Genomic DNA, 56,992 nt, shown 5'->3' on the forward strand with positions numbered 1-56,992 from the left:
GTGCATGGCGTCGTACTTGGCGGAGTCGGAGATCTCGGCGAGACGGCCCTGTCCGGGGATGCCCCGAGCGACCAGGCCGTCGTACAGCTCGATCGTCGTGGCGAGCAGCATCGGCTCGGGGAACGGCTCCTCGATCTGTACGAGTCCGCCGGTGTCCTCGGCCCATGCAGCGGTGAATCCACGGGGCCTGCCGAGCTTGATGCTGGTGGTCACCTGATGAATACCGTTGGCGAGCAACGCAGATGCCAGCGTGTCGCCCGGGTGGCCCTGCAGGGCCGAGCCGCCGAACGTGAAGTCGAAGGTGCTCGTGCGGTCGATGCGGCCGCCGGATGCGGTGCGGAATGCGGTCATGGGTTCACCGGCTTCGGGTCGTCGAGGCGATAGACACTGTGGATTCGGTAGGTGGCGGTGTCCCGCACGGCGTTGAACCAACGCCGACAGCCCGCACTGTGGCTCCACCGTTCCGCGAAGAGCCCCTTGGGGTTGTCGCGGAAGAACACGAAGTGCGCCCACTGTTCGTCGGTCAGAGCCGAGGGTTCCTCGGGGTAGGCGATGTGCGCCTGGCCGCCGTAGTGGAACTCGGTCTCTTCTCGACTCCCGCACCACGGGCATTCGATCAATTGCATTGCCACTCCAAGATTTCTCGTTCGGGTGCTGCGTGTGTCGGGGCGGAGAAACTAGTGCGCCACGCCTGCGGCACCGTGCTCGTCCACCAGCGCGCCGGTGACGAATCGGTCCAGACTGAACGGTGCGATGTACTCGTGCACCTCGTCGTTGGCGATGGTGTCGGCCAGGCACCAACCGGCACCGGGGGTTGCCTTGAATCCGCCTGTACCCCAACCACAATTGAGGAACACGTTGTCGAACGGCGTGCGTCCGACGATGGGGGAGGCATCGGGGCAGACGTCCACGATGCCGGCCCAGGTGCGCAGCAGATGCGCGCGAGCGAAGACGGGGAACAACTCGACCGCAGCTGCCATCTGCCGTTCGATGATGTGGAACGCACCGCGCTGGCCGTAGCCGTTGTAGGAATCGACGCCCGCACCCATCACCAGTTCGCCCTTGTGGGCCTGAGAGACGTACACGTGCACGGCATTCGACATGACCACGGTGGGATGCACGGGCTCGAGCAACTCCGAGACGAGGGCCTGCAGCGGATGGCTCTGCAGCGGAGTCTTGATGCCGAGCATGTCCGTCAGCGTCGAGGTGTGCCCGGCTGCGCACAGCGCGACCTGGCCGGTGGCGATGTCGCCACGCGTGGTCTTCACCCCGGTGACGCGGTTGCCGTCGGTGGTGAAGCCGGTGACCTCACAGTTCTGGATGATGTCGATACCGGCCGCGTCGGCGCGTCGGGCAAATCCCCAGGCGACGTAGTCGTGCTTGGCGATGCCGGCGCGCGGCTGGTATGTCGCACCGAGTACCGGGTAGCGAATGTCGCTGGAGATGTTGACGATCGGGCACAGCTTCTTGACCTCGTCGGGGTCGACCCACTGAGCGTCGATGCCGTTGAGTCTGTTGGCCTCGACGCGTCGCACGCTGTCGCGCACGTCCTGCAGGCTGTGCGCGAGGTTGAGGACGCCGCGCTGGCTGAACAGGATGGGGTAGTCGAGGTCGTCGGCGAGCCCTTCCCACAGCTTCAGCGAGTGCTCGTAGATGCGCGCGCTCTCGTCCCACAGGTAATTGGACCGGATGAGGGTGGTGTTGCGCGCCATGTTTCCGCCGGCGAGCCACCCCTTCTCCAGCACAGCAACATTGGTGATGCCGTGGTTCTTGGCGAGGTAGTGCGCGGTGGCCAGGCCGTGTCCGCCGCCGCCGATGATCACGACGTCGTAGGACTTCTTCGGCTCGGGGTTGCGCCACAGGAAGTCCGGATGGTCGGGCAGATGTGCGCCCGGAGGGGTTGCGGGGGCGGTCATCGGTAGCCTTCCGTCAGGTCGGAGTAGAGGGGGAACTGCGCGGCAACGGATTCGACCCGGATGCGCAGTGCATCGAGTCCGCGGTCGTCGGTGTCGGGACGCAACGCGTGGGCGATGACGTCGGAGACCTCGGCGAACGCCGTGGCGTCCAGGCCGCGGGTCGCGAGGGCAGGGGTGCCGATCCGGACTCCGGAGCTGACCATGGGTGGCCGTGGATCGAACGGAACGGCGTTGCGGTTGACGGTGATTCCGACGTGATGGAGTCTGTCCTCGGCCTGCTTGCCGTCCAGTTCGGACTTGCGCAGGTCCACGAGAACGAGGTGGACGTCGGTGCCGCCCGAGACCACGTCGATGCCTGCGGCTGCGGCGTCGTCGGTCAGCAGTCGATCGGCCAGGATCTTCGCGCCTTCGAGGGTGCGTTGCTGCCGTTCCCGAAAGTCCTCTTCGGCAGCAAGTTTGAAGGCGACGGCCTTGCCGGCGATGACGTGTTCGAGGGGCCCGCCCTGCTGACCGGGAAAGACCGAGGAGTTGAACTTCTTCGCCAGCGCGGCGTCGTTGGTGATGATGACGCCGCCGCGCGGTCCGCCGAGCGTCTTGTGCGTCGTCGAGGTGACCACGTGTGCGTGCGGTACCGGTGACGGGTGCAGTCCGGCGGCGACCAGGCCGGCGAAGTGCGCCATGTCCACCATCAGGTAGGCACCGACTTCGTCTGCGATGCGGCGGAATTCGGCGAAGTCGAGGTGGCGCGGGTAGGCGGACCAACCGGCCATGATCAGCTTGGGACGGTGCTCGTGGGCGAGGCGCTCCACCTCGTCCATGTCGACGCGATGGTCGTCTTCGCGGACGTGGTAGGCCGAGACGTCGTACAACTTGCCGGAGAAGTTCAGCTTCATGCCGTGCGTGAGGTGTCCGCCGTGGGCGAGTGCGAGACCGAGAATCGAATCGCCCGGCTGCAGCAGTGCCGCCATGGCAGCGGCATTTGCCTGCGCACCCGAGTGCGGCTGCACGTTGGCGAACGACGATCCGAACAGGGCGTTGAGCCGGTCGATCGCGAGTTGCTCGATGACGTCGACGTTTTCGCATCCGCCGTAGTAACGCCGGCCGGGGTAGCCCTCGGCGTACTTGTTCGTCAGTACCGAACCCTGCGCCTGCATGACGGCCAAGGGTGCGAAGTTCTCGCTCGCGATCATTTCGAGGGTGGTCTGCTGTCGGCCGAGCTCGGCACTGATCGCGCGGTGCACCTCGGGGTCGAGATCGGCGAGTACTCGGTTCGTCACGCCTCTCGGGTGCGGTGCCGTCGCTGTCGGTGCGAAGTCCTGCGTCAAGATGGCCGCCCTTCTGGAAGATCAATGATCTGGAACTGATATATCAAGATGCCAATAGAGTAAGATCACAAAGCAGAGCCGTCAAGGGCGGGGCGTCGACCGGGAGTGAGCAGACAAGATGACGATCGAAATTCAGCCGGTGATGGATGCAACGCAGTTTGTCGGAACCAATGCCGATCGAGCCTACGAAATAGTGCGTGAGCAGCTGATCATGCTTGAAATTCGTCCCGGTGAACCGATCAACGACGACCGCCTGGCCGAGCAATTGGGGCTGGGGCGCACACCGATTCGTGAGGGTCTGAAACGACTCGAACGTGAGCGCCTCGTCGTCGCGTATCCCCGACGCGGAACCTTCGCGACCGCCGTCGACATGACCGACCTGGCCAACATCTCGGAGATCCGCAAGCAGCTCGAGCCGGCGGCCTCGGCTCGTGCGGCGCGGACGGCGACACGGGCGGCTCGAGACCGGCTGGCCGAGCTCGCGGCCTCCATCGCGAGCATCGACGACACCGACGATTCACGCGAGGTGCTGCGCAAAGATGTTGCGGTGCATCGAGAGATCTATCGGGCGTCGGGCAATCCTCACCTCGAAGACATTCTGGTCAGCCTCGACGCGCACGCCACGCGCATCTGGTGCCTGTTTCTCGACCGACTGCCGAACGTGGCCGGCCATGTCCGTGAGCACGTCGTGTTGCTTCAGGCGATCATCGACGGCGACGCCGATACCGCTGCCGAACTGACCCTCGAACACGTCACCGGCTTCGAGAACGCGATCAGGGAACTGTTGTAGTCGCGGCCGCGATGCGCTCGGCGGCACCGCGCAGTGCGGTCGAGATGGCATACATCGCCGGGGTGTATTGACGCCTGGCGAGTGACGCGATGTAGATGACGCGCGTCGGTACCCGATCCGTGTCGGGGAAGTCGATGGTGGTGACGTCGGGTCGATGGTGAATCACCGACAACCCGGGCACCATGGCGATTCCGACACCGGCAGCCACCATGGCCTCGATCTCCTGGTAGTCGTGTGCCTCGTAGACGACGTCGGGCTCGAATCCTGCTACGCGACAACTGCGATAGAGAACTTCGGCAGCCGGGTGGTCGTTGCTGCGGATGATCCATCGCGCGTCACGAAGATCGTGCAGCGATACATCGTGCTGCACCCGATCGTCGTCGATCGGCAGCAGCAGCACGGTCGGGTCTTCCATCAGCGGCTCGAGTGACAGCGATCGTTCGGCCTCTTCCGTCCAGGCGTAGCTCCACAGCAGGGCCAGGTCGATTTCGCTCGAATGCAGCATGTCGAGCAACTGCGGGCGGACCGCCGATCGCACGCGGACGTCGACGCCGGGCCACCGCGAGTGGTAGTCCTTCAACGCGTCGGAGAGCAGCGACGCGCTGACCGTGGGAAACGAGCCGAGCCGCACCGAACCGCGTTCGAGCCCTCGGATCGCTTCGAGGTCGCCGCTCGCGGCGCGCATCTCCCGTCTGAACAAGCGGGCGCGGCTGGTGAGGATTTCGCCGGCTTCGGTGAGTTGTACGCCGCGTGGCAGGCGGGTCAACACCGGTTGTTTGATGCCGTGTTCGAGTTTGCTGATGCGCTGCGACGCCGCGGAGGGGGTCATGTTCGCCCGCTCGGCACCGGCCGTCAGCGATCCGGCCTCGGCGATGTCGAGAAGAAGAAACAACGTCACGACGTCGAAGGTGTGGTTCATGCGTCTATCTTTCAGCTGAGCTAAACGGCTAGGTAGCAAAACGATATTGTCCTAAAAGGCGGACGTCAATAATGTGACTGGGACAACGTTCGAGTGCGGATGTAACCGAGCACCTACCAGCCACCTGAAAGACGCCCATGACCTCCATCGAGATCCTCCCGCTCATCGCATTGGTTGCGATGTTCGTGATCGCAACCTTCTTTCCGATCAACATCGGCATCCTCGGCTTCATCGGTGCCTTCGTGGTCGGATACTTCGCGCTGGGATTCGACGACAAGGAAATTCTGAACGAGTTCCCCAGCTCGATCGTGTTGACCATCGTCGGAGTCACCTACTTCTTCGGCATGGCCAAACGCAACGGCACCATCGATCTTCTGGTCAACAGCTGCATCCGAGCGGTGCACGGTCGAGTGACGGTGGTTCCGTGGGTGTTCTTCTTCGTCGCCTCGGTCCTGACTGCACTCGGTACCTTCAGCCCCGCCGCGGTGGCGCTCATCGTGCCTGCAGCCATGGCATTCGCAGCTCGAACCGGCATGAGCCCGCTGGTCATGGGCATCATGGTCATCAACGGTGCCCATGCAGGCGCGTTCTCCCCGATCTCCGTCTCCGGTGTACTGGTTCGCGACATCGTCGAGAACAACGGCCTCGCCCTGAACCCATGGACGCTGTTCTTCGCCAGCTACGGCATCAACCTGCTGCTCTCGGTGCTGACGGTTGTCGGCTACGCAGCCCTGGCCCGCATGAAGGGCTTCGAGTACACCGCAACGGGGTCCACCGATCCCGCTCCCGGCAGTGGCCCCGTCGGCGGAACGCCGGTCAAGACGTCCGTCCCCACCGGCGGCGGTACCAGCGGCGGCAGCTCGGCAGGCGGCAGCACCCAGGTGCTCACTCGTCCGACCACAACCACCCTGGTCGACGCCCCGGCCCCGGTCACGTTCGTCCAGAAGCTCACGCTCTTCCTCATCGGCGCACTCCTGGTACTCGTTCTCGTACTGCACCTGCCGATCAGCTTCATCGCCATCGGAGCCGGAGCGGTCCTGGCGTTCACGGATCTGAAGAAGCAGAACGAGGCCATCGCAGACATCAGTTGGTCGACGGTTCTGCTGGTCGCCGGCATGGTCACCTACATCTCGATCCTGCAAGAAGTGGGCACCATCGATCACCTGGCCGAAATGGCGATCACCATCGGTGCTCCGATCATCGTGGCCATCGTGCTCTGCTACGTCATCGGCATCACCTCGGCCTTCGCGTCCTCCACCGCCCTCCTGGCCGCCGTCATTCCGCTGGCCATGCCGCTGCTGGGAACCGGTGCACTGCCGGTCGTCGGAGTCGTCGCTGCTCTGGCTATCTCGGCGACCGTCGTCGACGTTTCGCCCTTCTCCACCAACGGTGCGCTCGTGTTGGCCAACGCTCAGAACATCGAGCGCCCGCGCTTCTACCGTCAGCTGCTGCTCAATGCAGGAATCGTCGTCGCCATCGCGCCGAGCCTGTGCTGGTTGATCCTGGTGGTCGTGCCCGAGCTGTTCTGACCGGGACGCGCGCGTTAAGCGCTCCTGCACGGCCTGAACATATTTCGTAATTGTGCTTGACCATCCTCTGTCGCAGGGTGGAAGCATCGGATCCTGATCGGAAGGCACACCAGATGTTCACTCTTCGTGGAACGTGGATGCGTGGAGGCACCAGCAAGTGCTGGCTGTTCAACGCGGTCGACATCGACCCGTACATCGCCGACGCCGGCGGTCTCGACAACATCCTGACCGCGGCCTTCGGATCGGGTGACCCGCGTCAGCTCGACGGGGTCGGGGGCGGCAGCTCCACCACCTCCAAGGCCGCCATCGTGCGACGCTCCAGCGCACCCGGTATCGATGTCGACTACCTGTTCGCTCAGGTCGCCATCGAGAACCGCACCGTGGAGTGGGGTAGCAACTGCGGAAACTGTGCGACGGCAATCGGCCTCTACGCCGTGCAGACCGGTCTCGTCGCCGTGGACGACCACGTCACCGTGGTCCGGATGCGCAACGAGAACACCGGCGCAATTCTGGCGGCGGAGATCGCGACCCCCGGCGGACGCATTCCTGCCGAGGGCGACGCGTCCGTCCCCGGCACCACGGCTCTCGGCGTCCCGGTGGGGTTGACCTTCACCGATCCGGCCTCGGATCGAGTGACGATGCTTCCCACCGGTGCCGAGGTCGATCGAGTCGCATTCGGCGGCAACGAGTTCCGCGGAACGTTCGTTCGAGCGGGTGCGCCCGCCGCATTGTTCGACGCCGCCGATTTCGGATTGACCGGGTCGGAGCCCAACGACGTCGTCGCCGCTCACGTCCCCACCCTCATCGCGTTACGCCGACAGGCCGCTCTGCGGATGGGGCTGAGCAAGCCCGAAGAACCTGTCTCGCATGCCATTCCGAAGGTCGGGATCGTCGGCCCGCCGCGGGAGTACGTGACGACGACGGGTGAGCACGTAGCATCCGCGGATTACGACATCTCGGTACGCATGCTCTCGATGATGGCCCCGCACCCGGCGATCGGACTGACCTCCGCGGTGGCCGTGGCGGCAGCGGCAACGGTCATCGGTGGGGTCGTCACTGCCAACGCAGGGTCCGGCCGTCCAGGAACAATTCGGATCGGCACCGCCGCGGGAGTGCTCGAGGTCGACTACACAGTGGACGCCAACGGGTTACTGCAGTCGGTCACCCTCCATCGCGCAGTGCGACGCATCGCCACCGCGGACCTTTTCGTGGTGCCGATGCCGGCTCTGGTCGGTGCGCACGCGTTCTGAGCAGCTTCCCTCGTGCGCGTTTTGCGTACCTGGAGGCGCGCAAAACGCGCACGACCGGAGCTACACACCACCGAGCACAGCATCGACCAGATTCTCGGCGTAGATGCGGTCGGTCCCGCCTCGATCGGCATCGGTGTGATGCGAGAAGATGACATGGCTGAGAACCGCTCCTGTCACCAGTTCGAGAATCCTGGTGGTATCGGCCGACTCGGATAATTCGCCCCGTTTCTGGGCTCGGTGCACGATCAGCCGGGCCGCAATCAGTCGGCTTCGGTTGAGTGTGTCGATCATGTGCCCGAGTAGGTCGGGGTGCACCCGCGCATCGAGGGCGACGCGCAGGCTGACGAGACCGGCCGTTCCTCGGTAGCCCTGCAGAAGCTGCACCGCCAATTCGACCAGATCCGCCCGGAGCGTGCCCAGGTCGATCGGTGTCGCGAGCGGACTTCGAGCTTCGAGCGCATCGACGACCAAGGCCCCCTTCGATTCCCAGCGTCGGTAGAGCGCCGCCCTGCCGACGGACGCGCGGCGGGCAACGGCGTCGAGCGTGAAACCGGACCAGCCTTTCTCCCAGTAGACCTCGAGCACTGCGTCGTAGACGCGGTCCTCCAGATCAGGATCACGCGGCCTACCCCGTCGGCTCCTGGTTTTGTCGGTCACCCAGGGATTGTGACACCTACCCGGCATTGCGGACAATCTGTGTCTGTAATAGGTTCCCGGTCATGAGTTCAGTACGCCACGAGGCGTCGACGGTGGATCCGAGACGTGTTCCGGTGATCGTGGCTATCGGTGAGACAAGTGGCCGCGGCGAACCCATGGGCGTCGAACCCATGGAACTGATCACGCGCGCTGCCGCCGAGACACTCCAGGATTCGCCGACGTCGGAGCCGTGGATTCGCAGAGCGGACAGCATCACGTTCTGCCACATCGCCAGCTGGGCTTACGCCAGTCCCGCCGCTGCGCTGGCCCGTAGATTCGGTGCCACCCCCACAGATGTGTTCGACGCGCCGATCGGTGGCCAGTGGCCCGCACGCCTTCTCGATCGCGCAGCCTCGCGCATTGCGTCCGGGGAGTCGACGGTAGCGGTGATCGCGGGCGGTGAAGCGCAGGCCTCGATGGGCGCCTTGGTCAAGGCCGGGCGAGAGCCCGTGCGGGATGGGGGATGGAGCGCAGCCCCGGGAGGTCCGCCCACCTTCGACCTCGATCAACTCGGAAGTGCCGCAATGCAAGAGGCCGGCCTCATCACTCCGGTTCGGATCTATCCCTTGTTCGAGAGCCGCTTCAGATTCGAGGCCGGACTGGATCCGGAGTCTCGACTGGTCGAGTGCAGCGACCTTTATGCGGAGTTTTCCGTTGTCGCCCAGAAGAACCCGTACTCGTGGAACGGGCGATTGCGGACGGCTGCCGACATCGGCACGCCGTCGCCGAAGAACCGCATCGTGTGCGAGCCGTATCCGTTGTCGATGAACGCCATGCCCTTCGTCGACCAGGCGGCGTGCATCGTGGTGACCAGCTTGGCCGAAGCCCGAGAACGCGGTGTCCCCGAGGGCGACCTCGTGTTCGTCTGGGGCGGTGCGGGTGCCGAGGATTCGGTCGACATTCTCGACCGCAGCGATTTCGGCCGGTCTCCAGCGATGGAGGATGCGATGGACCGAGCCTTGCGCGCCGCAGAGATCGGAGTCGAACAACTCGACGCGGTCGACGTGTACAGCTGCTTCCCGATCGTGCCGACCCTCGCCACCCGACACCTCGGAACGCCGAAATCATTGGTACCCAGTGTGACCGGTGGTCATTCGTCCTTCGGTGGTCCCCTCAGTAGTCATTCGCTGCATTCGGTCACCGCATCCGTCCGCGAGATTCGCGGCGGCAAGAACTGCGCACTGGTGCACGCGAACGGTGGCTATATGACGTATCACCACTCGGTGCTGCTCGGTGGCGACCAGCACCCACAGGGCTACGTAGGAAATCCCGAACCCGCAGTGCTGACGCCGGATTCACCGCCTCGTGCACCTGTACAGGACGGGACTCTCGTGGTGGAGACAGTGTCCGTCGAGCATTCTCGGCAGCAGGAACCGAACCAGGCGTTCCTCGTCGCGAGAGACGAACGCGGACGACGCGTCGCCGCACAGACGGCACCCGGGGACACGGCCAGCGCCCGTGCGCTGTCCCTGTATCGAACCGACCCGGCACGCGAAATCATCGGGACCACAGTCACTGTCGACACCATCGAGGGGAACATCCGTGTCCGAAGCAGCTAGCACCGAACCTGTCGTACTGACCAGGCGGGAAGGTCACGTACTCGTCGTCACCATCAACCGACCGCGAGCTGCCAACAGCATCGACGCCCGCGTGCACACGTTGCTCGGGGAGGCGTGGGAGTCCGCCGAGGCAGATCGAGACATCCGAGCCATCGTCCTGACCGGCGCGGGATCGGCGACTTTCTGTGGCGGTGCCGATCTGAAGGCCCTCGGCACCGGAGGACCCGGCGCGGTGACCCCGCCCGAGACCGAGCACTGGGGGTTCGCCGGCATTGTGCAACACCCGATCTCGGTCCCGGTCATCGCGGCCGTGAACGGGTCGGCGATGGGAGGAGGAACAGAGATCGCTCTGGTCTCGGACATGGTCGTCGCGTCGGACACGGCAGTGTTCGGCCTGCCCGAGATCCGGCGTGGTCTCATCGCTGGTGCAGGTGGCGCTTTTCGGCTGATGTCCGCGGTGCCGGAACACATTGCCCTGGAGATGATCTTGACCGGACAGCCGATCTCCGCGCAGGAAGCCGCACGGTGGGGATTGGTCAACAGAGTTGTGGCCCCGACCGAGGTCCTCGACACCGCCCTCGAACTCGCTCGGCTCTGTGCTGAAGGCGCTCCGCTGGCGGTGCGCGCATCCAAGCGTCTGGCCCGACGTATCACCGACGGTGCCATCGCGCACGAGAAAGATTCGTGGGCACAGAACCGTCAGGAATTGGATCGACTCACCACCACGCAAGACGTCGTCGAAGGAATCACCGCATTCCTGCAGAAACGCGATCCGACATGGACCGCGCAGTGAGCGCACGGCCGTGAGCGTGGGAAATCCCGCCCGTACTTAGACGGTTACAGGGCGGGAGGCACCGTCGACAGCCGAGTGATCCTCCCGCAGTGTTCCTCTATCGGGCAGTGACCTCCTCGTGCTCGTCGCTTGTGGGATTCTCGGTCCAGGGATTGGCTTCCCAGGCGAAATTCAGTCCGAAGACGACGCCCGCACCGACCAGCACCATCGATGCGGCTCGCCAGATCGGGATGTCCCCGCCGACGCCCCAGATAATTGCCAGCGCGACGATGGCACCCACGACCGGGCTCAGTATCGCGCGTGTGGTGGCGTTCATGAAGTGCCTCCTGATTGTTGTCGTCCGGGCGGCTCGTTCGAGGTCGATTGAGGCCTCCGTTACGTACCAGAAGTAACGATAATGGAGCCGAAGGTTCCACGCACCCGCGTGGTCGGCTTTCGCAACCAGGCGCTCGAGCCCGCGAACAGCTGTTGGGCCGAAAGCGGAATGAAAGGGCGTGGGGCCAGTAGCTAGGTACCGACGGTTCTGTGATCGCATGACCCCATGCGTACCTCGACATCCACCCGACTGATCACCGTGATCGCGGCGGCAACGTTGACGGCAGGCGTCGCGTGCTCCTCGACGGCCACTACCGAACCACCGCAATCCGCGGCGAGTACATCTCGGACCACGACCGATCAGGCCATGGCCGAACAGCCATATTCTCAGCTCGAGGCGAGGGACACCGCTCGGCTCGGCGTCAGCGCACTCGATCTCACGTCCGGATCCCTCCAGAGTTATCGCGGTGACGAACGTTTCGCGTTCTGCTCGACGTTCAAGGTGTATGCCGTCGGGGCCGTCCTCGCCGCCGTCGACGCCGGCAGGCTGCGGCTCACCGACACCAGAACAATCGCCGCAGAAGACAAGGTGCCCGAGTCGGCCGTCGATTGGGCACCCGGCTCGGTCGTCACCCTCGCAGATCTCGCCTCCGCAGCGTTGACGAAGAGCGACAACACATCCGGTAATCTGCTGATACGTGAAGCAGGTGGCACAGCGGCGCTCACCGACTTCGCGCGATCGCTCGGCGACACCGAATTCCGCCTCGATCGCATCGAGCCGGAGTTGAACACGGCCATCCCCGACGACCCTCGGGACACCACGACTCCCAACTTGATGGCCGCCGGCTATCGGACCCTGCTCGACGGAGACGTACTGACGCAGGCATCACGACAGCAGTTGCTGGACTGGATGGCGGGCACACAAACGTCCACGGCCCGATTCCGCGCGGGCATTCCCCCGCAGTGGACGTCGGCCGACAAGACCGGAACCGGTAGCTACGGTGTCTCCAACGACGCGGGCCTGGTGCTCGGACCCGAAGGTCAGAGGATCCTGCTCGTCGTCCTCAGTGCTACGACGTCGGGCGCGGAGGACTCACCGGCCATGAACGCCCTTGTCGCCGATACGACTCGGACGGTCGTCGAACAGCTGGATTGACGTCAGTTATCGGATCGGCGGACGGCGTCGACGAGGGGTACGAGGTCCGGTTCGCGTGCTGCTTCGTCGAGGGCCTCACGCAGGGCCGCGTCGTTGGTCGGCCGCGCTGCCTCGAGCAGAGCCAGGCCTTCGTCACTGACGTCGGTGTAGATGCCGCGGCGGTCGGTGGGGCAGAGATAACGGGTGAGCAGTCCGCGGTCCTCGAGGCGGGTGACCAGACGGGTCGTTGCACTCTGGCTCAGGACGACGGCGTCGGCCACCTGCTTCATCTGCAGGTGTCCGCCCACCCCGTCGTGCTGACGTGCCAGGACGTCGAGCAGCCAATACTCGCGAGCGCTGAGGTTGTGGCCGGCCTGCAGAGCTTTCTCGATGCGGCTCTCGATGCGACCGTGCAGGACCGACAACGCCAGCCAGTTCTGGGCCAGCGCCGTCAGAGCGGGGTCCTTCGCCGTCATTGCTGCGCCTTCCGTGCCGATGCTCGTACAGCCACCGTACAGCGCCTGCCGTTAATCGGCGTCTGCAACTACATCGGTCGGCGGGCGACGATGCGTCGAGCATGGGCCAGCACCGGTGCGTCCACCATCTGACCTCGGAAGGCGAACACCCCGCGATTGTGCTCGACGGCGTCGAGTACGGCTGTGGCCCACTCGATTTCCCCGACCGTGGGCGCATAGGCCTCGCAAATGACGGGGATGTGGCTGGGGTGGATGGCCACTTTGCCGTCGAAGCCCACGGCTACAGCGTCGTCGGCCTCGGCGCGCACCCCGTCGAGATCGGGGATGTCGAGGTAGACCGAATCCAACGCGAACAGTCCCCGCGCCTTGGCGGCCAGCAAGGTCTGCGATCGAACATGCTGTGCGACATCGCGGTAGCGGCCGTCGCTCAGTCGACTCGAATTCCCGCCCATCGCAGCGACCAGATCCTCGGCACCCCACATGGCACCGATGGCATTGTCGGCTGCGAGTGCGTCGAAGACCGCCATCGCGCCGAGCGGAGATTCGATCAGTACGACGACATTCAGCGGTTCCAAAGCTGTTATCTGACCGGCAGATTCACATTTGGGCAACATGACGGTCGTGTACTCGGTGCGCTGCAACGCGTCGAGGTCGGCAGCCTGGTCTTCGGTGCCGTGCGCGTTGACTCGAACGATGGTGCGCGACGGGTCCAGCGGTGTCGACACCACGGACTCGCGAGCGCCGGCTTTGTCCGCGGCACCGACAGCGTCCTCGAGATCCAGAATGACGACATCGGCTCGGGCCGCTGCCTTCTCGTATCGCTCGGGTCGATCAGCGGGACAGAACAGCCACGCCGGGCCAGGGGGAATCCAGGTCACGACGCGTCGTCCTCGGGCCGCATCCGGACGAGAGTCTTGCGGACGGCAATCGCTACGACGTCACCGTGCTGATTTCGACCGGTGTGGGTGAACGTCACGATTCCCTCGCCGGGGCGGGACTTGGATTCGCGCTTGTCCGAGATCACCGTCTCCGCGTAGAGGGTGTCGCCGTGAAACAGCGGCTTCGGGAAGGAGACCTCGGAGAAGCCGAGGTTGGCGACAATCGTGCCCTGGGTCAGCTGCGTCACCGACAATCCGACGAGGGTGGACACGGTGAACATCGAATTCACCAGCCGTTGACCGAAAGATGTTGTCTCACTGTAGGCGGCATCGAGATGCAGGGCCTGGGTGTTCATCGTCTGTGTGGTGAACGATGTGTTGTCGGCCTCGGTGATGGTGCGGCCGGGGCGATGTTCGTAGACGGTACCGAGCTCCATCTCCTCGAACCACAGGCCGCGTTGCCGAATGCGCTTGTCGCTCATAGCCCCAAGCTCCGGGCGATGAGCATCAGCTGAACCTCGGTGGTGCCTTCACCGATTTCGAGGATCTTGCTGTCGCGGTAGTGACGGGCGACAACGTATTCGTTCATGAATCCGTAGCCGCCGTGAATCTGCGTCGCGTCGCGGGCGTTGTCCATCGCAGCCTCGGAGGCCACGAGCTTGGCGATGGACGCGGCCTTCTTGAACGGCTTGCCCGCCAACATCAGTGCCGCCGCGTCGTAATACGCCGTCCGTGCGGTGTGTGCGCGTGCCTCCATGCGGGCGATCTTGAACGAGATCGCCTGATTGCGGGCAATCGGAGCGCCGAACGCCTCGCGCTCCTTGGCGTACTTGACGCTCTCGTCGACGCAACCCTGAGCCGCACCGACCGATACGGCAGCGATCGCGATCCGGCCCTCGTCGAGGATGTGCAGGAAGTTCGCGTACCCGCGGCCTTCCTGGCCGAGCAGGTTCTCCTGCGGGACTCGTACATCGGTGAAGCTGAGCGGGTGTGTGTCCGAGGCATTCCAGCCGACCTTGTTGTACGCCGCTTCGGCCACGAACCCGGGAGTGTCGGTGGGCACGAGGATCGACGAAATCTGCTTGCGTCCTGTTGTCTCGTCGACGCCGGTCACAGCGGTGACGGTCACCAGTTCGGTGATGTCGGTTCCGGAGTTGGTGATGAACTGCTTGCTGCCGTTGATGATCCAGTCACCGCCGTCGCGCTTGGCGGTGGTCTTGGTGCCGCCCGCGTCGCTACCGGCACCCGGCTCGGTCAAACCGAAGGCAGCCAGTGCCTTGCCCGCGGTGAGCTTGGGTAGCCACTGCTGCTTCTGCTCGTCGTTGCCGAAACGGTAGACGGGCATGGCACCGAGCGAGACGCCTGCCTCGAGCGTCATCGCGACGCTCTGGTCGACCTTGCCGAGCTCTTCGAGTGCCAGGCACAGGGCGAAGTAGTCTCCGCCCATGCCGCCGTACTCCTCGGGGAAGGGCAGACCGAAGAGGCCCATCTCGGCCATCCCTGCGACCACCTCGTACGGAAAGGAGTGCTCGGCATCGTGTTTCGCCGAGACCGGCGCGACGACGGTGCGGGTGAAGTCCGCCACGGATTTGACCAGTTGCTGGTATTCGTCGGGCAGATTGGACGACGACAGATGTTCGGTCATGACTTGTCCTCTTCGGTGTCGGTGGGAACGATGCGGGCGAGGACCTGGTCGACGCGGACCTGATCTCCTACTGCGACTGTGAGTTCGACGGTGCCGTCGATGGGCGTGGTCAAGGTGTGTTCCATCTTCATCGCCTCGACGACGACGATGGCCGTGCCTGCGGTGACGGCGCTACCGGAGGTCGTTCCGATCGCGATGATCGAACCCGGCATCGGCGAGAGGATCTCTGCGTCGCCGGACTGCGTGTCGTCCTCGCGCACATTGGGTTCGGCGATTCGATCGATTCTCCAGGTGCCGCGTGAGCTGGATACCCAGGTGGACGATTCGTTTCGGGCTACGGTCATCGAATCGCGTCGATCATCGAGTACGAGGTCGATGGAATCCTCGGTAGCGGAGGCCCGCAGTCGGCGCGGTTCTTCGTCGTCGACGACGACCGTCGCCGCATCGAGGGTCCCGGTGATGGACACGTGCGCGGTCCGAGTGCCGGATGTCAGCCGGAGCTGGAACGGTGCGTGCGCTCCCACCCGCCAGCCCGACGGCGTTGCCCAGATGTCCTGGCCCGCCTCCTGCCACGTATCGAGCCAGGCGACGGTGGCTGCGGCGATCATCGCCTCGTCGGGGGCGTCGGCGGCAACGAAATCCTCGACGCGGCGGTCCAGTAGGCCGGTGTCGAGATTGCCGGCACGGACCTCGGTGTCGGCGAGCAGGAATCGAGCGAACTCGATGTTGGTGACGACGCCGAGTACCGAGGTATCGGCCAGCGCACGATCCAGGCTGCGCAGCGCTGTAGTCCGATCGGGGCCGTGCGCGATGACCTTCGAGAGCATGGGGTCGTAATTGCTGCCCACCTCGGTGCCGATGGCGAGACCGGAGTCGACGCGGATGCCCGTGCCGGTGGGCTCGCGCAACCCGACGACGGTGCCGCCGGTCGGGAGGAACTCGCGGCCGGGATCCTCGGCATAGACGCGGGCTTCGATGGCGTGTCCGGTCAGTCGAATATCGTGCTGACTCAGCGTCAGTGGCTCGCCGGCGGCGATCCTGACCTGCCACTCTACGAGGTCGATGCCGGTCACCATCTCGGTCACCGGGTGTTCCACCTGGAGTCGAGTGTTCATCTCCATGAAGAAGAAGTCGTCGGGATGGTCGGCGGAGACGATGAACTCGACGGTGCCGGCGCCGGAGTAGTCGACGCTGCGAGCGGTGTTGCAGGCAGCCTCGCCGATACGCGCTCGGGTCTGCGCGTCGAGCAGTGGGGACGGCGCTTCTTCGATGACCTTCTGATGGCGTCGCTGCAGGCTGCATTCACGCTCACCGAGGTGGATGACGTTGCCGTGACCGTCGGCGAGGATCTGCACCTCGATGTGCCGGGGCCGCAACACGAATCGCTCGAGGAACAGTGTGTCGTCGCCGAACGAGGAGGCCGCCTCGCGGCGGGCACTGGCCAGCGCGGCAGGCAGATCCTCGGCGCGCTCGACCAGACGCATGCCCTTGCCGCCGCCACCTGCGGACGGTTTGACCAGGACCGGGAATCCGACGTCGGGTGCACCGGCGACGAGGTCGTCGTCGGACAGTCCCGGTCGGGAGATGCCGGGTACAACCGGGACACCGAAGGCGCTGACGGCGGCCTTGGCGGCGATCTTGTCGCCCATCACCTCGATGGCCTTCTCCGGCGGTCCGAGGAAGGCGATTCCGGCTTCGGCGCAGGCCGCAGTGAAGTGGGGGTTCTCCGAGAGGAAGCCGTAGCCGGGGTGAATTCCCTGTGCGCCGGTGGCTTTCGCGGCGGCGATCACCTTGTCGATGTCGAGGTAGCTCTCACGTGCGCTGGCAGGGCCGAGTCGTACCGCGGTATCGGCTTCGCGGACGTGCCGGGCGTCGGCGTCCGCCTCGCTGTAGACGGCGACGGTCCGAATGCCCATGCGGCGCAACGTTCGAGCGACGCGTACCGCGATCTCACCGCGGTTGGCGATCAGAATGGTGTCCAACATCGTGGTCATCTCTCTCACATCCGGAAAACGCCGTAGGAGACCGGCTCGAGCGGCGCATTGGCGCACGCCGAGAGTGCCAGTCCGAGAACAGTTCTGGTGTCGGCGGGGTCGATGATGCCGTCATCCCACAGCCGGGCCGTCGAATAGTAGGGGTTGCCCTGACTCTCGTACTGGTCACGAATCGGCGCTTTGAACGTCTCCTGGTCTTGCTCCGACCACGGATTACCCGACGCATCCAATTGGTCACCTCGGACGGTGGCAAGGACGGACGCCGCCTGTTCACCGCCCATCACCGAGATCCGCGCGTTCGGCCACATGAACAGGAAACGCGGGGAATACGCTCTGCCGCACATGGAGTAGTTGCCTGCACCGTACGAGCCGCCGATGACGACGGTGATCTTCGGAACGCGGGCGCAGGCCACTGCGGTGACCATCTTCGCGCCGTGCTTGGCGATGCCGCCGGCTTCGTAGTCTCGGCCGACCATGAAGCCGGTGATGTTCTGCAAGAACACCAGCGGGATGCTGCGCTTGTCGCAGAGTTCGATGAAATGCGCGCCCTTCATCGCAGATTCGGCGAACAGCACACCGTTGTTTGCGATGATTCCGACGGGATGGCCGTGGAGGTGGGCGAATCCGGTGACGAGTGTCTTGCCGTATTCGGCTTTGAACTCGTCGAATTCGCCTGCGTCGACCACCCGGGTGATCACCTCTCGCACGTCGTACGGGGTGCGTGGGTCGGTGGGGACGACGTCGTAGATCTCGCTCTGGTCGACGATCGGGTCACGGGTGGGAACGACATCCCATGGCCGCGGCGTCCGGGGCCCGAGGGTGGAGACGATCTTCCGGACGCGGCGCAATGCGTCGCGGTCGTCGTCTGCCAGATGGTCGGTGACTCCGGAGACCTTGGAGTGCAGGTCTCCGCCACCGAGTTCCTCGGCGGTGACGACCTCGCCGGTCGCAGCTTTCACCAGGGGCGGGCCGCCGAGGAAGATGGTGCCCTGATTCTTGACGATGATGGCCTCGTCGCTCATTGCAGGCACGTATGCCCCGCCCGCGGTGCAGGAGCCCATCACGGCGGCGATCTGCGCAATTCCTTTGGCGCTCATGGTCGCCTGGTTGAAGAAGATGCGTCCGAAGTGGTCGCGGTCAGGAAATACCTCGTCCTGGCGCGGGAGGAATGCGCCACCGGAGTCGACGAGGTAGATGCACGGCAGTGTGTTCTGCAGGGCGATCTCCTGCGCGCGAAGGTGTTTCTTCACCGTCATCGGGTAGTAGGTGCCGCCTTTGACGGTGGCGTCGTTGGCAATGATGATGCACTCTCGACCGGCCACGCGACCGATGCCGGCGATCACGCCTGCCCCGGGGCACTCGTCGTCGTACAGGCCGTTGGCCGCCAGCGGTGCGATCTCGAGGAACGGGCTACCCGGATCCAACAGCTCGTCGACCCGGTCGCGGGGGAGCAGCTTGCCGCGGGCAATGTGCCGTTCCCGGGACTTCTCGCTACCGCCGAGTGCTGCCACGGCGAGCTTCTGGGAGAGCTGCTGCGTGAGTAGCTGATGATCTGCGCGGTTGGCAGCGGTATCGATCGCCATGAGATGCACGCCTTCAGGGGTTGGACGTCGGTGTCACACAGGGTTCAGTTAATGGTTGATAACTGACATGATAGTAAACTACGATTAACCGAGAGTCCAGGTTCGAGGGGGTGGCAGTGCAGGAGATCGAGGTCAAGCCGGCCACGGTGCGTGAGCAACGCAAAGCCGAACGTCGGCAGCAACTGCTCGATGCCGCGGCATCGCTGTTCGCCGAACGCGGGTTCGCGTCGGTGCGGCTCGAGGATCTGGGTGCTGCCGTCGGCATCAGTGGACCGGCCGTCTATCGCCACTTCCCGAACAAGGAGGCGGTGCTCGTCGAACTGATGGTCGGAATCTCGGAGTATCTGCTCGACGGCGGTCGCGAGGTGGTCGGCTCGCGGAAGGTCGATGAGGAGACGGTGTCGGCCCTGGTCGATTTCCACCTCGACTTCGCCTTCGAGACACCGGCTTTCATTCGGATTCAGGATCGCGACCTGCAGAGCCTCCCTGAGGGTGCGCGACGCAAGGTGCGCCGCATGCAGCGCGAGTACGTGGAGCTGTGGGTGTCGACGTTGTGTGCCGTCGACCCGGAATTGAACGAGGCCGATGCGCGCACCACGGCGCACGCGGTGTTCGGACTCATCAACTCCACGCCCTACAGCGCGGGCCGCACGCCGTCGCGCAATGCTCGACCGGTGCTTCGAGCAATGGCATTGGCGGCATTGGGGGTATTGCACTGACCTCAGCGCCCACAATTCGACTACGTAAGCGGGATTCCGCCTGCAGATACGAATAGTGGGCGCTGAGGTCACCTCTGCGCCGCGCACAGGAAGAGCAAACCGCCTAAATCGGCGACAATGATCACCATGACGACCCAACTTTCGCCCGTCGAGTCCGGCCGACGGCAGAGTCGATTCACTCGTGACGAGGTGCCGCGACTGCTGGCGATGGCCGGCTTCATCGCCGCTCTGCATGCGATCGGTTGGGGGCTGTTCACCCACTACGACTCGATTCCCAGCATCCACGGCCTCACCGGAGCCGACGGCACTCTCGTCTACGCAGGAGCCGGCGTACTGGCGTACACCCTCGGTCTCAGGCATGCGTTCGACGCCGATCACATCGCCGCCATCGACGACACCACCCGCTTTCTGCTGCAGAAGGGTAAGCGGCCGTTGGCCGTCGGGCTGTTCTTCTCGCTCGGGCATTCGACGGTCGTGTTCGTCTTCGTCGCTGCGATTGCGTTTGTCGCGTCGCAGGCGACGGCGTTTCAGGACGCGTTCGCCGGGGTCGGCGGCATCATCGGCACGTTGGTGTCGGGAACCTTCCTGTACCTCATCGCCGCGCTGAACATCGCGGTCCTCGCCGGCATCGTCGGAGTCTGGCGGCGCGCGAAACGCGGTGACGTCACCGAGGCCGGGCTCGACGAGCTGTTGGCCAAGCGTGGCTTGATGAATCGACTGTTTCGGGGCCGCTACGACAAGATGATCAACCATTCGTGGCAGATGTACCCGCTCGGCTTGCTGTTCGGACTCGGTTTCGACACCGCGACTCAGGTCGGTCTACTCGCGATCGCCGGCACCACCGCTATCGCCGGCGGGCTCCCGCCGATGGCCATCATCGCGCTGCCGGTCCTGTTTGCGGCGGGCATGACGACGATGGACACGATCGACGGCATCTTCATGTCCAAGGCGTACGGCTGGGCGTTCGTGACACCGGTCCGCAAGATCTACTACAACATGACGATGACGGGCCTGTCGGTCTTCGTTGCGTTGGTGATCGGGACGGTCCAGCTGCTGACGCTGCTTGCCGAGCAGTTCGAGCTGACCGGTGGCCTGTGGGACGCACTGGCCGTCATCGACCTCAACCTCGCGGGCCAACTCGTCGTCGGCACGTTTTTCGTTGTCTGGATCGGCGCGGTCGTGTATTACAAGGTGGCGCGCATCGACGAACGCGGTGGCGCACACTCGAACGCAACGGAGACCCAGTGATTGCTCGTCGTCGGATCGGTGCCCTTGCAGTAGTTACGGCGCTGGCGTCGAGCATGGCTTCTGGCCTGCTGACCGCCCCTGCCTCCGCAGCGCCGACGATCACCCAGAACATCGGCGATGTCGTCTCCAGTCGCGCTCTACCGCAAGAATTCTGGATCCCCGGCTCGTCCTCGGCCGAGGTGCTCACCTACGTCACTACCGACACGTTCGGCGAGAAGGCCCTGAGCACCGGCACCGTCTTCCTTCCTCAGGGCACTGCGCCCGAGGGCGGTTGGCCGGTGATCTCGTGGGCTCACGGCACCTCCGGGCTCGGTGACTCGTGCGCGCCCTCGGTCGCGGGACCCGCGCTGGCCGAACGAGATCTGCCGTACCTCGGTAACTGGCTCGCGCAGGGCTACGCCGTTGTGGCCAGTGACTATGCCGGCCTCGGCACCGAAGGATTGCAGGCATATCTGGACGGGCGGACCACGGCGCACAACGTGGTCGACATGGTGAAGGCAGGCCGCAACTACAGCGATCAACTCTCGCGCAAGTGGGTGACGGTCGGTCAGTCCCAGGGCGGCGGCGCAGCGATCTACACCGCGCGCTACGCAACCGAATTCGGTGGATCGGATCTGGACTATCGCGGCGCAGTGGGCACCGGGACTCCCGCGTACATCGAGAAGCTCGTCTCGATCGGTGGACCGGGGATGCCGCCGGTGGCGCTCCCGGCCGGTCTGACCGCGTACGTCGCGTACATCGCTGCGGCTCTTCGCTATTCGCACCCCGAGCTAGGCCTGGACAATATCCTCACTCCCGCCGGAAAGAAATACGCGGATCTGGCCGAGACGGCCTGTGTCGCGGACCTCGAGGAGCAGCTCGAGGGCGTCAAGGTCGGTGATTTCTTCACTGCGCCGTTGACCAGCCTGCCGAATTTCACCGCAGTACTCGACGACTACATGGCCATGCCCGAGGCCGGCTTCGACAAGCCGTTCTTCATGGGCCACGGACTGCGGGACACCGATGTCCCGTTCCCGACGACCGCCGCGTACGTCGCCAGGCTCACCGCCAACGGTCAGCCGGTGACCTTCCGGCCCTACGACGCCGATCACAGCGGAGCGCTCGTGCAATCACAGGCCGACACGATCCCGTTCGTCGCAGGGCTGTTCCGTTAGGTCACCGGTCGCTTGGTGGGCAGTCCGTACGCCCGGGCGGTGAACTTCTCGAGCACGGTGCGCGGCAGCAGTCGCTGCGCCATGAACACCGCGGGAGCGTTGCTGCCGACGGCATAGAGGGGTCGAGTCTTCTTGTCCTCGACGGCTTTCAGGACCGTCTCGGCCACGGTGTCCGCGGAGATACCCTGTGCCTCTTTGGCGTCGAGGTGCGAGATCACCGTTGTGAAGTCGCGGAGGTACGGTGAATGCGGTCCGCAGTACTTCGTGCGGCGGGCGGAGAGTCCGGTGGCGATGGAGCCGGGTTCGACGGTGGTGATGTCCACCCCGTAGGGCGCGAGCTCGAAGCGGGCCGCCGTCGAGAAGCCCTTGATCGCTGCCTTGGTCGCGGCGTACGACGAGCGATAGGCCAACGGGAAGCTGGCCAGCATCGAGCCGATGTTGACGACCTTGCCCCGACGGCGTTCGCGCATCCCCGGCAGCACGGCTTGCATGAGCTCGACGGCACCGAACACGTTGAGCTGGAACAGCCGAGTGACCGCCTCGATCGGGAGTTCCTCGACGGGGCCGCACTGGCTTTCGCCCGCATTGTTGATCAGAACATCGATCTCCACGCCGGCAAGTCCGTCGACGAACGTCCGGATGGAGACCGGGTCGGTCAGATCGAGATCTCGGTACTCGACCCCGGGGATGGGGTCGACCACGGTGGAACAACTGCGGCTCGTGCCGATGACGCGGTAGCCGCGAGCGAGCAGTAGTTCGGCGACGGCTTGGCCGATACCGGACGTGGCTCCGGTGACAAGTGCGGTGTTCATCTACGCCTCTTCGTTGCGGTGTTTCCGGTTCTCGGGGTGGCTACTGCCGCCGTGGGAGTGGTTCGATCGATTCGTCGCAACCTGGTGCTCGGAACTCGGGTGTGCAAGGCCGGCACCGACTTACCCGCCGCCATGACGGTTCGGTCCGGTCGTACGACAGCCGCTACCGCGTGACCGCGCCGCAACCACAGTCCGAGCTCGGAGGAGGCCGCGACCTCGACGACGACAGCGCCACGACGATCGACCTCGCGTCGCTGTTCGACGGTCAACGGGGTCGTCGAGACGAAGAGAAACTGTCCCGGCGCGATGCTGTCCAGTCGGGTGCCGTTGTCCAGGGAGCTGTTGGGGCACAGCGCGCCTACCACCGAACGGATCTGCGCTGCCGGACGCTGGACGAAATCGGAACGGGTGAGCGGAGGAGTGGCGCTGTCGGACACCTTCGCTCCGATGAGGGGCAGGTGGCCGAGAGCCGGTGCGAGCGTGGTGCGCAGAATTCCGGTCAGTCGGCTGCCACCGGTCATTGTCCAGCCCATGGCGACGGCCATCCGAATCATGGCCGTGGCATGAGTCTTTCGCTCGATTTCGTAACTGTCGAGTGCCGAATCGGAGACGTGCCCGTCGAGGGCCCCGACGATCTTCCAGACCAGGTTGCGCGCATCACGCAGACCCGCGCCCATTCCCTGTCCGATGAACGGTGGAGTCAAGTGCGCCGCGTCGCCGAGGACGAACACGCGTCGATCACGCCATCGGCCGGCGACCTGCGCCCGAAATGTGTACTCGGCGCTCCGAATCAGCTCCATGGCGGGGTCGTCGACGTGCCGCAGCCACGGCGCAATGAGCGGCCGGACGGCCGCGAGATCCCCGAACTCGTCGAGGGTTTCGCCGTCGAGCATCCGAAATTCCCAGCGGTAGCGGGTGGAGCCGATCCGCATGTACGTGGCGGATCGTTCGGAGTCGCACACCTGGTGAACGCCGTCCCACTGATCGAGTTCGGCATCGGTGGCGATATCGATCACCAACCACCGTTGCGCGAACCCGAGGTCCTCCATCTTCGACCCGATGGACCGGCGCACGATGCTGTTGGCACCGTCGCAGCCCAGTACGTAATCCGCGGTCACCCAGTGTGGGGTTCCGTCCTCGGTGGATGTGTACGACACTCGGGCGGCATCTTTCAGGTTCTGCACGTCGGTGATCTCGCACCCGCCGCGCATCTCGATCGTGTCGTATCGGGCGACGTGCGTGCGCATGAGGCGCTCGAGGTCCGGTTGATCGAACATGTTCGCCTGGGGGTAGCCGTGCGGTCTGTCGTCGGGATCGCGCTCGAACTCGGCCAGGGTGCGCAGATCTTTGGTGCACAGTCGCAGCCCGCGGCCGGGACGTGAGATGCCGGCGAAATCCTCCGCGACACCGATGTCGTGCAGAATTCGGTACACCTCGTCGTCGAGATGTACTGCGCGCGGCTGCGGATAGACGTCGGCCCAGCGATCGAGCACCAGGCAGGGGATGCCGTACTGCGCCAACAGCAGAGCGGCCGTCATGCCCGTCGGGCCGGATCCGACGATGACCACCGGGTGGTGGGTGCCGTCGGATCCGCGTTCGGTCATCGGTACGAGACCCGGGTGCGCTGCACTCCCAGGTCGAGGGATCCGTCGGGGGTGGAGCACGTCAGTTCGAGAACGTCGCCGTCCTGCAGGAAGTCGGGATTCTTGGCCTGCTTCTTGAAGAACACCTTCCACTTGAGCGCGGGCGGGATCAGAGATCCGATCATCTCGATCGGCTTGGCCGGAGCCTTCAGCGCAGTACCACCGGGAGTGCCGGTGAGCAGCAGATCTCCCGCGTCGAGCCGCTGGAACTTGCTCAGCGCCTTCAGGGATTCGACGGGACGGTAGATCATGTCGGCGACCGTACTGTCCTGTCGCACAGTCCCGTTGACGCGCAGTGTCAGAGTCAGCTCGCCGAACCGGTCGAATTCTCCGGCCTCGAGAAGGAGCAGTCGTGGGCCGACCGGCGTGAACGTGGGGTACGACTTACCCTCGTAGAACTGGGTTTTCGGTAATTGGACATCTCGCGCAGACACGTCGTTGGTGATGACGAGTCCGGCGACGTACTCGGCCACGTTGGTGGCGTCGATCTTTGTGCCGACGGTCAGCGTCTTGCCGAATACCAGGCCGATCTCGATTTCGTAGTCGAGGAGTTTCACGTGCGTCGGCTTGACGATGTCGTCGGTGGGGCCGCTGATCGAACCGGACGTCTTCCGAAAGAACGTCAGTGGCACCGTGTCGGGGTTCATGCCCGAGTCCTTGACGTGTGACACGAAATTGGTCATGTTCGCCACCACCCGGCACGGTGCGGTGACCGGGGAGACGAGCGAAAGCGTCTCCACTGCAACCACATCGGTGCCGGTACGTGCTGCGTCCACAGCGGCGCGATCGGCGAGAAGCTCGGCGGTCGTGGTTGCCGACGTGTCGATGCGCGACGCCCCGGCCGGGGTCTCGATCCACCAGGCGTCGGCGGTGCGTAGTACAGCGATGCTCATGAGGAAGCCACTTTCATCAGGCCACGAAGGCGTTCGGTATCGAACTCGTTGTCGGTGCGTAGGGAGGACAGGATCGATTTGAGCTCGTGCAGAGAGGCTTTGCTCGGGGCGATACCGAGAAAGTCCTTCGATGCCGGTGGGCCCCACTGGGCGAGGCCGGATGCCGTCATCGGTGCCCAGCCCGGTTCGAGCGAGCTGTCGAACATGTCGCCGTCGCTGAAATGCTCCACCAGGAAACCGTCTGGATCGCGCCAGTAGTCGAAGATCTGACTGCCCTGGATGTGTCTGCCGATACCCCAGGAGTGCTTGTACCCACGCTCGGTGAGGAATTCGCCACCGGCGGCGATGGCGTCGATGTCGGTCACCTGGTATGCCGAGTGCACGTACCGATTCGACGGGCCGAGAGTCATCGCGAGCGTGTGGTGATCGGACGGGATGCTGCCCCGATCGCAGCGGATGAAGCTCATCACCGGTCCACGGTCGCGTTGGCCGTCATAGTAGAGGAAATCGCTGACGATCAAACCCAGGTGGTGCAGGTACCAGTTCAGGTTCTCCAGGTAGTCCACTCGCTGCAGCACCACGTGCCCGAGCCGTTGGACGCGCGCCGGCTGACGCGGTGGTCGCTGGGTGGCGTTGATCCGGTTGCGTGGGTCGCCGAAGTTGTAGGTGTGCGCGTCCTGGCCCGGGAGTTCAGGATGTTCGGTGTAGCCCGACACGATCTGCACAGGCTGTCCGCCCGGATCGGTCAGAGTGACGGCGATGCCGCCGAGTGTGTCGGGTAGCCGGTGCACCTGCTGCCCGGTGGCATCGGCGAGGCGGACGACGTCGGCGTCCTCGGCGGCAGCGAACGCCGCGCCGACGAACCGCGTTCGTTTGCCGCGTCGGATGATCACGCACGGCGACCCGACGTGCGTGCCGCGTAGGTGAATCTCCTCGGACGTGCGCAGTGAGACGGTGAAACCGAACGCCACCGCGAATGCCTCGGCCTTGGCCAGGTCGGGTTTGCGGAACTCGAGCCACGCGATGTCGCGCACCTTGATGATCGGGTCGGCGGCTTTTCCCGGGTGTTCGCCTGGAAGCGCGCCCTGATCCACATGCATGTTCTTGTGGCCGTCGACGTCGTGTCCCATCAGCCCTCCCTCGTTGGTGACACTATCGTCACCTATGACTAATCGGTCAGTCAAGAGTGTTGACAAATTCGTCAGCGGTGAGGAAGGGTCAAGGCGGCGACAAATGCACTCAGGAGTAGGGACCATGACCGAAACCCCGAATCGCCTCGAGCGACGCAAAGCGCGCACGCGCGGTGCCCTGATCTCTGCCGCGCAGAGCTTCATCGCCCGCGGCGAATTGCACGTGCCGATTGCCGAGATCACTCAGGCCGCAGACGTCGGCATGGGGTCGTTCTACAACCATTTCGAGAGTCGAGAGCAGCTGTTCCAGGCTGCGGTCGACGGTGCCCTCGAGCTGTTGGGCATCTACCTGGACTCGTTGAGCGACGACGAGGACGATCCCGCAGAAGCGTTCACCCGGTCGTTCCGCATCGCAGGCCGACTGTTCCGGCAACAACCGGATCTGAGCCGAGTGCTCATCCACTCCGGGCCCGAGTTGATCACGTCGAAGCACGGTCTCGGTCCGCGGGCCTCGCGCGACATCGAAGCCGGAGTACTGACCGGGCACTTCCGCGTGCAGGACACCCAGCTGGCTCTGGCCCTGGCAGCGGGGGCACTGCTGGGCATGGGGCAACTACTGCTCGAACAGCCGGAACGTAGCGACGTCGATGCCGTCGACAACATGGCGCACAGCGTGCTGCTCGCCCTCGGAATGTCCGACGCGGATGCGCGCGAGCTGTGTTCGCGAACCCTGCCTCCGCTGGACGCGGTTCCCAGCGTCGACGCGTAAGGGGCCCGTCCGGGTGTCAGTGCGCCCGGCTGTGTTCGAGGTCGCGAATGATATCGCCGACTGCGTTGTCACGCAGTAGCTTCCACTCCAGGATCGGGTTGAGGATCCCACGGAACCAGAAGTACGGTGCCCACACTGCAGGGGCGATCAGCCGTGCTCGACGCGTACGGACCGCGTCGACCAGGAGGTCCGCCGCCCGTGGGGACGGGAGTCGACGGCTCAACGGCCAGGGAAGAAAAGCACCGATCCGCTGGCCCATCGGATCGTTGTCGAGGGTGTGGCGCGCCAGATCGGTGTCGACCACCCCGAAGTACGCCAGACCGGCCGATGCACCGACCGCGGCGAGTTCGATGCGTAGCGCCCGGCCCAGCTGTTCCACGGCGGCCTTGCTGACCATGTAGGCAGACCCGCCCATGCCGGGAGTGAATGCAGCACAGGACGATACGAGCAGAATGTGTCCACCACTGGTCACGATCTCGTCCGCCGCGGCGCGGACGATGGTGAGCACACCGCCGAAGTTGACCGCCATGACGGAGTCGAACACCGCGCGGTCGACGGTCCTGATGGTGGCAGGCGGCGGTGTGATGCCGGCGTTGGCGATCACGATGTCGATCCCGCCGAAGGCGCGCACCGTCGCCTGCACGCACTCCGTCATCGCCTCCGGATCCGTGACGTCCCCGGTCAACAGCAACACCCGTGCAGCGCCCGCCGCGTCGGTCGGGAAGCGAAGATCCACCACTGCCACGGATGCACCGGCGGCCACCAGTTTTGCTACGGTCGCGGCACCGATGCCGCGTGCACCGCCGGTCACCAGTGCGACCTTGCCGGTGAGGTCCATGTGGTTCCTCATGCGGACTCCTCGGTGACGGCGAGTGTGCCCGGCACATCGACAGTGGCACTGCGGCAGGAATAGTGGTCGAGTTCGATGGCCGACATACGACGGGTGAAGTTGCGTACCGAACCCGGCCAGTAGGTGACGTTGCGGCCCGATGGGCTCAGGTAGTAGCTGCTGCACCCACCCGAGTTCCACACCGAACCGGCCAACCGTTCGTCCGTGTAGTCCGCGAATTCCGTCTGTGCAGTGCGGGTGACGTCGATTGCGGCCAAGCTTTTGTCGTCCATCGCCCGCAGTGCTGCGAGAACGTAGTTCACCTGTGCTTCGATGGTGACGACCTGCGAGGTGTACACCACCGAGTTGGGGCCGAGCACCATGAAGAAGTTCGGAAAGCCGTGCACCGTCGTCCCTCGATACGACGACATCTCTCCATCGGGCCAGGTCTGCGCCAACGACCGACCGCCACGACCGACGATGCGCCGAAAGCCTGAATGCCCGGCGACGGTGAAACCTATTCCGAGAACGATGGTGTCGACCTCGTGGACCGTTCCGTCGGTCGTGACGACGCCCTCGGGCACGACGCGGGAGATGGCGGTGGTCTCGACGGTGACGTTGTCGCGGCACAGGGCGGGGTAGAACTTGTTCGAGAACGTCGGCCGCTTGCAGCCGAATGTGTAGGTGGGAGTCAGCTTCTCGCGGAGTACGGGATCCTTCACCTGTCTGCGTAGGTGAGCCCGGCCCAGTGCGGTCAACGGCGTCAGCAGGGCGCGGTGCCGAATCAGGCCGGGCACCAGAGCTTCCTGGAACAGATCGAACGTACGACGCATGGTGCGCTGAGCCGCCGGAAACTTCCTCAGCGCGGATCTGCCGGACTCGGAGATGGGACGGTCCGGGTGGGGAAGGATCCACGTGGGCGTGCGTTGAAAGAGCGTCAGATGTGCGGCCGACGGAGCGAGTCGGGGTACGAACTGCACCGCCGATGCGCCGGTGCCGATGACGGCGAGACGCCTACCCTCGGCCGAATGGTCATGGTTCCATCGGGCCGAATGAAAGACGTTGCCTCCGAACGATTCCAGACCGTCGATACTGGGAGTGGCGGGTTCACTGAACGGGCCGAGGGCTCCGATCAGAATCCGAGAAGTCCATGTTCCGCCGCTCGTTCGCACGATCCAACGCGCCCGGTCGTCGTCCCACGTCGCGTCGAGCACCTCGTGTCCGAACCGGATTCGATTCCGGATACCGAACCGGTCGGTGCAGTCGTTGAGGTACTGCTCGATCTCGGGCTGCAGTGGATACAGGCGGGTCCAGTCCGGGTTGGGTGCGAACGAGAACGAATACAGCGCCGAGGGAATGTCGCACTGAGCGCCGGGATAGGTGTTCACATGCCACGTCCCGCCGACCGCGCTGTCACGCTCGAAGATCAAGAAGTCGCCGCGGCCTTCCTGTTCGAGCCGTATTCCAGCTCCGAGACCGCCGAAGCCGGCACCGATGATGGCGACGTCGATGTGCGCCGCGGCAGAGTCGTTGTCGGTCATGATGTGTGGCTCCTTCTACAGATCGAGAACGACGACGTCGCCGTCGACCGCGGCGCGTGAGACGCACAGGGTGAGTGAGTTCTCGCGTTCGGTGCTGCTCAGCACGCGATCGCGATGGTCGATGCGTCCGCCGGTGAGGCCGACGACGCAGGCACCGCAGAAACCTTGGCGGCACGAGAACGGCTGATCGGGACGGACTCGTCGGAGGGCGTCGAGGGCGGTCTCCTGTGCGCCGACTTCGACGGTGTCGCCGGACCGTGCGAGCTTCAGCACGAACGGACGGCCGTCGACCACGGGGGCGGGCGCGAACAGCTCGGTGTGGAACTCCCGAACCGCGGTACTTCGGGTGGCCTCCTCGCGCAGCCGGCGCGAGAGTGCCGCGGGGCCGCAGACGTACAGGGCCGAGGATCCCGTCCCGAGATCCACGATGTCCGAGGGACTCGGAAGTCCGTCCACGTCATCGGTTTTGACGATCACGTGACCGCGGGAGGTGAGAGCCGACTGCTGCAGTTCGGCGACGAACGGCAGGCTCGCGCGAGATCTCCCGTGGTAGTAGAGGGTCCACCGTGTGCCGTCGGCGACGGCGCGCTCGATCATGGACCGGATGGGAGTGATGCCGATGCCGGCCGCGACGAACAAGTAGTGCTCGGCGGCGGCCATGGGAAATGCGTTGCGGGGTCCACGGACTCGGAGGGTGTCTCCTGGAACGAGACCGTGTATCTCGGTGGAGGCCGCGCCGCCGGGGATCCTACGGACACCGATGCGATACCGATCTCCTCCTGCCGGCAGACCTGCGAGCGAGTACTGCCGAACCGAGCCTGCCGGTGTGGTCACGTCGATGTGTGCACCGGGCAACCAGGTCGGCATTGCGCTCCCGTCGCTGCGACGCAGTAGAAGTGAGCGCACGTCCTCGGCCTCGTCGACGATCTCGTCGATGGTGGTCTCGAATTCGTATCCGATGCATCGGCGCGGTCGCGCCGGGGAGAGGGCGGTCACGACGGACGAGTCGGTGACCAGTCTTGCGTACACCCGAGACGCCGCAGCGATGGCTCGGAGGCCACGGCCGGGGTCGGTCACCGTGATCTCACCCAGATGGCTGTGCTTCGAGGCTGTTTCGGTGGTCACTGCTGTGCCGCCAGTGCCGCGGGTGACGTCGCCAGGTATCGCACGGCCTTGTCGATGTCGCCCATCTTGGATGGGTGAAAACCCGGTCGGATGTACAGGGCGAGTTGGACGAACAGAAACGACAGGCCAGGTATCAGTTGCTTGCGGGATGCTCGTGCGAAGGCGAGAGGCCAGGGGGTGCGAAGTCGGCGCTTCCCGGTGCGCGGGGTGGCTACCGAGTTCTTGTACAGGTACGCGGCGGTGCTGAACCAGAGCACGGCCAACCCCGCGCTGGCTATCACCGCGGTGCGGGCGCGGCGAAACGCACCCCCGTCGACGTACTGGAATGCGTCGAAGGCAACGTTGCGGTGTTCTAGTTCCTCGGCCCCGTGCCAGCGAAGCAGGTCCAGCATCGTCGGATCGACACCGAGGCGATCGAATTCGGTGTTGTCCAACAGCCATTCGCCCACTACTGCGGTGAAATGTTCGGCTGCGGCGTAGATCCCGAGGCGCTCGTTCAGCCACGCTTTGCCCGCGCGGCCGGTGAGGCCGTGATCGCCGAACACCACGCCCACCGCGAATCGAATGCGCTGCAGGATCGGCTCGATGTCGACTCCGTGCGCGACGAGGTACGTACGAAAGCTCTCGTGCGAGGACGCGTGCGTGGCTTCTTGTCCGACGAAACCGACGACCTCCTCGTGCAGTCTGCGGTCGTCGATGTACGGAAGCGCGAGGGCGAACACGTCGGCCATCGCCCGTTCGCCCTCGGGCAGCACCAGGTGCATCACGTTCCAGAAGTGCGTGGCGTACCACTCGTGCGGAATGTACTGCAGCGGAACGCCGGTCCAGTCGAACGTCACTGCGCGGGCCACGATCGCGTAGGACTCGTCCAGGTGGCGCGCGTTCGGGTCGATCGCTCGGTCACGAGACATTCGAGCTCCATTCGTCGAGATGCTGATGCAGTGATGCTACATAGCAACAGATAGTGTTGCAATGTTGCATTCGATTATCGAGGGTGCCGTTAAGATCGGACGATGCATCCAGACGGTGACGACGGGCCGATCCTCGATGCCGCGTTGGAGTTGTTCGGTGAGGTCGGCATCCCCAGAACGACCATCGGGGACGTAGCCAAGCGCGCCAAGATCAACCGGGTGACGGTCTATCGCCGCATCGGATCCAAGGACGAGCTGGTGCGCGCGGTCATGGCACGTGAGTCGACGAGACTGTTCGTCGCGGTGGCGGCAGCGGCCGCCGAACAATCGTCTCGGGCGGATCGTGCCGCGCACGGATTCGCGACGACGATCGAGTCGGTGCGAACCAACCCCGTCCTGCTCAAGATGTTCGACTCCGAGAGTGCGCTGGTACTCGAACAGTTGACGACCAATGCGTCGACCCTGCTCGCGTCTGCAATAGACGCTGCCGCCCAGATCGCCCGGGGAGGGCTGGACTCGGACAGTTTCGCAGTACCCGACGCCCCGGAAATCGTGGTCCGCGTCGTGCATTCGATTCTGCTGACTCCGGCAGCCGGCGCTGCACTCGAGACGTACGACGATCTGCTGGCCTTCGCGCACCGGAGCATCGTGCCGTTGCTTGTCGGCGGTGACCACCGCCGCTAGAAGTTAGGCTAGGCTCCCCAGTCATGCCTCGATTCTTCGTGTTCCACGGCCGGGCAACCGGCCGGATGAGACGTTCCGCCTCTGCTGGGCTGTACACGCTCGTCGGCGCACTCTCTCTGGCTCTGGTCGGATGCTCGAGCGCCACGTCGGAACCGTCCGGTCCAGCCGAGGCCGCCGGCACCAGGACGGTGCAGGACTACTTCGGCCCGGTCGAGGTTCCCGAGCGACCCGCCCGGGTCGTCGCCGCCGACCCCATCTCACTGGCACTGATGCTGTCGCTCGAGGTGAATCCCGTGGCCGCGTCCTTCAACCCGCTGGCGCTACCCGCGCACGTCGACGAGCGCATCGGCGACATCGCGAACATTGCGGGTGAGGGTGGCGGCTTCGATCCCAACGTCGAGGGAATCCTGGCTCAGGACCCCGACCTGATCGTGGTGGTCGCCGGGTACGACGGCGAAGGCGAGAAGGCCTGGAACAAGGAGATCTACGACAAGCTCGCGGCCAGCGGAGTGCCGACCTACGGCTTCGCCTACAACGACGGGGTGTCGCTCGAGGACGTCTCGCACGGGGTAGCGGCCGTAGGGGATGTGCTCGGAAGGCAGAGCGAGGCAACGGACCTCATGCAGGGGCTGACCGATCGCATGGCCGCGCTGAAGCAGCGGGTTGCCGACGCGGGCCTGGCCGACAAGCCGGTCTCCGCTGTTCGATTGAGCGAGCGTGGGGAGTACTCGATTCGCGTCGGCACGGGTGAGAGCATCGCCTTCCGCGGTGTGGGCCTGGCGCAGCCCGAGGGCCAGCAGGATCCCAGTGTGTTCCGTATCGACATCACCGACGAGACGCTGAACATTCTGAACTCCGCCGACACCCTGTTCGTGTACACCGACCAGGGTGCCGACAGCGAACGGGACGCGATCAGTGCTGCACCGTTGTGGTCGACACTGCCTGCCGTACAGCAGAATCGGGTGCATTGGGTCTCGGCGAGCGTGTGGAATTCATCGGACCCGATCGGCCTGGGCAAAATCATGGACGACATCGAAAAGATGTTCATCGAGCCGGCAGAGCAGAGCTGAAGGCCTCGTCATGGCCGGCCGACGTGACGAGGGCGGTTACCTCACAGCGGTAGTAATCGAAGCGAAACGCTTGTCGCCGTCGCTGATTCGAGTCGTGTTCGATGCTTCCGATGCGCGCGGGTTCGAGTCGAGTGCCCGACGAAATCGTGCACCTGTACTTTCCGGCCGTCGGAGAGGACGTACCGCCCGAGATGACCCGACGCGATGGCGTTCTCGCGCATCACGACGACGTGGTTCGTGAATGCCGCAATTACACCGTCCGGCGCTGGGACGGCGACCGGATCACGATCGACTTCGTGGACCATCTCGGCGGGGTGGCCGCGGCCTGGGCCCGCTCGGCCGAGCCGGGTACGGCGCTGGGGATGTGGGGAACTCGGTCGTGGTACGAGCCGCCCGCCGACACGGAGTGGATGTTGTTGATCGCCGATCTACCGGGGCTACCCGCGCTGTGCCGTGCCCTCGAACAACTGCCCGCGGGCCTGCGCGCGCATGCGATCGTCGAGGTGGCGCACGACGACGATGTACTGGAGGTTCGATCGGCTGCCTCGGTCACCATCGACTGGCGGGTGGCCGGAAATGGGCGCGCACCATCGCAACTCGTCGATGCTGTGCGCACGTTTCGAGTTCCGACCGGAAACGGGTACGTCTGGTTCGGTGGTGAGGCGTCGGCGGGTCGAGGCGTACGTAAGTACTTCCGCAGTGAGATCGCATTCCCTGCCCGCCGCATGGCCGTCGTCGGATACTGGCGAGACGACAAGGAAGCATGGATCGAACGCTATGAGCGGGTCGCCGATTCACTGATCGACGACTACGAGCGAATCGCGGCCACCGGCATGGGAGAGGCCGAGGCCGAGATCCACTGGGACGAGATCCTCGAGCGCGCTGGTTTGTAGCAACGCGGGCTGTGGTCAGGGTGCCCGATCGTACGAATCCAGAACCCGAAACAGGGCATCTCGCAACGCAGTTCGATTGCCACCCGGTGTCGGCCTTGCGATCTCGTGCAGGGTGTAGCCGTCGATCAAAGCCAGGAAATGCCGAGCCGGTAGATGTGGTTCCGGGATGCCGAATGCTCCGAGCGCCGCCTCGGCCGCTTCCTCGATCATCCGCATGATTCGGTGTACCGAATCCGTCAGCTCGGGTCGTCTGCGTACGGCGAGGTATGCCTCGAACTGGACGAGGGAGTCGTCGTCCTCGGGGGAGGACAGCATCGAGACGAGGTCCATGATCGCGTCGGCGAGATCGTCGCGAGTGAGCCCGCCGGTGTGCGCGACGTCGAGTAGAGCCGTCACTTTCGCTGTCACGTTCTCGGCGATTCGAGTGATCGCGGCATCGATGAGTTCGCCGACCGAGCCGAAGAAATAGCTGGTGGTCGACGGAGGAAAGCCGGCGGCGTCGGCCACGGACCGAAACGAGACACGTTCGAGTCCACGCGTTCCGATCACGCCGATGGCAGCGTCGACCAGCGCGTCGCGGCGCTCCTGGCCTCGTGCGTATCGAGTCTTTCGGCGCTCTTCGGTCATCGCTACAACGTAGTCGGGGTGCCGGCGACAATTCATCGCGGTGCTGGTCGACGAGCAATGACCGCCAATCCTGGCCATGTGGCCAAGATTGAGATACTGTCGCCGATACCCGCATCGCAGACCCCGAAAGGAACACCATGAGCGAAAGTTCGGTACCCCATCGGGTGGACGTAGTAGTCGTCGGAGCAGGGCTGGCGGGTCTGACCGCAGCCAGGGAGCTGACAGCGGTGGGCCTGACCGTCCAGGTTCTGGAAGCCCGAGATCGGGTCGGCGGGAGGACGGTCAACCATACGATCGGCGAAGACGCTGTGGTGGAGACCGGCGGGCAGTTCGTCGGTCCGACGCAGGATCACATCCTTCGCCTGGCCGCCTCGGTCGGGGTCGCCACGTTTCCTGCCCATGACATCGGATCGAGTATCTACGTCAAGAACGGACGTGCCCGACGCTTCGCCGGTGGTGTCCCACCCGACCCCACTTCGCTACCCGACGTCGGAATGCTGGTTGCACGAATCGATCGAGCCGCCAAACAGATTCCCGTGGACAGGCCGTGGGATGCGCCCCGTGCGCACGAGTGGGACACCCAAACTCTGGCCACCTGGGCTCGTCGCCACGCGGCCACCGACGGTGGGGTGGAGCTACTCGACATCCTGCTCGGCTCGGTGTTCGGCGGCACGGCCGCCGACGTATCCGCGCTCTTCGGCTTGGCGTACGTGGCCGGGGCGGGTAACGAGTACACCCCCGGCATGGTGGACCGACTGATGAGTGTGGCTGGGGGAGCGCAACAGTGGAGATTTCACGGTGGCTCCCAGGCGATCTCGATCGTGTTGGCCGAACAGCTGGGGGATGCCGTCCGACTCGACACTCCCGTGCGGCGGGTGGAGCAGTATCCGGACCGGGTGGTGGTGCACAGTGATACCGAATCGTGGGTAGCTCGTTCGGCCATCGTCGCGATTCCGCCAGTGCTGGCCTCTCGAATCGACTGGAGCCCAGCTCTGCCCGCGCCCCAGGAAGCGCTGTTCCAGCGATTGAACTTCGGCGGATTGGCCAAGTGTGAGGCCGTGTATCCCGAGCCGTTCTGGCGCACCAGCGGGCTCTCCGGCCAGGCACTCTTTCGCGACAGCGACGTACCGGTGTCCTCGATGTTCGACAACTCACCTCCCGACGGAAGCCACGGAGTGCTGATGGGCTTCGTCGGTACCTGGGGCGCACGCCATCGAGGAGGTCGGAATTGGTCCGACGGCAACGAATTCGAGCGACGCGGCGAGGTTCTTCGCGCCTTCGCCTCCGCGGTGGGTCCCCGCGCGCTGGAACCGACCGAATGGATCGAGCTGGATTGGACCCGCGAGCAATGGACACGCGGCGGTCCGACCGCGGTGCTGCCTCCCGGTGTGTTGACCGGGCTGGGCCGGTGGCGCGACACCGCGTTCGGGCGCGTGCACTGGGCAGGTGCCGAACACTCCGACTACTGGAACGGATACATGGACGGTGCCGTGCGATCGGGTCAAATCGCAGCAGCAGAACTACTTTCGACCGAAGGAGAACACTCGTGGAACAACGCTTCGTAGTCTCGGCCCATCGCACGCTCTCAGCGAGCCCGGAGGAGGTCTGGGCACTGACCAGTGACACCAGTCGCTACGCGGAGTGGGTCACCGACGTTCGGGCCGTCACCACGCATCACGGCACCGCGCGCACCGGCGGTGTCTACACCGAGGAGGTGGCGACGCTCGGTCGCTTCACCAGTCACGCCACCTGGACGGTTCGGCACCTGGAACCGAACCGACTGCGGATCGATTCGGGAGAAGGATTCGCGCCGCTGACCAACGTGGCCAACGTATTTCGCTTCGCACCGCTCAGCGGCGCAACCTCCACTGCGATGACCTTCGAGTTCTGGTTCGATGTGGCTCCGAGCTGGCTGGGACGTATTGTGCGGCCGATCGCGACCGCCGGGATGTCCGCACGATTCGACGTCTCGATGTGCAACCTCGAGACGCTGATCCTCTCCGAGCGAACCGCGTCGATCCGATGAGAGAACCGGCGGAAGTCCTCACTCTAGGGGTGCACGTACTCGACACTCTGGTTCGTCCGGTGACCGAGATACCAGACGGTCAGCAGGCCGTACTGGCGGAGCAGATCGCGACGTCGGCCGCGGGCACCGCCGCGGGAACGGCGCTGGTGCTGTCCCGACTGGGTGCCGCGGTACACACCGCAGGAGTTGTCGGTAATGATTCGGCAGGCGCGTTTCTCCTGCAGCTTCTCGCCGACGACGGAGTGGACGTCTCCCTGGTGCATCGTATGGACGGGGTGCAGACGTCGGCGTCGGTGTTGCCGATTCGACCGGACGGATCCCGGCCGGCTCTGCATGTGATCGGTGCCAATGGCTATCTGTCTCAGCATGTTCCGTGGAACATGTTTCACAACGTCGATTTCGTGCATCTCGGCGGACCGGAGTTCTTCGGACCGGACACCGCACGCGACATCGCGCGCCGCGCCCACGAGGACGGCGTCGTCGTCACCGTCGACAGCCTGGCACCGTCCGTTCCGGAAGGACTCGGTGCTTTCGCACCCGCACTGCCGTACGTCGACTACCTGCTGCCGAACGACGAGCAGGTCCTCGGCTGGACCGGCTGCGCCACTGTCGAGGAGGGGTGCCGCCGGCTGCTCGAACTCGGTGCGTCCTGCGTCGTCGCCACTGCCGGGGCGTCGCCCACGCTCATCGTGACGGCGGAGGAGACCGTCGAAGTGCCCGCGTTCGCTGTGGACGTGGTGGATACCAGTGGATGCGGAGATGCGTTCTCGGCCGGCTTCGTTCGCGGCCTGTCCCTGAACTCGAATCTCGTCGAGTCGGCCGAACTGGGCAACGCGACCGCGGCGCAGGTGGCGCAGGGTCTCGGTACCGACTTCGGGACCTACGACCTCGAGTTCGTTCGGAAATTTGCCCGCACCTGCAGGACCATCTGATGCCGGCCGACGTCGACGAACTCCGAGAGTCCGTCGCCGAGACCGCCCGGCAACTGGGCCGACGGGGCCTGGTTCTCGGTACCGCAGGCAATGTGAGCGCACGCTCGGGCACGGTGGTGGCGGTGACGGCGACCGGCCTGGTGCTGGCCGACGCCACGATCGAGGACGTCACGCTCGTCGGGATGGATGGTGTCGTACGTGCGGGTGCATACAAGCCGACATCGGAACTCGGCTTGCACCTGGGCATCTACGAGGAGAGCGACGCGCGCGCGGTGGTGCATGCGCATTCGTCGGCCGCTGTTGCTCTTTCGCTCGTCGCGGATGAATTGCCACCCGTGCACTACGCGCAGCTGGCACTCGGCGGCACGGTCCCGGTGGTGCCGTTCGCGCCGTTCGGTACCGCCGAGCTCGCGGACGCGGTGGTGGCGGCGATGGACTCCAAGTCGGCGGTCATCATGGCCCACCACGGGTCGGTGGCCACCGGTCACGATCTCGGGGCCGCGCTGTCGAACATCGAACTGCTCGAATGGCTCTGCGGGGTCTACCTTTCCGCCGCGTCGGTGTCGAACCCGCGCACCCTCGACGACGCGCAGCTGGCGGCGACCCTCGACGAGGTGGTGCGCCGTGCATACGGAACAGCCGCACCCGTACGAAGAGACTGATCGATGACCGCCCGGGTGCGCCCGCTCTGGATTGCCGTGTTCTCCATGGCGTGGCTGGGCTATTGGATGGCCGATCTGGTCCCGCTGCAGCTGCTTCTACCCGAGCGGTTGCAGGAGATCGATCCGCAATCGAAGGTGTTCGACTTCGCCGTGATCAACGCGGTCTCTGCCGTGGTGCTTCTGATCGGTCTGCCTGTGTGCGGGTCGCTGTGCGATCGCACTCGCAGCAGGTTGGGGCGACGGCGCGTCTGGTTCGGCGGCGGTGTCCTGTTCTTCGCCGGTGCGTTGGTGGTCACCGGGCTGCAGAACACCGTCTTCGGAATCGGGGCGGCGTGGTCGGTAGCGATGCTCGGATTGAGTGCTGCAACAGCAGGGTTGACAGCCGTGGTGGCCGACCATGTGGCGGACGAGCAGCGTGGAACGGTGTCGAGTGCGATCTATGCGCCACAGGCACTGGGCGTGGTGGCGGGCCTGGCCCTGGTGTCCACGCTCGCCCTGTCGGTACTGGGCGGGTACTTCTGCGTGGCGATCGCCCTGGTGATCTGCGCGGTGCCGTTTCTGCTGTCGTATCGCGAAACTGACTCAGCGACAGCGCTGTTGAGCCTACACAGCATCGTGGCCTCGCTGCTCGTTTCTTTGCGTCACCGCGACTTCGCGTGGGTCTTCGGGGGTCGAATCCTGGTCAACGTGGCGAACTCGCTCGGCACCTGCTACTTGCTGTTCTTCCTCACCGACGGCCTTCGAGTCGCCGATCCGACGGCATCGCTGCTCGAGGTCACCGTCGTCTATCTGTTCGCCTGTGTGCTGTGCACGTTCACCTTCGGTCCGTTGTCGGACAGGATGCGTCGCCGAAAGATCTTCGTGGCGGTTGCGGCATCGATGCAGGCCGTTGCCGGCTTCGTCCTGGAGGTACATCCCACGATGGAGGCGACGTTCGTCTCGGCTGCGTTGCTGGGCGGCGGATTCGGCGCGTACATGGCCGTCGATCAGGCACTGGTGACCGGGGTCCTTCCGTCCGCCGACAGTCGGGCGACCGATCTCGGCGTGATGAACATCGGGGCGATCGTTCCACCTGCCATGGCTCCGCTGATCGCGAGCGTGTTCCTCTCCGCCGTCGGTGGGTACCCGGCTCTGTTCGCGGCAGTGGGGGTACTGGCCGCACTCGGGGCAGCCGTGACATGGCAGGTGAAATCGGTTCGGTGATCACAGAGTTCGTGTCGTGCCCGGGCGCGAATCCGTCGCGGTTCCGAGCGCTTCCTTCGCGACGTAGGCGTCACGCAGGTCGCGCTTGAGGATTTTGCCTGCCCCGCTCATGGGAAGAGCCGTGACGAACTCGATGGTGCGCGGAGTTTTGTATCCGGCAACGTAGGTGCGAGTGTGCTCGCGTAACTCGGCTGTCGTGGTTGAGAGTCCCTCGGCCAGAACGACACACGCATGAACTCGTTCACCCCACTCCTCGTCCGGAACGCCGATCACGGCGCAGGCCAGAACGGCGGGATGACGACTGAGCGCACTCTCCACCTCGGCGCTGTAGACGTTCTCGCCGCCGGTGATGATCACGTCCTTCAAGCGGTCGACGACGAACAGGAATCCGTCGGAGTCGAGGTAGCCCACGTCGCCGGTGTGCATCCAGCCGTCTCGAACGGCGGCCGCGGTCTCCTCCGGCTTGTTCCAGTAGCCCAGCATCACATGACCGCCGCGGACGCAGATCTCACCGACGTCACCGGTGGCGAGCTGCTCGTCATCCGGGCCGAGGATGCAGATCTCCGAGTGTGGGGCTGCGCGTCCCGCCGAGCCGATACGTTGTCCAACATGATGTTCCGGCCACAGCAGAGATGCGACCGGCGCGAGTTCTGTCATGCCGTAGGCCTGCGTGAGGCGGGCCTGCGGAAGCCTGGCAAGGGTCCGTTCGAGAACACCGGCGGAGATGGGGGATCCTCCGTAGAGCACACGGCTCAGTGACGAGGTGTCGAACTCGCTCAACGTGGGGTGGTCGACGAGCAGCTGAATCATGGTGGGAACCAGCAACACATCGGTGACGGAGTGCTGTGCGATCGCGCCCAGTACCGCTGTCGGTTCGAAGAACGGAACCATGACATGGGTGCCACCGAGCATGACCTGCCCTACCCATGCAGCCAGATCGGCGAGATGGAACATCGGTGCGGCGTGGAGCAATACCGACGCGTCGTCGAGCAGCTGTCCGGTGGCCACCGTCCCCAGGCCGGACGTCACCAGATTCGCGTGGGAGAGCATGACGCCCTTGGGGAATCCGGTGGTGCCGCCGGTGTAGAAGAGGCCGGCCAGGGCGTCGCCGCTGCGTCGTACATCGGGAACGGGACCGTGGGATGCCACCAGATCCTCGTACGACACCATGCCGTCAGGGGTGGAACCGTCCCCGCAGTAGACGACGGTGGCCAGGTCGGGGCACGACGCGCGTAGAGCCGGAACCATCGCCCCGAAGGTGTCGTCGACGATGAGTACCTTGGTCCCGGAGTCGTTGAGTGCATACGCAACTTCGACGGGTGACCACCGAATGTTGACGGGATTGAGCACGGCATCGGCCCACGGGACCGCAAGCAGGTACTCGGAGTAGCGGTCACTGTTGAACGCCAGCATTGCCACTCGATCGCCGCTCTCGACTCCGACGGAATGCAGACCGGCCGCCAACCTCGCCACACGATCGATCTGTTCCGAGAAGGTGCGCACGCGATCGCCGAACACCGTTGCAGCGCGATCAGGTGTGGTGGCTGCGGAGCGATGGAGGCCTTGAGTGAGATACATGGCGAGGTCCCTTGTGCGAGAGGGGGCGCGGTACGCCCGAGTGAATACGGTCACAGTTCCACCTTGTTGGCGTGGTGTCAATAGCGAAGCCGTGGGTGATCGACGGGATGTGAACCGTGAAAAGGATTGCCCAGCTACCGTTCTGGGGCGTTGTCGAGAGAGCGTGCGGTGGAGAGAACGGTGACGAGCACGTCTGTCAGAAGTGTTTCCACCTGGTCCCGGGTCAGCGTGCCGCGCACCAGCCACTCGCGACCTGCCGCCTTCACCATGCCGCCGAACGCCCGCACTGCCGACGTTGCGATGCGTCTATCGCCGCGGTGTGTCTCGAAAGCCGTTGCGTCCAAGACGCGCTCGGCGGCAAGGTCGTCCGCCTCGTCCAGAATCTGCGCCACCTGCTGGTCCACGCCCGAGCCGCTCGCCACCGACACCCACGCCGTTCCGTGTGCCTCGATGACGCCGACCAGCCAGTGCACACTCCCGCGAGCCCTCTCCTCGACCGAGCCCGTGGGCAAGTGCACGTCCTCGATCGGCGGCACGGTGACCAGGAAACGAACACACTCGAGGTACAGATCGCGTTTGCTGCCGATGTAGTGATGAATGAGCCCGCGTGCAACACCCGCAGCCGCAGCCACGTCGGCCATGGAGACCTCGGCGTACGGCTTGTCGCCGAACAAGCGAACGGCGGCGGCCAGGATCTGGGTCCGTCGCTCGTCCGGTTCCAGTCGATTCCACTTGGGTGTGCTTGCAGCCGGCATGGTTGTCATGATCGCACCGAACCGAGCGAGCGCGATCTCAGAGGTACCGCTCGGTGCGTGCTCGCAGCGACGCGGGTACGACGAACCTGTCGCCGTATCGCGCCCGCAACTCGTCGGCTCGGTGCACGAATCCCGGGAGACCGCCGTCGAACTGATTGACGAACTGCAGCACACCGCCGGTCCAGGCAGGGAAGCCGATACCCAGAATGGAACCGATATTGGCGTCGGCGACGGTTCGGAGAACGCCCTCGTCGAGGCACGCGACCGAATCCAGTGATTGGGCGACGAGCATGCGATCCATCATGTCCTCGAACGGAATTCCGTGATCGGGGCGGTGGTAGTGCTCCACCAGGCCCGGCCAGAGCCGGACCTTGCTGCCGTCCTCGGCGTACTCGTAGAACCCGCGCCCCGCCTTGCGTCCCGGACGGTCGAACTCGTCGACGAGGCGATCGACCAGGGCGTACGAATTCGAGACGATCCAGGGGCGACCGTCCGCGCGAGCGGCCTCGGCCATGCCCTCGCGGATGTGCCGCGACAGGGTCAACGAAATCTCGTCCATCAGAGCAAGTGCGCCGGACGGGTAGCCGGCCTGGAGTGCGGCCTGCTCGACGGTGGCCGGATGCACGCCCTCCGCGACCAGCGAGATCGCCTCGTCCATGAATCGGCCGATGACGCGGGTGGTGAAGAAGCCGTGACTGTCGCCGACGACGATGGGTGTCTTGCCGATCAGACGGACGAAGTCGAATGCGCGGGCAAGAGCGGAATCACTGGTGTGTTCTCCCACCACTATCTCCACCAACGGCATCTTGTCGACGGGGGAGAAGAAGTGCGTGCCGATGAAGTCGGCGGTTCGCGAAACAGACTGCGAGAGTGCGGTGATGGGGAGGGTGGAGGTGTTCGAGCACAGCAGCGCGTCGGCGGTCAGGTACTTGTCGACGTCCTCGAAGGCACCCTGCTTGACGGCGGGATCCTCGAACACTGCCTCGACGACCAGGTCGCAACCCTCGGCGTCCGCCGCGTCGGAGCTGGGGGTGATGAGCGCGAGCACCGCATCGGCATCGGCCTGGGTCTTTCGTCCCTTCGCGACAGCTTTGCCGAGAATCGAACGCGCGTAATCTTTTCCGCGCTCAGCAGACTCGATCGAGACATCGCGGAGGATCACTGGAACCTGCGCCGAGGCGACGACGTAGGCGATGGCGGCACCCATCATTCCGGCCCCGATCACCAGCACTTTCTCGGGAACTCGATGTGGTTCGGCCGGAGGGCGGGAAGCGCCTTTGGTGATGGAGCCGAGATCGAAGAACATCGACTGGATCAGGTTGCCCGAGATCGGCCCGCAGGCGAGCGACGTGCAGTAGCGGGTTTCGACGAGGGAGGCGGCCTCGAAGTCGAGTACCGATCCTTCCACTGCCGCGGCAACCACTGCGATGGGGGCAGGCATCGGCGCGCCCTTGACCTGTTCACGCACTGTTGCCGTGAGTGCCGGCAGCTGCGCGGCCACAGCCGGTGCTGACGCCGTACCGCCGGGGATCGTGAATCCCGCCCTGTCCCAGGGCTGGAGGGCCTCGGGATTGGCGGTGATCCATGAACGTGCCTGCGCCATCATCTGCTCGTGGGTGTCGACGACCTCGTCGATGAGTCCGAGTTCGAGGGCCTGCGCCGGCCGATATCGCTGGCCCTGGCCCACCACCTGTGTCAGAGCCTTGACGATGCCGAACATCCGAACTGTTCGGGTGACGCCACCGGCCCCGGGCAGCAACCCGAGTGTCACCTCGGGCAGCCCGAATCGAGCCTTGCTGTTGTTCAGGGCAATTCGATGATGGCAGGCCAGGGCGATCTCGAAGCCGCCGCCGAGTGCGGTGCCGCCCAGTGCGGCCACCACTGGCTTGCCGAGCGTCTCGAGCCGCCGAAACTTGTCCTTCGTGAAATCGAGCGCACCCGCGATGGCTGCATGGTCGGACGGACCGGCGTCGCGCAGCAATTCGAGGTCGCCACCGGAGAAGAACGAATCCTTGCCCGACGTGACGATGATGCCGTCGTACGCATCGAGTTCGGACTCGAGCCAGTCGACGGTCTGCTCGAGCGATTCACCGAATGCCGCGTTCATGGTGTTCGTGGAATGCGCAGGATCGTCGGTCGTCAGAACGACGATACGATCGGTACCGATCTCGCCGGTGATGGTGGAAGTGTGCAGTGCGGCTGGGCTGTTCATCGGATCCTCGGGTCGGTGCGGGTTCTACAGAGAGCGAGAGATGAGGTCTTTCATGACTTCGTTGGCACCGGCGTAGATGCGGGCGATGCGACCGTCGACGAACATGCGGGCGATGGGGTATTCCTCCATGTAGCCGTAGCCGCCGAAGAGTTGCAGGCAGCGGTCGACCACCTCGAATTGCCGATCGGTGGTCCAGTACTTGACCATCGCGGCCGTCGTCACGTCCAGTGAACCCGAAATATGTTGGGCCACTGCGTCGTCGACGAAGGTGCGGACGACGCGTCCGATGGTGGCGCATTCGGCGAGCTCGAACTTGGTGTTCTGCAGGTCGAACAGTGTCTTGCCGAACGCGTTTCGTGTCTTGGTGTAGTCGACGGTCTGTTGGACGGCGGCCTCGATCATCGCGGCCGCAGCGATACCGCAGATCAGCCGTTCCTGGGGAAGCTGCTGCATCAACTGCGCGAAGCCGCGACCTTCTTCACCCAGCAGGTTGGCGGCCGGGACGCGTAGACCGTCGAAACTGAGTTCTGCTGTGTCCTGGCCTTTCTGGCCGATCTTGTGCAGTACCCGTCCGCGGTGGAAGCCTTCGGTGTCGTCGGAGACCTCGGCCACGAGCAGCGATAGTCCGCGGGCTCCGGCGGTTGGATCTGTCTTGGCGGCGATGATGATCAGATCGCAGTGAGCTCCGTTGGAGATGAACGTCTTTCCGCCCGTGACCACGTAGTCGTCGCCGTCGCGCACCGCGCGGGTGGTGATGCCCTGGAGGTCCGAGCCGGTTCCCGGTTCGGTCATCGCGATCGCGCCGATCCACTCGCCGGAGCACAGCTTCGGTAGCCAGCGCTGCTTCTTCTCCTCGGTTGCGTACGCAAGGATGTAATGCGGAACGATGCCGCTGTGCACACCCAACTGCATGGCCGAGTCGCCTGCGCGGACTTGTTCCTCGAACAGCACCGCCTCGTGGCGGAAGTCGCCGCCGCCTCCGCCGTACTGCTGGGGTATCGACATTCCCAGGAGTCCATGGTTGCCCGCACTCCGGTAGACCTCGCGGCTGGGGCGTCCGGCCGCCGCGAATTCCTCGCGGTGCGGCGCGACCTCCTTCTCGAAGAAGCTGCGGGCGAGCTGTCGGACGTCGGCGAGCTCGGTGGTGACGTCGTCGGTGCGGTCTGCGAGTGCAGTCATGGAGGGTCCTCGGGTCGGAGCGTACGACGCGTTGTTGGCGCTGTGCCAATAACGATGCACCGACGTGGCCGCGGATGTCAACCATGTTCTGCGGCGGGTGAGTTCTCTAGCTGTCCGTGGAGCGGAGCAGTGCAACGTCCGAGACGAGGCGGATGTGCTCGGCCATCGCGCGTCCGGCCTCGACCGAATTCTGTTGCCGCACAGCGTCGGCGATGCGGCGGTGGTGTTCCAGCGAGGTCTGTGGTCGGTTCGACTGCGAGAGGGATTCGATTCGAGTTTCGCGGATCAGGCCGGCGATTTCGCCCATGAGGCGGGCGAGTAGCGGCGAGTGTGCGGCCTCGGTGATGGCGTGATGGAACAGCTCGTCGCCGGAGTCGCCGCGATTTCCGTCGGTGATCTCCGAGGCCATCACCGACACGGCATGGTCGATCGCCGCCATTTCGGCGTCGCTGCGGCGGTTTGCGGCGAGCTCGGCGAGCTTGACCTCGAGTGCCTCGCGGGCTTCGATCACCTCGGGCAGACGATCGGCGTGCTCGCGCAGGGCGCGAATGGCCATGTCTCCCACGGGCCGTCGCACGAGTACCGCTCCGTCGCCGTGGCGCACGGCCAGTATGCCCTGTACTTCGAGTGCGACGAGGGCCTGACTCAGTGAGGCTCTGCTGACGCCGAGGTGACCCGCCAGTTCACGCTCGGGCGGGAGTCGATCGCCGGGCTTCATGTCGCGATCGGCGATGTGTTTGCACAGCTGCTCCACGATGACCTCGTACAGCCGTGGTCGGGTCACCGGGCGAATTTGCTCAGCCACTGTGTCACTCGCTCTCTGCTCCTCTGGACCCCCACCTTAACCGTCGGGTAGGTAGTGGCCCGGGTCATAGCAACTGTTGACAAGTGATCCACTTCACTGGTTCAGTCTGTAAAGACTCAGTGGCTAGTCCAATTGGCCACGGAACCCGAGCGCCCGCTCGGGGGAGACCTCAGACGAACCGGAGACCTTCGATGTCGACCGAGTTGATACCCATCATTGCGCTCGTCGTCATGTTCCTCGCTGCGACCGTGTTCCCGGTGAACATGGGCGCGCTGGGGTTCGTGGCGGCGTTCTTCGTCGGAACCATTGCCGTGGGCATGGGCACCGACGACATCATCGCCGGCTTCCCGAGCAGCTTGTTCCTGACGCTGGTCGGTATCACCTACCTCTTCGCGATCGCCCAGAACAACGGCACGGTCGACCTCCTGGTCCGCGGTGCGGTGCGGCTGGTCGGTGGCCGGGTCGCCCTGATTCCGTGGGTCATGTTCGGTATCACCGGCGTGCTGACCTCCATCGGAGCGCTGGGACCGGCAGCCGTGGCCATCGTCGCACCGATCGCACTCGGCTTCGCGGCGCGGTACAAGATCAATGCCCTGCTCATGGGCATGATGGTCATTCACGGCGCACAGGCGGGCGGGTTCTCGCCGATCAGCATCTACGGCGTCACCGTCAACAACATCGCTCAGAAGGCGGGTCTGGTCAACAGCCCACTCACCTTGTTCCTGGGCAGCATGCTTTTCAACGCGGCAATCGGTGCGTTGCTGTTCATGTTCCTGGGCGGACGTGCACTTCTCGGACGTAGCGTGCACGACGAGGACGGCACCCGCCCCGAGGGAGATTCGGGCGGAGTAGGCGGGGGCGGCTCGAGGACTGTGATGCGCGGCTTCGGATCGTCGACGCCCAAGCCGTCCGGTCAGACGGTCACGGTCGAGAACGCGCCACCTTTGGCCACCGCCGTCAAGGCCATCACGTTCGATCAGATCCTCACGCTCGTGGGGCTGGCCTCGCTGGCGTTGTTCTCACTCGTCCTCGATCTCGATGTCGGCTTCGTGTCGATGACGGTCGCCGTGGTCCTCGCCCTGGCGTCGCCCAAGGCGCAGAAGGGTGCGATCAACCAGATCAGCTGGTCGACGGTACTGCTCATCGGTGGCGTGCTGACGTTCGTCGGCGTGCTGCAGGAAGCCGGCACGGTCGAGTACGTCGGTGATGCGGTTGCCGGCATCGGTATTCCGCTGCTCGTGGCTCTGTTGCTGTGCTATATCGGTGCCATCGTGTCGGCGTTCGCGTCGTCGACGGCCATCCTCGGTGTCACCATCCCGCTGGCCGTTCCGTTCCTGCTCGCCGGCGAGGTCGGTGCCATCGGTGTCATCGTGGCCCTGTCCATCGCCTCGACGATCGTCGACGTCAGTCCCTTCTCCACCAACGGCGCTCTGGTGCTGGCCAACGCCCAGGACATCGATCGGGACGTCTTCTACAAGCAGATCCTGAAATACAGCGCGTTGGTCGTCGTCATCGGCCCGTTGATCGCCTGGGCGGTACTGGTCGTGCCCGGCTGGCTCTAGCTCTCGAGCTGCGCGGACGTCCGAGAACTCGATCTTGACTTCCCCTCGGATCGCTGGTCCAATAGAATTGGCTAGGCCACTGAGTCAATATGCCAATTGCCACCCCTCATCGCTTTCGACGTAAGGATCAATTCGATGCCCCTCAACACGACAGGCAGAACCGGACCGCTCGACGGCACCGTGGTGGTGGATCTGACGCGCGCCCTGGCCGGCCCGCACGCGGCGATGATGCTCGGAGATCTCGGCGCGGACATCATCAAGGTCGAGACCCCCAAGGGCGGCGACGACACCCGGGTGTGGGGCCCGCCGTTCGTCACCCCGCGCGACGCGGAGCGCGAATCGACGTACTTCCTCTCGGCCAACCGCAACAAGCGGTCCATCGCGCTCGACCTCAAGACCGACGACGGCCGAGAAGCGTTGGAGCGCATGATCGAGCGAGCGGACGTTCTACTCGAGAACTTCCGCACGGGAGTGCTCGATCGGCTCGGCTTCTCGCCCGAGCGCATCGCGGAGATCAACCCGCGCATGGTCGTGCTGTCGATCAGCGGATTCGGCCACGACGGCCCCGAGGGCGGCCGATCCGGCTACGACCAGATCGCTCAGGGCGAGGCCGGGTTGATGTCGTTCACCGGCTCCGGTCCCGACGATGTTCAGCGCGTGGGGGTTCCGATCGCGGACCTGCTCGCCGGAATGTACGGAGCGTTCGGCGTTCTCGCTGCGCTGCGCGAGCGCGACCGCACGGGCCGCGGCAAGGTGGTTCGAACGTCGTTGCTGGCCAGCGTCGTCGGGGTGCACGCCTTCCAAGGCACCAAATGGACCGTGGCAGGCGAGATCGGTGAGGCGCAGGGCAATCATCACCCGTCGATCTGCCCGTACGGCCTCTTTCCCACTTCCGATGGAGCCGTGCAGATCTCGGTGGGCAGCGAAGGACTGTGGCACCGCTTCTGTGAGGGCTTCGGTATTGATCCCGACCTCGAGGGGATGGCGACGAACCCGCAACGCGTCGACAGTCGCGACGACGTCGTCGAGCTCGTGTCCAAGATCTTCCGCACCTACGAGACCGAGCCGTTGTTGGCGCTCCTCGACGAAATAGGCGTTCCCGCAGGCAAAGTGCGCAACGTGCAAGAAGTGTACGAGTGGGAGCAGACCAAGTCTCAGGGACTGCTCATCGACGTCGAACACGAGACGCTGGGCACGGTGACCCTGCCCGGGCCGCCGCTGCGATTCTTCGAATCCGACGGCACGGAGGTCACCGAGAACCGGCATCTGGCACCGCCGGTTCTCGGAGCCGACGACGAACTCGTCCGCGACTGGTTGAAAGAAGCGATCCGATGACGAGGATGACCGCGCTCGAACTCCTCGATCTGGTGATCGATCCCGGAAGTTTCGAGTCGTGGGACAGCCCGGCTGCCGATTACGTCATCGACGACGAGTACGCGAACGAATTGGCTGCGGCGCGTGAGAAGACGGGTCTCGACGAATCCGTTCTCACCGGATCCGCTACCGTGCGCGGCCGCAAGGTGGCAATCGTGTTGGGCGAGTTCGCTTTTCTTGCCGGGTCCATCGGGGTGGTCGCGGGTGAACGCTTGGTCAGTGCGGTGCACCGATCCACCGATGAGCGGCTTCCGTTGCTCGCGTTGCCGACCTCGGGTGGAACGCGCATGCAGGAGGGCACTGTCGCGTTTCTGCAGATGGTCAAGATCACCGCGGCGATCACCGCACACAAGGCGGCGAATCTGCCGTACATCGTCTATCTGCGGCACCCCACCACCGGCGGCGTCTTCGCATCCTGGGGATCGCTCGGTCACGTCACCGTTGCCGAGCCCGGTGCGCTCGTCGGGTTCCTCGGCCCCCGTGTCTACGAGGCGTTGTACGACGCGAAATTCCCCGCCGGCGTGCAGACCTCGGAGAACCTGCAGGCGCACGGACTCATCGACGCCATCCGTCCGCCCGAGCAGCTCGGTGAGATCGTCGACCGGGCACTACGCATCATGACCGACGTGCCGTCGTGTCGCGTCCGGCATTCCGATGCTCTCGAGTGGGAGATCGAGGACGTGCCGGCATGGACCTCCATTCTGGCCTCACGCAGGAGCGATCGGCCTGGGGTACGCGAATTGCTGTTCAACACAGCGGCAGACGTGTTACCGCTCAACGGAACCGGTCAGGGCGAGTCCGATCCGGGCCTCATTCTGGCGCTCGTCCGGTTCGGCGACATGCCGTGCGTTCTGCTCGGCCAGGACCGGAGGAGCCAGACGACGAAGACGCCACTCGGCCCCGCGGCTCTGCGTGAGGCCCGACGCGGCATGCGGCTGGCGCAGGATTTGAAGCTTCCCCTCGTCACCGTCATCGATACTGCAGGCGCAGCGCTGTCCAAGGAGGCGGAGGAAGGCGGCCTGGCCGGCGAGATAGCACGGTGCATCGCAGATATGGTCGACCTCGAAACCCCTACGCTCTCCTTGCTGTTGGGGCAGGGAACCGGCGGCGGTGCCCTTGCGTTGGTGCCCGCGGATCGAGTTCTCGCTGCTCAGCACGCCTGGCTCTCGCCGTTGCCGCCTGAGGGTGCCTCGGCCATCGTGCATCGCGACACCACCCACGCCGCCGAGATGGCGACCAAGCAGGGAGTGCGCTCGCTCGATCTCTTCCGGGCCGGTGTCGTCGACATCATCGTTCCCGAGTTGCCCGACGCCGCAGACGAATCACAGCAGTTCTGCGATCGAGTGGGCGCGGTATTGCACCGAGAACTTGCCGAGCTGATCGCTCAGGACCCCTCGATGCGCATGATCGCGCGCGAAAAGCGTTTCAATCGAATCGGTTTTGCGGCTGCCACTGTCTGATTTCCCGCCGAACTCGAAGTTATGGACGGATTCGAGTCCGTTTTCATCCATAACTTCGAGTTCGGCGGCGAGTGGGGGCGGCTATCGTCCTTGGGGTGGCTGGCAATGCTCGGGACCCCGGAGTCTCGGTGGCTGCGCGCCTGCTGGCCCTGCTCGGTGTGTTCGACGAGAAGGCTCCGTCGCTGACCTTGACCGACCTGGCGGCCGGTGCCGACCTACCCATCGCCACTGCGCATCGGCTGGTGCGAGAACTGGTGGAGTGGGGCGCGTTGGTCCGGGGCGACGACGGGCGTTACGTCGTCGGTAGGCGGTTGTGGAAACTGGGCTTGCTCGCACCCGATCAGTCCGATCTTCGCGACATCGCATCACCGTTTCTGCACGACATCTACGGAGCGACCCTTGCGACGGTGCACCTGGCCATCCGCGACGGGTGCGAAGTGCTCTATCTCGACAGGTTGGCCGGCCACGCATCGGTTCCCGCGGTCAGTCGCGTCGGCGCTCGGCTGCCGCTGCACGCCACCGGCGTCGGTAAGGTGCTGCTGGCGTACGCGCCGCGGGAGGTGCAGGAGCAGGTGATGCGCTCACTGGATCGCCTCACCCCGTACACGGTGACGCATCCTGGACAGCTGGAGAGCGAGTTGCGTCGAGTGCGTCGCGAGGGTTTCGCGCAGACGGTCGAGGAGATGACACTCGGTGCGTGTTCGGTGGCTGTGCCGGTCCATGCCGGCGACAGTGTGGTCGCCGCATTGGGAATCGTGGTTCCCAAGCTGGGCCGCGATCGAGTGAGACTGGTTGCCGCGCTTCAGGTTGCGGCCCAGGGGATCGGACGAAGTCTCGGCGGGTAGTCGGCCGTTTTCACTCAGTGGAATTGCGGTCTTGTTCGGGTCGAGATCCCGGGGTCTACTGCTTGCATGCGTACACAGGTTGCCATCATCGGTGCAGGGCCCGCGGGTCTGCTGCTGTCCCACCTGCTCGACGAGCAGGGGATCGACTCCATTCTGATCGAGTCACGTACTCAGGACTACGTGCTCTCCCGAATCCGGGCCGGAGTCCTCGAACACTCGACGGTCCAGTTGCTCGACGAACACGGACTCGGTGAGCGTCTGCACCGCGAGGGCGACGAGCATCGAGGCATCTACCTGCAATGGCCGGAAGAGCGGCACCACATCGACTTTCGTGATCTCGTCGACCGGAGTGTCTGGGTGTACGGGCAAACGGAGGTCACCAAGGACCTCGTCGTGGCACGCGAGAAGGCCGGCCAACAGATCTACTACGACGTCTCGGACACGGCGTTGCACGACGTCGAATCCGACGCCCCCTACGTCACGTTCACCGACGCGTCGGGCAACGCGGTGCGAATCGACGCGACAGTCGTTGCGGGATGCGACGGTTCCTTCGGACCGAGCCGGGCGGCCATGCCCGATTCGGTGCGCAACACCTGGGAAAGGGTCTATCCCTACTCCTGGCTCGGTGTGCTCGCCGATGTCGCCCCCTCGACCGACGAACTGATCTACGCCTGGCACCAGGACGGCTTCGCGATGCACTCGATGCGGTCGTCGACGGTCAGCCGGCTGTATCTGCAGGTGCCGAACGGAACCGATATCGACACGTGGTCCGACGACCGCATCTGGGATGCGTTGGCGACCAGGCTCGGTCACGGTCAGGACGGGTGGACTCTGAACCCCGGCCCCATCACCGAGAAGAGCGTGTTGCCGATGCGCAGCTACGTGCAGACACCGATGAGACACGGCAACCTGTACCTGGCCGGCGACGCCGCGCACATCGTGCCGCCCACCGGAGCGAAGGGCCTCAACCTCGCGGTAGCCGACGTGGCTCTGCTCGCGCCTGCCCTGGCGCAGAAGCTGAAGGGGAACGATTCTCGGGCCGCAGACAGCTACAGCGACGACGCCCTTCGGCGCGTCTGGCGCTGCACCCACTTCTCGTGGTGGATGACCACGATGCTGCATACCGGCGACGACCCCTTCGACGCGCAACTGCAACTCTCGCAACTGAAATGGGTGGCGTCCAGCGAGGCGGGTGCCATGGGACTGGCGGAGAACTACGCCGGATTGCCGATCGGGTTCTGACGGTTCGCGTCGAGTTCGCAGTTATGTGGCTGTTTCGGCCCCGAATGCCTGCACAACTGCGATCTCGTCGAGTTCGTGCCTCCGGCGGCAACCGACATCTACAGTGACTTCATGCGCATCGACGAGTATCGGACGTACGACGGCCTCGGGCTGGCCGAGTTGGTCTCCACAGGTGATGTCACTCCGCGTGAACTTCTCGATTGCGCACTGGAGCAGGCGAAGTCGGTGAACCCGGGGCTCAACGCAATCGTCCGCCCGATGCGCGAGGAGGCCGAGCAGCGGCTGGCCGGAACGCTGGAGGGCCCGTTCGCCGGGGTGCCGTTTCTGATCAAGGACTTGTCCCAGGACTACGCGGGGCTGCCCACGTCCAGTGGTTCACGTGCACTCACCGAGCTGCCGATGCCCGAACACGCCACGGTGGTGCAGCGCTGGCTCGACGCAGGCCTGGTCATCTTCGGCAAGACGAACACCCCGGAGTTCGGCGCCAAGGGAATCACCGAGCCAACAGTGTTCGGACCGGCTCGAAACCCGTGGGACCGCAGCAGAACTCCCGGTGGCTCGTCCGGTGGCTCCGCTGCGGCGGTCGCGGCCGGAATCGCGCCGGTGGCGGGCGCGAACGACGGCGGCGGCTCGATTCGCATTCCGGCGGCGTGCTGTGGATTGGTCGGGCTCAAGCCCGGCCGTGGACTGGTGCCGTCGGGACCGACTTTCGGCGAGCCGATGCACGGGGCCGCAGTGCAGGGCGTGGTGTCGCGGTCGGTCCGAGACACCGCCGCGATGCTCGACGTCCTCGCCGGTGGTGAGCCGACGTCGGGATACTCGTCCACGCCGCCGCCCGACGGCTTCCGGTCCCGGATGGACACCGACCCGCGGCCCTTACGGATCGGCATGTACGCCGCGACCTCGGTGAATCCGTCGCCGGCCCCGGAGGCGATCGCTGCGATGGAATCGGCGGCGACAACGCTCGGCGAACTGGGCCATACCGTCGAACTGCTCGAGGCCCCGCCGTTCGACGACGCAGCGCTCAATCGCGAATTCCTGCTCGCCTGGTTCACGTACCTCGCGTGGGAAATGGAAGAGGTCAAGCGCAGAACCGGGTGCGGTGACGACGCATTCGAGCGGGACACCCGAATCATGGCCGCTCTCGGCCGATCCGCGAGCGGAATCGACTACCTCGACGCGGTGGAGGGCCGACACCTGCATGTGCGGGCCCTGGCCACCTACTTCGAGACGTACGACTTGCTGCTGACGCCGACTCTGGCCGAGCTGCCCCCGAAGATCGGGGCGTTCGAACTCGCAAAGCCGCTGCAGCTGGCATCGGACTTGTTGCTGCGCAGCCGAACTGCGGGGATGCTCAAGTACACCGGCATCGTCGATCAGATGATCGACGAGAACATCTCGTGGATTCCGTACACCCAGACCGCCAACGTCACCGGGCGTCCGGCCCTGTCGGTTCCGCTGCACTGGACGGGCACCGGTCTGCCCATGGGCGCACACTTTCTCGCGCCGCTGGGCGGGGAGGGGCTGCTCGTCCAACTCGCGGCGCAGTTGGAACGAGCAGTGCCCTGGGCTCATCGCTACAGCGACATCGGCTGACAGCTACATCAGCTGACAGACATCGACACCGGCTAGCGGGTCGCCCCGAGCTGGACCTTGCCCGCGATGCCGGACGGACGCTGTCGCACGGTGCCGTCGACGATGTCGACGACTCCGCCTGCCCAGTCCGGATCGGTGTCGGCTGCGGCCTGAGGGTCGGCGTGTGCGTCCGTACCTTCCTCGGCTGCCACCGTGATGGAGCGTTCCAAGGCCTCCCGCACGCTGAGCAACGTCGTATCCGGTTCTGCGAACACCTCCGTCGCGGCATTGCCGCGTCGCACAACCATGTCGTGGGTCAGGCTCTCCACCAACGAGATCACGGTGCCGGGCGGCATCGCGGTGATGACTGCGACCGCGCGGCCGACCAGCCCCGTCGGCAGCAGTGGCACCGGAATCTGTGCTCGGCGCAGACCGGCGACGCTGCCGTACGCCTGCAGGAGTTCCGGGTAGCTCATCGTCTCGGTGCCGCCGATGTCGAACGATCCGGGGCGGGATGTCTCGCCGAGGGCGCGGGCGATGATGGCAACGACGTCCACGACGGCGATCGGCTGCACCTGCCTCCGCATCCACGTCGGGATCGGCGTCACCGGCAGTCGCTCGGTCATGCGTCGCACCAACTCGAAGGACGTCGATCCGGAGCCGAGGATGATGGCCGCCCGTAGGACGGTGGCATCGACAGAACTGTCGAGGAACGCTTCCTCGACCTGCAGCCGGGAGCGCAGGTGGTCCGACAGCGGAGTGCCGTCGTCGGGAATCAGTCCGGACAGGTAGACGATTCGCTGCAGACCGTTGCGTTCCGCAGCGGCGGCCATGGACTGCGCGGCATGGCGATCCTTCTCGACGAAATCGCCCTCGTCCATCGAATGCACCAGGTAGACGACCGCGTCGACGTTCTCGGTAGCGGAGTCGAAGCTGTCGTGGTCGTCGAGGTCGAAGTGCACTGCCGTCACGTGCGCACCCCAGGCGAAACGCGACTTCTTCTTGGGGTCACGCATCGCGGCGTGTACCTCGTGGCCCTGTTCGAGAAGCACGGGGATCAGCCGAGATCCGATGTATCCGGTTGCGCCGGTGACCAGCACTCGCATGAGATTCTCGTTTCTGTAGACAGGGGTCATACCCTGTCCGGGCAGTCTCACTCCCCGCTTCCGGTACCGGATGACACACTGTGCAGGTGAGTGCGCGCGTCAGGAACAACGTGAAAGTCGTCGGAGCTGCCGACGGCCCGGTCGTGATGCTGGCGCACGGCTTCGGCTGCGACCAGACGTTGTGGCGAGGCGTCACCGAAATCCTGGCTTCGCGATTCCGGATCGTCCTGTTCGACCACGTGGGGGCCGGGGCAGCGGACCCGGCGGCCTGGGACGCCGAGAGATACGCCCACATGAGCACGTACGCCGCCGACATCGTCGAGATAGCGCAGGAACTCGACCTGACCGACGTCACGTTGGTCGGTCACTCGGTGGCGTCGATGATGGGGGTGCTGGCCGCCACCGCTGCGCCCGATCGATTCACCAAGCTGATTCTGCTGACTCCGTCTCCCCGGTACATCGACGACGGCGACTACCGCGGCGGCTTCAGTGCAGAGGACATCGACGAACTGCTCGAATCGCTGGACAGCAACTACCTCGGTTGGTCTGCATCGATGGCATCGGTGGTCGTGAACGCACCCGATCGACCGGAACTCGAGAACATGTGGACCGCGAGCGTGTGCCGAACCGATCCGGCGTGCGCACGGGTGTTCGCCCGCACCACCTTTCTGTCCGACAATCGGGCGGATCTGCCTGCAGTACCGGTGCCGACGTTGATCATCGACAGTGCGCGAGACTCGCTCGCACCGCCTCAGGTCGGCCGGTTCGTGCACGAACAGATCCCGGGGAGCGTCCGCATCACGCTCGACGTCAGTGGCCATTGCCCGCAGATCACCGCACCCGAACTGACGGCCGAGACCATCGCGGACTTCGTGAGACCGTCGTGATCGATGACCTCGATGTCGAGGACCTGTACGAGAATGCGCCATGCGGGTACCTGTCCGTGCGCCCCGACATGCGGATCGCGCGACTGAACTCGACGCTGGCAACCTGGCTGGGCTTCGAGGTCGACGCGCTGGTCGGCACCGATTTCGGGGAGCTGCTCACCGTCGGTGGACGGATTCACTACGAGACCCACTTCGGGCCGATGCTGTTGATGAACGGCAAGCTCGACGGCATTGCGCTGGACCTGGTGACGGCGGATCGCCGACGGCTGCCGGTGTTCATCACGGCGAACGTCAAGATCGACGCAGCGGGCCGGCCGGTACTGATCCGCATCACGGCGCTCGACGCTCGCGATCGCCGCACCTACGAGCGCGAATTGCTGCAATCACGCACGCGTGCAGAACTGTTGGCCAAGACGCTGCAGCGGTCGCTGTTGCCGCCTGCACTGCTACCGCCGTCGGGGATGACCGCCGCGGCGCACTACCGGGCAGCGTCCCGCGACGAGGTGGGTGGCGACTTCTACGACCTGTTTCCGTTGTCCGACGACTGCTGGGGCTTCTTTCTCGGCGACGTCTGTGGCAAAGGTGCATCGGCGGCCGCTGTGACGTCGCTGACGCGGTACACGTTGCGCGCGGCAGCGGTGTACGACGAGAACCCCGTCGCGGTGCTGCAGAATCTGGATTCTGTTCTGCGGCAAGAGTTTCGGGACGCCAATGCGCAGTTCTGCACCGCAGTCTTCG

54 protein-coding genes (2 of these 54 only partly in view) are annotated in these 56,992 nt (G+C 65.0%); 26 read left to right on the top strand and 28 right to left on the bottom strand.

What is annotated here, in order from left to right:
* The 4 genes in view from CH266_RS20765 to glyA are tightly spaced (at most 51 nt apart) and all read right to left on the bottom strand, a layout consistent with a single transcriptional unit that may run on beyond the window.
* Positions 1-351, bottom strand: the 5' end (the start) of a protein-coding gene (locus CH266_RS20765) for a 2Fe-2S iron-sulfur cluster-binding protein (RefSeq protein ID WP_094716085.1). It extends 2,493 nt beyond the left edge of the window; only the first 351 of its 2,844 coding nucleotides appear in the window; the start codon lies at positions 349-351; its stop codon lies off the left edge, out of view.
* On the bottom strand, positions 348-626 hold the full coding sequence (locus CH266_RS20770; protein WP_032377699.1) for a sarcosine oxidase subunit delta: 279 nt from the start codon (positions 624-626) through the stop codon (positions 348-350). The genes CH266_RS20765 and CH266_RS20770 overlap by 4 nt, the downstream gene beginning before the upstream one ends.
* Positions 627-677: 51 nt before the next feature.
* The gene (locus CH266_RS20775; RefSeq protein WP_032367894.1) at positions 678-1,916 is read right to left on the bottom strand and encodes a sarcosine oxidase subunit beta family protein; all 1,239 of its coding nucleotides are present in this window, start codon (positions 1,914-1,916) and stop codon (positions 678-680) included.
* A complete protein-coding gene (gene glyA / locus CH266_RS20780) occupies positions 1,913-3,193 on the bottom strand; it encodes a serine hydroxymethyltransferase (protein WP_094716086.1) in 1,281 nt (426 codons plus the stop codon). The genes CH266_RS20775 and glyA overlap by 4 nt, the downstream gene beginning before the upstream one ends.
* Positions 3,194-3,359: 166 nt before the next feature.
* On the opposite strand from glyA, the gene CH266_RS20785 reads away from it, so the two are divergent.
* Positions 3,360-4,031 (top strand): GntR family transcriptional regulator, encoded by a 672-nt coding sequence (locus CH266_RS20785; protein WP_027494729.1) that lies wholly within the window; start codon positions 3,360-3,362, stop codon positions 4,029-4,031.
* On the opposite strand, the gene CH266_RS20790 is transcribed toward CH266_RS20785, so the two are convergent.
* Entirely contained in the window at positions 4,015-4,950 is a 936-nt protein-coding gene (locus CH266_RS20790) for a LysR family transcriptional regulator (RefSeq protein ID WP_032367892.1), read from the bottom strand. The genes CH266_RS20785 and CH266_RS20790 overlap by 17 nt on opposite strands.
* Positions 4,951-5,087: 137 nt before the next feature.
* Here CH266_RS20790 and CH266_RS20795 point away from each other — a divergent pair, with 137 nt between their 5' ends.
* Both CH266_RS20795 and CH266_RS20800 read left to right on the top strand, forming a co-directional pair.
* Positions 5,088-6,479, top strand: a complete 1,392-nt coding sequence (locus CH266_RS20795; RefSeq protein ID WP_094716087.1) for an SLC13 family permease — start codon at positions 5,088-5,090, stop codon at positions 6,477-6,479.
* A gap of 113 nt (positions 6,480-6,592) precedes the next feature.
* On the top strand, positions 6,593-7,729 hold the full coding sequence (locus CH266_RS20800; RefSeq protein ID WP_094716178.1) for a PrpF domain-containing protein: 1,137 nt from the start codon (positions 6,593-6,595) through the stop codon (positions 7,727-7,729).
* A 60-nt stretch (positions 7,730-7,789) separates the two neighbouring features.
* Here CH266_RS20800 and CH266_RS20805 read toward each other — a convergent pair whose 3' ends face one another.
* Positions 7,790-8,386, bottom strand: a complete 597-nt coding sequence (locus tag CH266_RS20805; RefSeq protein ID WP_255175979.1) for a TetR/AcrR family transcriptional regulator — start codon at positions 8,384-8,386, stop codon at positions 7,790-7,792.
* Positions 8,387-8,448: 62 nt separating this feature from the next.
* Here CH266_RS20805 and CH266_RS20810 point away from each other — a divergent pair, with 62 nt between their 5' ends.
* Both CH266_RS20810 and CH266_RS20815 read left to right on the top strand, forming a co-directional pair.
* Positions 8,449-9,984, top strand: a complete 1,536-nt coding sequence (locus CH266_RS20810) for an acetyl-CoA acetyltransferase (RefSeq protein WP_255175980.1) — start codon at positions 8,449-8,451, stop codon at positions 9,982-9,984.
* Entirely contained in the window at positions 9,968-10,777 is an 810-nt protein-coding gene (locus CH266_RS20815; RefSeq protein ID WP_032382313.1) for an enoyl-CoA hydratase/isomerase family protein, read from the top strand. Before CH266_RS20810 ends, CH266_RS20815 begins: the two co-directional genes overlap by 17 nt.
* 97 nt (positions 10,778-10,874) lie before the next feature.
* On the opposite strand, the gene CH266_RS20820 is transcribed toward CH266_RS20815, so the two are convergent.
* The gene (locus tag CH266_RS20820; RefSeq protein WP_032368723.1) at positions 10,875-11,093 is read right to left on the bottom strand and encodes a hypothetical protein; all 219 of its coding nucleotides are present in this window, start codon (positions 11,091-11,093) and stop codon (positions 10,875-10,877) included.
* A 225-nt stretch (positions 11,094-11,318) separates the two neighbouring features.
* On the opposite strand from CH266_RS20820, the gene bla reads away from it, so the two are divergent.
* Complete coding sequence (gene bla, locus CH266_RS20825; protein WP_094716090.1) at positions 11,319-12,248, top strand: class A beta-lactamase; 930 nt, start codon at positions 11,319-11,321, stop codon at positions 12,246-12,248.
* Positions 12,249-12,250: 2 nt separating this feature from the next.
* Here the strand turns inward: bla and CH266_RS20830 are convergent, their stop codons facing one another.
* From CH266_RS20830 to CH266_RS20855, 6 genes are all read right to left on the bottom strand, one after another.
* On the bottom strand, positions 12,251-12,703 hold the full coding sequence (locus CH266_RS20830; RefSeq protein WP_032382311.1) for a MarR family winged helix-turn-helix transcriptional regulator: 453 nt from the start codon (positions 12,701-12,703) through the stop codon (positions 12,251-12,253).
* A gap of 68 nt (positions 12,704-12,771) precedes the next feature.
* Complete coding sequence (locus CH266_RS20835; protein WP_094716091.1) at positions 12,772-13,581, bottom strand: HpcH/HpaI aldolase/citrate lyase family protein; 810 nt, start codon at positions 13,579-13,581, stop codon at positions 12,772-12,774.
* Positions 13,578-14,063, bottom strand: coding sequence for a MaoC family dehydratase (locus CH266_RS20840; protein WP_027494718.1), 486 nt, complete (start codon positions 14,061-14,063; stop codon positions 13,578-13,580). Before CH266_RS20840 ends, CH266_RS20835 begins: the two co-directional genes overlap by 4 nt.
* Positions 14,060-15,226 carry an acyl-CoA dehydrogenase family protein gene (locus tag CH266_RS20845; protein ID WP_027494717.1) on the bottom strand — a complete coding sequence of 389 codons (1,167 nt, stop codon included), beginning with the start codon at positions 15,224-15,226 and terminating at the stop codon, positions 14,060-14,062. The genes CH266_RS20840 and CH266_RS20845 overlap by 4 nt, the downstream gene beginning before the upstream one ends.
* The gene (locus CH266_RS20850; protein ID WP_094716179.1) at positions 15,223-17,220 is read right to left on the bottom strand and encodes an acetyl/propionyl/methylcrotonyl-CoA carboxylase subunit alpha; all 1,998 of its coding nucleotides are present in this window, start codon (positions 17,218-17,220) and stop codon (positions 15,223-15,225) included. Before CH266_RS20850 ends, CH266_RS20845 begins: the two co-directional genes overlap by 4 nt.
* A gap of 5 nt (positions 17,221-17,225) precedes the next feature.
* The gene (locus CH266_RS20855) at positions 17,226-18,803 is read right to left on the bottom strand and encodes a carboxyl transferase domain-containing protein (RefSeq protein WP_094716092.1); all 1,578 of its coding nucleotides are present in this window, start codon (positions 18,801-18,803) and stop codon (positions 17,226-17,228) included.
* 116 nt (positions 18,804-18,919) lie between these two features.
* Between CH266_RS20855 and CH266_RS20860 the strand changes: the two genes are divergently transcribed.
* From CH266_RS20860 to CH266_RS20870, 3 genes are all read left to right on the top strand, one after another.
* A complete protein-coding gene (locus CH266_RS20860; RefSeq protein ID WP_032373647.1) occupies positions 18,920-19,522 on the top strand; it encodes an SACE_7040 family transcriptional regulator in 603 nt (200 codons plus the stop codon).
* A gap of 126 nt (positions 19,523-19,648) precedes the next feature.
* A complete protein-coding gene (locus tag CH266_RS20865) occupies positions 19,649-20,770 on the top strand; it encodes a HoxN/HupN/NixA family nickel/cobalt transporter (protein WP_094716180.1) in 1,122 nt (373 codons plus the stop codon).
* A gap of 53 nt (positions 20,771-20,823) precedes the next feature.
* The gene (locus CH266_RS20870) at positions 20,824-21,924 is read left to right on the top strand and encodes an alpha/beta hydrolase family protein (protein WP_141214560.1); all 1,101 of its coding nucleotides are present in this window, start codon (positions 20,824-20,826) and stop codon (positions 21,922-21,924) included.
* Here the strand turns inward: CH266_RS20870 and CH266_RS20875 are convergent.
* From CH266_RS20875 to CH266_RS20890, 4 genes are read right to left on the bottom strand one after another with little or no spacing between them, the layout of a single operon-like run.
* On the bottom strand, positions 21,921-22,736 hold the full coding sequence (locus tag CH266_RS20875) for an SDR family oxidoreductase (protein ID WP_094716094.1): 816 nt from the start codon (positions 22,734-22,736) through the stop codon (positions 21,921-21,923). The genes CH266_RS20870 and CH266_RS20875 overlap by 4 nt on opposite strands.
* Complete coding sequence (gene mhpA / locus CH266_RS20880; RefSeq protein WP_094716095.1) at positions 22,733-24,340, bottom strand: bifunctional 3-(3-hydroxy-phenyl)propionate/3-hydroxycinnamic acid hydroxylase MhpA; 1,608 nt, start codon at positions 24,338-24,340, stop codon at positions 22,733-22,735. Before mhpA ends, CH266_RS20875 begins: the two co-directional genes overlap by 4 nt.
* On the bottom strand, positions 24,337-25,272 hold the full coding sequence (locus CH266_RS20885; protein WP_167328412.1) for a fumarylacetoacetate hydrolase family protein: 936 nt from the start codon (positions 25,270-25,272) through the stop codon (positions 24,337-24,339). Before CH266_RS20885 ends, mhpA begins: the two co-directional genes overlap by 4 nt.
* Positions 25,269-26,402 carry a VOC family protein gene (locus CH266_RS20890; RefSeq protein ID WP_057472471.1) on the bottom strand — a complete coding sequence of 378 codons (1,134 nt, stop codon included), beginning with the start codon at positions 26,400-26,402 and terminating at the stop codon, positions 25,269-25,271. The genes CH266_RS20885 and CH266_RS20890 overlap by 4 nt, the downstream gene beginning before the upstream one ends.
* Positions 26,403-26,526: 124 nt before the next feature.
* Here CH266_RS20890 and CH266_RS20895 point away from each other — a divergent pair, with 124 nt between their 5' ends.
* Positions 26,527-27,171, top strand: coding sequence for a TetR/AcrR family transcriptional regulator (locus tag CH266_RS20895; RefSeq protein ID WP_027494706.1), 645 nt, complete (start codon positions 26,527-26,529; stop codon positions 27,169-27,171).
* A gap of 16 nt (positions 27,172-27,187) precedes the next feature.
* Here the strand turns inward: CH266_RS20895 and CH266_RS20900 are convergent, their stop codons facing one another.
* Genes CH266_RS20900 through CH266_RS20915 form a run of 4 tightly spaced genes read right to left on the bottom strand, consistent with a single transcriptional unit; the run spans position 27,188 to position 31,577 of the window.
* The gene (locus CH266_RS20900; protein ID WP_032385876.1) at positions 27,188-28,021 is read right to left on the bottom strand and encodes an SDR family NAD(P)-dependent oxidoreductase; all 834 of its coding nucleotides are present in this window, start codon (positions 28,019-28,021) and stop codon (positions 27,188-27,190) included.
* Positions 28,018-29,541 (bottom strand): flavin-containing monooxygenase, encoded by a 1,524-nt coding sequence (locus CH266_RS20905; RefSeq protein WP_094716096.1) that lies wholly within the window; start codon positions 29,539-29,541, stop codon positions 28,018-28,020. Before CH266_RS20905 ends, CH266_RS20900 begins: the two co-directional genes overlap by 4 nt.
* A 15-nt stretch (positions 29,542-29,556) precedes the next feature.
* Complete coding sequence (locus tag CH266_RS20910) at positions 29,557-30,666, bottom strand: PDR/VanB family oxidoreductase (protein ID WP_255175981.1); 1,110 nt, start codon at positions 30,664-30,666, stop codon at positions 29,557-29,559.
* A complete protein-coding gene (locus CH266_RS20915) occupies positions 30,663-31,577 on the bottom strand; it encodes a metal-dependent hydrolase (RefSeq protein ID WP_027494703.1) in 915 nt (304 codons plus the stop codon). Before CH266_RS20915 ends, CH266_RS20910 begins: the two co-directional genes overlap by 4 nt.
* A gap of 102 nt (positions 31,578-31,679) precedes the next feature.
* Here CH266_RS20915 and CH266_RS20920 point away from each other — a divergent pair, with 102 nt between their 5' ends.
* The 3 genes from CH266_RS20920 to CH266_RS20930 all read left to right on the top strand — a co-directional run bounded on the left by CH266_RS20920 (position 31,680) and on the right by CH266_RS20930 (position 34,224).
* A complete protein-coding gene (locus tag CH266_RS20920; RefSeq protein WP_094644160.1) occupies positions 31,680-32,261 on the top strand; it encodes a TetR/AcrR family transcriptional regulator in 582 nt (193 codons plus the stop codon).
* A gap of 23 nt (positions 32,262-32,284) precedes the next feature.
* Positions 32,285-33,331, top strand: a complete 1,047-nt coding sequence (locus tag CH266_RS20925) for an ABC transporter substrate-binding protein (protein ID WP_094716097.1) — start codon at positions 32,285-32,287, stop codon at positions 33,329-33,331.
* Positions 33,332-33,441: 110 nt separating this feature from the next.
* Complete coding sequence (locus tag CH266_RS20930) at positions 33,442-34,224, top strand: siderophore-interacting protein (protein WP_255175982.1); 783 nt, start codon at positions 33,442-33,444, stop codon at positions 34,222-34,224.
* Positions 34,225-34,239: 15 nt separating this feature from the next.
* On the opposite strand, the gene CH266_RS20935 is transcribed toward CH266_RS20930, so the two are convergent.
* Positions 34,240-34,851 carry a TetR/AcrR family transcriptional regulator gene (locus tag CH266_RS20935; RefSeq protein ID WP_052066138.1) on the bottom strand — a complete coding sequence of 204 codons (612 nt, stop codon included), beginning with the start codon at positions 34,849-34,851 and terminating at the stop codon, positions 34,240-34,242.
* Between the two features lie 137 nt (positions 34,852-34,988).
* Between CH266_RS20935 and CH266_RS20940 the strand changes: the two genes are divergently transcribed.
* From CH266_RS20940 to CH266_RS20960, 5 genes are read left to right on the top strand one after another with little or no spacing between them, the layout of a single operon-like run.
* Entirely contained in the window at positions 34,989-36,416 is a 1,428-nt protein-coding gene (locus tag CH266_RS20940) for a flavin monoamine oxidase family protein (RefSeq protein WP_094716098.1), read from the top strand.
* Positions 36,398-36,877 carry an SRPBCC family protein gene (locus CH266_RS20945; RefSeq protein ID WP_094716099.1) on the top strand — a complete coding sequence of 160 codons (480 nt, stop codon included), beginning with the start codon at positions 36,398-36,400 and terminating at the stop codon, positions 36,875-36,877. The genes CH266_RS20940 and CH266_RS20945 overlap by 19 nt, the downstream gene beginning before the upstream one ends.
* The gene (locus tag CH266_RS20950; protein ID WP_094716100.1) at positions 36,874-37,809 is read left to right on the top strand and encodes a carbohydrate kinase family protein; all 936 of its coding nucleotides are present in this window, start codon (positions 36,874-36,876) and stop codon (positions 37,807-37,809) included. Before CH266_RS20945 ends, CH266_RS20950 begins: the two co-directional genes overlap by 4 nt.
* The gene (locus tag CH266_RS20955) at positions 37,809-38,471 is read left to right on the top strand and encodes a class II aldolase/adducin family protein (protein WP_094716101.1); all 663 of its coding nucleotides are present in this window, start codon (positions 37,809-37,811) and stop codon (positions 38,469-38,471) included. The genes CH266_RS20950 and CH266_RS20955 overlap by 1 nt, the downstream gene beginning before the upstream one ends.
* Positions 38,472-38,474: 3 nt before the next feature.
* A complete protein-coding gene (locus tag CH266_RS20960) occupies positions 38,475-39,674 on the top strand; it encodes an MFS transporter (protein ID WP_094716102.1) in 1,200 nt (399 codons plus the stop codon).
* On the opposite strand, the gene CH266_RS20965 is transcribed toward CH266_RS20960, so the two are convergent.
* From CH266_RS20965 to CH266_RS20985, 5 genes are all read right to left on the bottom strand, one after another.
* Positions 39,675-41,252: an acyl-CoA synthetase gene (locus CH266_RS20965; protein ID WP_094716103.1), complete on the bottom strand. Its 1,578-nt coding sequence runs from the start codon at positions 41,250-41,252 to the stop codon at positions 39,675-39,677.
* Positions 41,253-41,386: 134 nt separating this feature from the next.
* The gene (locus tag CH266_RS20970) at positions 41,387-42,016 is read right to left on the bottom strand and encodes a TetR/AcrR family transcriptional regulator (protein ID WP_306427547.1); all 630 of its coding nucleotides are present in this window, start codon (positions 42,014-42,016) and stop codon (positions 41,387-41,389) included.
* A 28-nt stretch (positions 42,017-42,044) separates the two neighbouring features.
* Positions 42,045-44,219, bottom strand: coding sequence for a 3-hydroxyacyl-CoA dehydrogenase NAD-binding domain-containing protein (locus CH266_RS20975; RefSeq protein ID WP_094716104.1), 2,175 nt, complete (start codon positions 44,217-44,219; stop codon positions 42,045-42,047).
* A gap of 24 nt (positions 44,220-44,243) precedes the next feature.
* On the bottom strand, positions 44,244-45,398 hold the full coding sequence (locus CH266_RS20980; RefSeq protein ID WP_032368707.1) for an acyl-CoA dehydrogenase family protein: 1,155 nt from the start codon (positions 45,396-45,398) through the stop codon (positions 44,244-44,246).
* Positions 45,399-45,504: 106 nt separating this feature from the next.
* Complete coding sequence (locus tag CH266_RS20985; RefSeq protein WP_094716105.1) at positions 45,505-46,203, bottom strand: FadR/GntR family transcriptional regulator; 699 nt, start codon at positions 46,201-46,203, stop codon at positions 45,505-45,507.
* A gap of 191 nt (positions 46,204-46,394) precedes the next feature.
* Here CH266_RS20985 and CH266_RS20990 point away from each other — a divergent pair, with 191 nt between their 5' ends.
* From CH266_RS20990 to CH266_RS21015, 6 genes are all read left to right on the top strand, one after another.
* The gene (locus CH266_RS20990; protein ID WP_094693873.1) at positions 46,395-47,765 is read left to right on the top strand and encodes an SLC13 family permease; all 1,371 of its coding nucleotides are present in this window, start codon (positions 46,395-46,397) and stop codon (positions 47,763-47,765) included.
* Between the two features lie 135 nt (positions 47,766-47,900).
* Entirely contained in the window at positions 47,901-49,100 is a 1,200-nt protein-coding gene (locus CH266_RS20995; RefSeq protein WP_094664285.1) for a CaiB/BaiF CoA transferase family protein, read from the top strand.
* On the top strand, positions 49,097-50,599 hold the full coding sequence (locus CH266_RS21000; protein WP_094716106.1) for a carboxyl transferase domain-containing protein: 1,503 nt from the start codon (positions 49,097-49,099) through the stop codon (positions 50,597-50,599). Before CH266_RS20995 ends, CH266_RS21000 begins: the two co-directional genes overlap by 4 nt.
* A 95-nt stretch (positions 50,600-50,694) precedes the next feature.
* Positions 50,695-51,444, top strand: a complete 750-nt coding sequence (locus CH266_RS21005) for an IclR family transcriptional regulator (protein ID WP_027494689.1) — start codon at positions 50,695-50,697, stop codon at positions 51,442-51,444.
* A gap of 66 nt (positions 51,445-51,510) precedes the next feature.
* The gene (locus tag CH266_RS21010; RefSeq protein ID WP_094716107.1) at positions 51,511-52,686 is read left to right on the top strand and encodes a 4-hydroxybenzoate 3-monooxygenase; all 1,176 of its coding nucleotides are present in this window, start codon (positions 51,511-51,513) and stop codon (positions 52,684-52,686) included.
* Positions 52,687-52,797: 111 nt separating this feature from the next.
* Entirely contained in the window at positions 52,798-54,282 is a 1,485-nt protein-coding gene (locus tag CH266_RS21015) for an amidase (protein WP_094716183.1), read from the top strand.
* Positions 54,283-54,314: 32 nt separating this feature from the next.
* On the opposite strand, the gene CH266_RS21020 is transcribed toward CH266_RS21015, so the two are convergent.
* The gene (locus tag CH266_RS21020; protein WP_176457163.1) at positions 54,315-55,367 is read right to left on the bottom strand and encodes an NAD(P)H-binding protein; all 1,053 of its coding nucleotides are present in this window, start codon (positions 55,365-55,367) and stop codon (positions 54,315-54,317) included.
* Between the two features lie 86 nt (positions 55,368-55,453).
* Between CH266_RS21020 and CH266_RS21025 the strand changes: the two genes are divergently transcribed.
* Together CH266_RS21025 and CH266_RS21030 are read left to right on the top strand one after the other, a co-directional pair.
* Positions 55,454-56,254 carry an alpha/beta fold hydrolase gene (locus CH266_RS21025; protein ID WP_032386559.1) on the top strand — a complete coding sequence of 267 codons (801 nt, stop codon included), beginning with the start codon at positions 55,454-55,456 and terminating at the stop codon, positions 56,252-56,254.
* Positions 56,254-56,992, top strand: partial view of a PP2C family protein-serine/threonine phosphatase gene (locus CH266_RS21030; protein ID WP_371828840.1) — the 5' portion only. Its footprint extends 419 nt past the window's final position; the window shows 739 of its 1,158 coding nt (coding positions 1-739); it begins with the start codon at positions 56,254-56,256; its stop codon lies beyond the right edge, outside the window. Before CH266_RS21025 ends, CH266_RS21030 begins: the two co-directional genes overlap by 1 nt.

The sequence above is a fragment of the Rhodococcus sp. 06-1474-1B genome, assembly GCF_002258885.1.
Classification (GTDB): Bacteria; Actinomycetota; Actinomycetes; order Mycobacteriales; family Mycobacteriaceae; genus Rhodococcoides; species Rhodococcoides fascians.

Coding starts and splice junctions, on each gene's coding strand:
- CH266_RS20820 (WP_032368723.1), bottom strand. CDS start 11,093: ATGAACGCCACCACACGCGCGATACTGAGCCCGGTCGTGGGTGCCATC.
- CH266_RS20980 (WP_032368707.1), bottom strand. CDS start 45,398: ATGACTGCACTCGCAGACCGCACCGACGACGTCACCACCGAGCTCGCC.
- bla (WP_094716090.1), top strand. CDS start 11,319: ATGCGTACCTCGACATCCACCCGACTGATCACCGTGATCGCGGCGGCA.
- CH266_RS20995 (WP_094664285.1), top strand. CDS start 47,901: ATGCCCCTCAACACGACAGGCAGAACCGGACCGCTCGACGGCACCGTG.
- CH266_RS20775 (WP_032367894.1), bottom strand. CDS start 1,916: ATGACCGCCCCCGCAACCCCTCCGGGCGCACATCTGCCCGACCATCCG.
- CH266_RS20810 (WP_255175980.1), top strand. CDS start 8,449: ATGAGTTCAGTACGCCACGAGGCGTCGACGGTGGATCCGAGACGTGTT.
- CH266_RS20905 (WP_094716096.1), bottom strand. CDS start 29,541: ATGACCGACAACGACTCTGCCGCGGCGCACATCGACGTCGCCATCATC.
- CH266_RS20960 (WP_094716102.1), top strand. CDS start 38,475: ATGACCGCCCGGGTGCGCCCGCTCTGGATTGCCGTGTTCTCCATGGCG.
- CH266_RS20875 (WP_094716094.1), bottom strand. CDS start 22,736: ATGAACACCGCACTTGTCACCGGAGCCACGTCCGGTATCGGCCAAGCC.
- CH266_RS20990 (WP_094693873.1), top strand. CDS start 46,395: ATGTCGACCGAGTTGATACCCATCATTGCGCTCGTCGTCATGTTCCTC.
- CH266_RS20890 (WP_057472471.1), bottom strand. CDS start 26,402: ATGGGACACGACGTCGACGGCCACAAGAACATGCATGTGGATCAGGGC.
- CH266_RS20845 (WP_027494717.1), bottom strand. CDS start 15,226: ATGACCGAACATCTGTCGTCGTCCAATCTGCCCGACGAATACCAGCAA.
- CH266_RS21000 (WP_094716106.1), top strand. CDS start 49,097: ATGACGAGGATGACCGCGCTCGAACTCCTCGATCTGGTGATCGATCCC.
- CH266_RS20970 (WP_306427547.1), bottom strand. CDS start 42,016: ATGACAACCATGCCGGCTGCAAGCACACCCAAGTGGAATCGACTGGAA.
- CH266_RS20840 (WP_027494718.1), bottom strand. CDS start 14,063: ATGAGCGACAAGCGCATTCGGCAACGCGGCCTGTGGTTCGAGGAGATG.
- CH266_RS20770 (WP_032377699.1), bottom strand. CDS start 626: ATGCAATTGATCGAATGCCCGTGGTGCGGGAGTCGAGAAGAGACCGAG.
- CH266_RS21010 (WP_094716107.1), top strand. CDS start 51,511: ATGCGTACACAGGTTGCCATCATCGGTGCAGGGCCCGCGGGTCTGCTG.
- CH266_RS20920 (WP_094644160.1), top strand. CDS start 31,680: ATGCATCCAGACGGTGACGACGGGCCGATCCTCGATGCCGCGTTGGAG.
- CH266_RS20785 (WP_027494729.1), top strand. CDS start 3,360: ATGACGATCGAAATTCAGCCGGTGATGGATGCAACGCAGTTTGTCGGA.
- CH266_RS20965 (WP_094716103.1), bottom strand. CDS start 41,252: ATGTATCTCACTCAAGGCCTCCATCGCTCCGCAGCCACCACACCTGAT.
- CH266_RS20865 (WP_094716180.1), top strand. CDS start 19,649: ATGACGACCCAACTTTCGCCCGTCGAGTCCGGCCGACGGCAGAGTCGA.
- CH266_RS20855 (WP_094716092.1), bottom strand. CDS start 18,803: ATGGCGATCGATACCGCTGCCAACCGCGCAGATCATCAGCTACTCACG.
- mhpA (WP_094716095.1), bottom strand. CDS start 24,340: ATGACCGAACGCGGATCCGACGGCACCCACCACCCGGTGGTCATCGTC.
- CH266_RS20830 (WP_032382311.1), bottom strand. CDS start 12,703: ATGACGGCGAAGGACCCCGCTCTGACGGCGCTGGCCCAGAACTGGCTG.
- CH266_RS20900 (WP_032385876.1), bottom strand. CDS start 28,021: ATGAGGAACCACATGGACCTCACCGGCAAGGTCGCACTGGTGACCGGC.
- CH266_RS20885 (WP_167328412.1), bottom strand. CDS start 25,272: ATGAGCATCGCTGTACTACGCACCGCCGACGCCTGGTGGATCGAGACC.
- CH266_RS20955 (WP_094716101.1), top strand. CDS start 37,809: ATGCCGGCCGACGTCGACGAACTCCGAGAGTCCGTCGCCGAGACCGCC.
- CH266_RS20795 (WP_094716087.1), top strand. CDS start 5,088: ATGACCTCCATCGAGATCCTCCCGCTCATCGCATTGGTTGCGATGTTC.
- CH266_RS20915 (WP_027494703.1), bottom strand. CDS start 31,577: ATGTCTCGTGACCGAGCGATCGACCCGAACGCGCGCCACCTGGACGAG.
- CH266_RS20940 (WP_094716098.1), top strand. CDS start 34,989: ATGAGCGAAAGTTCGGTACCCCATCGGGTGGACGTAGTAGTCGTCGGA.
- CH266_RS20895 (WP_027494706.1), top strand. CDS start 26,527: ATGACCGAAACCCCGAATCGCCTCGAGCGACGCAAAGCGCGCACGCGC.
- CH266_RS20925 (WP_094716097.1), top strand. CDS start 32,285: ATGCCTCGATTCTTCGTGTTCCACGGCCGGGCAACCGGCCGGATGAGA.
- CH266_RS20975 (WP_094716104.1), bottom strand. CDS start 44,219: ATGAACAGCCCAGCCGCACTGCACACTTCCACCATCACCGGCGAGATC.
- CH266_RS20950 (WP_094716100.1), top strand. CDS start 36,874: ATGAGAGAACCGGCGGAAGTCCTCACTCTAGGGGTGCACGTACTCGAC.
- CH266_RS20790 (WP_032367892.1), bottom strand. CDS start 4,950: ATGAACCACACCTTCGACGTCGTGACGTTGTTTCTTCTTCTCGACATC.
- CH266_RS20930 (WP_255175982.1), top strand. CDS start 33,442: ATGCGCGCGGGTTCGAGTCGAGTGCCCGACGAAATCGTGCACCTGTAC.
- CH266_RS21020 (WP_176457163.1), bottom strand. CDS start 55,367: ATGCGAGTGCTGGTCACCGGCGCAACCGGATACATCGGATCTCGGCTG.
- CH266_RS20850 (WP_094716179.1), bottom strand. CDS start 17,220: ATGACCACGATGTTGGACACCATTCTGATCGCCAACCGCGGTGAGATC.
- CH266_RS21015 (WP_094716183.1), top strand. CDS start 52,798: ATGCGCATCGACGAGTATCGGACGTACGACGGCCTCGGGCTGGCCGAG.
- CH266_RS20935 (WP_052066138.1), bottom strand. CDS start 34,851: ATGACCGAAGAGCGCCGAAAGACTCGATACGCACGAGGCCAGGAGCGC.
- CH266_RS20800 (WP_094716178.1), top strand. CDS start 6,593: ATGTTCACTCTTCGTGGAACGTGGATGCGTGGAGGCACCAGCAAGTGC.
- CH266_RS20870 (WP_141214560.1), top strand. CDS start 20,824: ATGGCTTCTGGCCTGCTGACCGCCCCTGCCTCCGCAGCGCCGACGATC.